Source organism: Epibacterium sp. Ofav1-8, assembly GCF_022348185.1.
Lineage (GTDB): Bacteria > Pseudomonadota > Alphaproteobacteria > Rhodobacterales > Rhodobacteraceae > Epibacterium.
The window spans coordinates 53,256-109,666 of record NZ_JAKRFD010000015.1 but is presented as its reverse complement, the minus strand read 5'-3'; the positions used below and the strand labels follow the sequence as shown (position 1 = coordinate 109,666).

Here is a 56,411-nt window from a genome sequence, read left to right as displayed (position 1 = left end):
CCTTGCTCCGCCCCGGGCAGGTCCGTACAAACGCCCGACGAGCGAATGAAATGACGAGGCCGCGCATGTCCGCACTCCTGCTGCCAGAGGAAATCGAAGCGCTTTTCACCCGCGAGGACGGCACCTATGCCTTTGCGCGCTGGGGGCGTCCGATCGCGCCCATCGTCTTTGGCGTGACGGACGAGACGCTTGTCACCGTGAAGGGTGCGGTCGAGGCCATGGCCACGCTGGCGGGGCATCAGATGGCGGAAACCGATCCGGAACTCGGTGCCAATCTCATGTTCTTTTTCTTCCGGGAGTGGGAAGAACTGCTGGAGGTCCCAGACCTTGATCGGATGATCCCCGGGCTGGCGCCACTGGTGAACCGCCTCGCGAAAGAGGATGCCAGCCAGTATCGTGCGTTTCGCTTTGACGATCAGGGTGCCATTCAGGCGGCCTTTGTCTTTCTGCGCATGAAAGGCGCGATGGCAGAGGTGCCGGCAGAAACACTCGCACTGACACAGGCGGTGCAGGTGATGCTCCTGTGGGGAGAGCAGGCCTTTGCGGAGGTGTCGCCGCTGGCGGTCTTGCCGGAAAATGGCAACACGATCCTGCGCCCCGAGATCGCGGGGGTGATTGCGGCCGCCTATGATCGGATGATGCCCGTGGCGGCGCAGGATGCGAGTCATGCGCTGCGACTCTATGCGCGGCTGCAAGCGCCGCCGTCGGATATCCGGGGCGATGAGGCATGACGCACCAGTTCCCGATCACGGTATATTACGAAGACACCGATATGGGCGGTGTGGTCTATCACGCCAATTTCCTGCGGTTCATCGAGCGCGCCCGCAGCGACTATGTCCGTCGGTTGGGTGTTGATCAAAACGCCATGCGCGACGCCGGCATCGTCTGGGTGGTGACGCGGATCGAGGCCGATTACCTGTCGCCTGCACGGTTCGAGGATGAACTCATCGTGGAAACCGCGCCCGAGAAACTGACCTCCGCCCGGCTGACCATGTCGCAGGTGGTCCGGCGCGACGGGCGCGAGTTGTTTCGTGCCCGGGTGACCGCCGTCTGCATGGATATGCGCAGCGGCAAACCGGTGCGGCTTCCGGCAGAAGTTCGCGCATCCCTGTAACAATCGGCGACAATGCCCCTGTTTGCTTGGCAATGTCGCTTGTTTTGCGCTAGCGTCCGCCCCAATTAGGCCGCGCAAGCACAACGACGTGGCAACTGGCTATAGAGCAGGCAGATGGAAGCAGAAACTCTGGCACTGGCGCAGGAGATTGATTTCTCCATGTGGGGGTTGTTCGCGCGCGCGACGCTGACCGTGAAATTCGTGATGATCATGCTGATCGTCGCCTCGATTTGGTCGTGGTCGATCATCATCCAAAAACTCATCACCTACAGGTCCGCCCGTCGCGAGGCGCAGGTGTTCGAACGCGCCTTCTGGTCCGGTAACCCGCTGGATGAGCTGTACGAGGACATCGGCCCAGACCCCTCTGGCCATTCCGAGCGTATCTTTGCCGCCGGCATGGCCGAGTGGCGCCGCAGTCACCGCACCGATGGGGCTCTGATCCCCGGCGCGCAGGCCCGCATCGACCGGTCGATGGATGTGGCGATCTCCAAGGAGAGCGAGGGATTGCAAAGCGGCTTGCAGATCCTGGCAACCGTGGGCTCCACAGCGCCCTTCATCGGTCTGTTCGGGACCGTGTGGGGCATCATGAATGCCTTTATCGAGATCGCGGAACAGCAAAACACCAACCTCGCCGTCGTGGCGCCGGGCATCGCCGAGGCGCTTCTGGCCACCGGGCTCGGCCTCTTGGCGGCAATTCCGGCAGTGATCTTCTATAACAAGCTCTCGGCGGATTCCGACCGGATCATCGGTGGGTATGAGGCCTTTGCCGATGAGTTCGCCACCATCTTCTCGCGCCAGTTGGACAGCTGAGCCATGGGTGCAGCCGTACAACAGAAGGACGCAGGCGGCGGGCGGCGACGTGGTCGGCGGCGGTCGCGGTCGCGGCCGATGGCGGAAATCAACGTGACGCCATTTGTCGACGTGATGCTGGTGCTGCTGATCATCTTCATGGTGGCAGCACCGCTGATGACGGTCGGCGTCCCGGTCGAATTGCCGAAAACCGCGGCCGGCGCCTTGCCCGGCGAGGACGAAGAACCCCTGACGGTGACCATGACCGCTGCGGGCGAGATCCAGATCCAGACCACGCCGGTCGCGCGTGATGATCTGGTCGCGCGCCTGCGTGCGATCGCGGCGGAACGCACCTCGGACCGGGTCTATCTGCGTGCGGATGGCGCCATTGCCTACAGCGATGTGATGCAGGTGATGGGGGCGCTCAATGCCGGGGGCTTTGCCAATGTGGGCCTGGTGACCGACACCGGCGGACCAGCACTCGACGGGCGGCCTGCCGCACCGGACGAGTGATACGGGTGATGATGTGCAGACCGGCACGAAGATCTCTGTAGCAGGCCATGGGATCCTGATCACATGGGCGCTTGTGGGCGGGTGGTTCCACTCCGACCCGCTGCCGTTCCAGAGTCAGGACGTCTCCATTATCTCCGCCGAGGAATTCGCGCGGCTGAGCGAACAGCAGGCCGCGCCGGAGGTGGCCGAGGACCCGGTTGCGCCGGTCACGCCCAGCGTGGCCGAGACCGCACCCGCGATCCCCGAGCGGCCGCAGCCCGAGCCGGAACCGCCCACCGCACAACCCGAGCCGATCGAGGCGCCCACAGTCGAAGCGGAGCCGGAACCGCCCGCGCCGGAGCCGACACCGGAGGTGCCGACAGTGGTGCCGGACGCGCCGGATGTGCCCGACATCGTGACCGATCTGCCGCAGACCGCAGAGCCGGAGACCGCCCAGCCGACGGATCGGGTCGCGCCGGAGCCGGTGCAACCACCGGAACCGGACACCCAGGTCGATGATGTGGCCCGGGAAGAGGTCGCACCCGATGCGGGTGCCGAGGTCAATCAGCCGGTGCAGGAGGCCACCGCCCCGGAGGCCGCCAGTGATCGCATCGTGACCGAGGCGGAGGCGGATGATGCCGAACCGACCGCGCCGCTGGCCAGTGTCCGACCGCGTCTGCGTCCCGAACGTCCGACCGCCGCACCGGAGCCGGAGCAGGTCGAGACTGCAACAGCGCCGGAAAATTCCGACCCGGTGGCGGAACCAAACCCCGAGGTCGAGAGTTCCGCCGTGGATGATGCGCTTGCGGAGGCGCTGGCCGGGACGGGCGAGGTCGAGGCGCCGGAACCCTCCGGCCCACCGATGACGCGGGGGGAAAAGGATGCACTGCGGGTTGCGGTATCGCGCTGCTGGAACGTCGGCTCGCTGTCCAGCGAGGCGCTGCGCACCACCGTTGTGGTCAGCGTGGAGCTGTCGCGCGACGGGGTGCCCGACATTGGGTCGATCCGAATGCGGTCCAGTTCCGGCGGCTCCGACAGTTCGGCCAGACAGGCCTATGAGGCCGCGCGCCGCGCAATCATCCGCTGTGGATCAAAAGGATTTGATCTCCCGGCTGACAAATACGCGCAGTGGCGTGATATTGAGATGACATTCAACCCCGAAGGAATGCGGATCAGATGAGAAACGCGATAGCGATACTACTCCTTGGCCTTGCGATGCTGCTGCCCGTGGGGGCGGCGCAGGCACAGGACGGGCCGCTCAGGATCGAGATTACCGACGGCGTGATCGAACCGCTGCCCTTTGCGGTGCCGGATTTCATCGCCGACACGCCTGCTGCCTCGCAGTATGCGGCGGATATCGCGCGGGTGATTGCCGCCGATCTGACCGGCTCCGGCCTGTTTCGCGAGATCCCCAAGGTCGCCTATATCTCGCCCTACAGCGATTTTGACGCGGCGGTGAACTTTACCGACTGGAAGGCAATCAATGCGCAGGCCTTGATCACCGGCGCGGTCAGCATCTCTGGTGATCGTGTGACCGTGCGCTTTCGCGCCTATGATGTGTTTGCGGGGCAGGAACTGGGGTCCGGTCTGCAACTCTCCGGTACCACCGACGGCTGGCGCCGCATCGCCCACAAGGTGGCGGATACGATCTATTCGCGCCTGACGGGCGAGGGGGGCTATTTCGACAGCCGCGTGGTGTTCGTCTCTGAAACCGGGCCGAAGAACGACCGCAAGAAACGGCTGGCGATCATGGATTACGACGGCGCCAACGTGCAGTATCTGACCAACTCCGAGTCGATCGTACTGGCGCCACGATTCTCGCCCACCGGGGACAGGGTGCTCTACACCAGCTACGAGAGCGGTTTCCCACAGATCCACGTGCTTGATGTGGGGCGGGTGCAGCGCCGGGTGCTGTCGGCAGGCAGCGGCACCATGAGCTTTGCACCTCGATTTGCGCCCAACGGTCAGACCGTTGTCTATTCGCAGTCCGAAGGCGGCAACACCGACCTCTATTCCATGGACATCAACTCCGGCCGCACCCAGCGCCTGACCAGTGCCCCATCGATCGAGACCGCGCCGTCGTTCTCGCCGGATGGCAGCCAGGTCGTGTTCGAAAGCGACCGGTCCGGGGCCTCGCAGCTCTATGTGATGCCGGCCAGCGGCGGTGAGGCGAAGCGGATCAGTTTCGGCCAGGGGCGCTACGGCACACCTGTCTGGTCGCCGCGGGGGGATTACATCGCCTTCACCAAACAGAACGCGGGGCGGTTTCACATTGGCGTGATGCGCACCGATGGCAGCGAGGAACGCCTGCTGACCGCGTCCTTCCTTGATGAGGGGCCGACCTGGTCGCCCAACGGGCGCGTGATCATGTTCACCCGCGAAACGCAGGGGGCAAGCGGGCAGGCGCGGCTCTATTCAGTGGATATTTCCGGGCGCAACCTGAAACCGGTCAAGACTCCGGATGGCGCCTCCGACCCGTCCTGGTCACCGTTGCAGGATTGATGAACCGTCTGGCCGCGCCGTGGTGCAAGCCCGTGGCGTGGCCAGACAGACTATGCTAACACTTCGACAAGAAATGTCCGATGACATGAGGCGATTTCAAATGAGCAGTATCAACAAAGCAATTCTTCTGGTGGCCGGTCTGGCCCTCGCAGCCTGTTCCGACGCACGTTGGGATGACACCACTGCCGGCGCAGGTGGCACGGGGCTGGGTGCGGATGGCAGCACCGCGGACCCCTCCAGCCCGGCCTACTTCCGCGAGGCGATCGGGGACCGTGTCCTGTTCGAGGTCGATCAGTCCAGCATCTCTGTTTCGGCGCGTTCGGTGCTGGACGGGCAGGCGCGTTGGCTCAATGCCAACCCGGACTACGTCGTGACCATCGAAGGCCATGCGGACGAGCAGGGCACCCGCGAGTACAACCTGGCGCTGGGCGCCCGTCGGGCCAATTCGGCGCGTGAATATCTGATCTCGCAAGGGGTCGCCTCCAGCCGTATTCAAACCGTGTCCTACGGCAAGGAACGTCCGATCGAGATCTGTTCTGCCGAGAGCTGCTATGCCCAGAACCGCCGCGCGGTGACCGTGCTGGCCGGCGGCGCGGTGAGCTGACCCGATGCGTGGTTTGCGACAGATCCTCCTTTCCACGGCACTGGTTGCGGCCAGCGCCATGCCCTCTTTCGCGCAGGACCGCGAGCAGACCCTTGCGGACATCCGTCAGGAGCTGACGGTCCTGCACGTGGAAGTGCAGCGCCTGAACCGGGAGCTGTCCACAACCGGTGCCCCGTCGGCCTCGCTGGCGGGCACTTCGGTGCTGGATCGGGTGACGGCGATCGAGGCAGAACTGCAACGGCTGACCGCGCAGACGGAGCAGCTGCAGTATCGCATTCAGCGTATCGTCGAGGATGGCACCAACCGGATCGGGGATCTGGAGTTCCGCCTCGTGGAGCTCGAGGGAGGGGACCTGTCGCAACTCGGTGAAACCACGACCCTGGGCGGCTCCGTCGAGGGCGAGGGCGCTCCCGGACTGGGCGAAACGGCGGTGATTGCACCGGGCACGGCCGAAACCGCCGAGCCGGGGACAGGTGAGCTCGCCGTGGGCGAGGAAGCGGATTATCAGGCCGCGATGACCGACCTCGAGGCAGAGAACTACCAGATGGCTGCCGACAAGCTGGCGACCTTCAAGGAGGCCTATCCGGGCAGCCCGTTGACGGCAAAGGTGGATTTCGGGCGCGGCAAGGCGCTTGACGGTCTGGGCGATACCCGCGAGGCGGCACGCGCCTATCTGGCGGCCTTCACCGGTGACACCTCGGGCGCCATCGCCCCCGAAGCCCTCTATGAGCTGGGCGCGGCCTTGGGCCGGCTCGGGCAGGTGGATCAGGCCTGCATCACCCTTGCGGAGGTATCTGTCCGCTTCCCCAACGATCCGGCTGTGACCGCGGCGGAAGAGGAACGATCCAAACTGGCGTGCTCTTGACGCCCACCGAAGACGCTCTGTTGGCCGAGGTGCGGGCCGGTTTGGGGCCGCTTCCCGGATCTCTGGGCGTGGCGGTGTCGGGCGGCAGCGATTCCCTTGCACTCCTCTACGTGTTGGCAATCATCGCTCGTGAGGAAGGGACCCACCTGCATGTGGTGACCGTGGATCACGGGCTACGCGCCGAATCACGGGCCGAGGCGGAGCTGGTGGCCTCCCATGCCAAGGCGCTGGGCCTCTCTCACGACATTCTCAGCTGGCAGCCTGATGATACGCGCCGCGGCAACCTGCAGGGTGAGGCTCGCGATGCGCGATACAGGTTGCTGACGGATTGGGCCCGATCCCGCGGCATCCCGGCGGTGGCGGTGGGGCATACAGCCGACGATCAGGCGGAAACCGTGTTGATGCGCCTGCGCCGCGCCTCCGGGGTGACGGGGCTCTCTGCGATGCCGCGACGACATTCCCGTGACGGGACCGCGATCCTGCGGCCCATGCTGGGGCTGCGTCGTGACGATCTGCGGGCCTACCTCAAGGCGCGGGGGCTGGACTGGATCGACGATCCCTCCAATCAGGACCTGCGATTCGAACGGGTGCGCGTGCGCGATGCGATGAAAGCGCTGGAGCCGCTCGGATTGACGGTGGAGGCGCTTGCCGCTGTGGCCGACAACATGCGCATGGCGGATGCGGCGCTGGATCATGAGGTGACAGAGGCGGCACAGGCGCTGGGGCAGGTCCGCTTGGGCGCGGCAGTGCTTGATCGGTCAGGGTTTAATGCCCTGGCGGAGGAGATCGCCCGCCGCCTGCTGGTGGGCGCGGTTTCTTATGTGACCGGGCAGGGCTACCCGCCGCGACGGGTGCCGCTGATGGACGCGCTGCGCGCGTTGGGCCGGGGCAGGGGGGCGACGTTGCAGGGCTGTCAGATCCTGGTGAAAACCGATCATATCTGGATCTGCCGCGAGTATCAGGCGGTCCGCGATCTGTGCCAGCCCTGGACCGGGACGGAGGACCCGGCAGAGGCGCCGGCTCTCTGTTGGGATGAGACCTGGCGCATTTCAGGACCAGCGCCTGAAACGGGGGCCGGTTTCGAGGTCCGCGCTCTGGGGGCGGACGGCTTGGCGCAGCTGGAGGATTGGCGCGGGCACGGGGCCCCGCGTGAGGTGCTGATGGCCTTGCCAGCGGTCTGGCGCGGCGATGTGCTGGTGGCCGTTCCGCCGCTCCAGTCGAGCGAAACCTGGTCAGCTGCGGCAATCCGACGACCCGAGACATGGGCGCAGCCTGCTTTATCGCATTGAACCTGACCAAATCATCCTTATTTTAGGTACAACTGATGGTCGTCGCGTGCTAGGGCCGTGGCGTCCTTGGAATTCTTGGGAGAGCCATTTTGGGCAACGCACGCAATATCGCCTTCTGGGTAGTTCTGTTCCTGCTCGTCGTGACCCTGTTCAACCTGTTCAGCGGATCCGGCAGCACACTTCAGAGCCGCGAGAAGACTTATTCGGAATTCGTGACCTCCGTTGAAGGCGGAAATGTCAGCACCGTGACGCTGGATGGCGAACAGGTGCGCTACACGACCTCCGACGGCCAGAGCTACACGACGATCAAGCCGGGAGACGCCGAAGTCACCCAGATGCTGATCGACAACAACATCCCCGTGCGCGCGGAAAAGCAGCAGCAGTCGACGTTCCAGTCCTTCCTGCTGACGCTTCTGCCGTTCCTGCTGCTGATCGGTGTCTGGATCTATTTCATGAACCGCATGCAGGGTGGCGGCAAAGGCGGTGCCATGGGCTTTGGCAAGTCCAAGGCCAAGATGCTGACCGAAAAACACGGTCGCGTCACCTTTGACGACGTCGCGGGCATCGACGAGGCCAAGGAAGAGCTGGAAGAGATCGTGGAATTCCTGCGCAATCCGCAGAAATTCTCTCGTCTCGGCGGCAAAATCCCCAAAGGCGCGCTGCTGGTGGGCCCTCCGGGGACGGGTAAGACGCTGCTGGCGCGCGCGATCGCGGGTGAGGCCGGTGTTCCGTTCTTCACCATCTCCGGGTCCGACTTTGTCGAAATGTTCGTGGGTGTTGGTGCAAGCCGCGTGCGCGACATGTTCGAGCAGGCCAAGAAGAACGCGCCTTGTATCGTCTTTATCGACGAGATCGACGCTGTGGGCCGCCATCGTGGTGCCGGCTATGGCGGCGGCAATGATGAGCGCGAACAGACCCTCAACCAGCTGCTGGTTGAAATGGACGGGTTTGAGGCCAACGAGGGCGTGATCATTCTGGCCGCGACCAACCGCAAGGACGTGCTCGATCCGGCCTTGCTGCGTCCTGGTCGTTTTGACCGCAACGTGACGGTTGGCAACCCCGACATCAAAGGCCGTGAGAAGATCCTCGGTGTGCACGCCCGCAAGACACCGCTGGGCGCTGACGTGGATCTGCGCATCATTGCCCGTGGTACCCCCGGCTTCTCCGGTGCGGATCTGGCGAACCTTGTGAACGAGGCCGCGCTGATGGCCGCGCGCGTCGGTCGCCGCTTCGTCACCATGGAAGACTTCGAGAACGCCAAGGACAAGGTGATGATGGGGGCGGAGCGCCGCTCGATGGTGCTCACGGCCGACCAGAAGGAAAAGACCGCCTATCACGAGGCGGGCCACGCCGTGGTCGGGCTGATGCTGCCCGAGTGCGATCCGGTCTATAAGGCGACCATCATTCCCCGTGGCGGTGCGCTTGGCATGGTGGTGAGCCTGCCGGAGATGGACCGTCTGAACTGGCACAAGGACGAGTGTGAGCAGAAGCTGGCGATGACCATGGCGGGCAAGGCTGCCGAGATCATCAAATACGGCGAAGGCCACGTCTCCAACGGCCCTGCGGGCGACATCCAGCAGGCCAGCCAGCTGGCCCGTGCGATGGTGCTGCGCTGGGGCATGTCCGACAAGGTCGGCAATATCGACTACGCCGAAGCGCATGAGGGCTACTCTGGCAACACTGCCGGGTTCTCCGTCTCTGCCAACACCAAGGAGCTGATCGAGGAAGAGGTGCGCCGCTTCATCGAGGAGGCCTATCAGCGCGCCTACAAGATCCTGGAAGAGCACAAGGAAGGGTGGGAGCGTCTGGCGCAGGGGCTTCTGGAATATGAAACCCTCACCGGTGAAGAGATCAAGCGCGTGATGAACGGTGAACCGCCGCAGGCGGATGATGACGCCGACGACGACGCGGATACCGGCGCCACCTCCGTGACCGCGATCCCGAAGGCAAAGCCCAAGAAATCCCCGCCGGAAGGCGATATGGAGCCGGAGCCTTCAACCTAGCGCAACGGCCCGCCGCCGGGCTGCGACCCGGAGGGTCTGGACATTTCTGAAAGAGCCGCGATCCTTCGCGGCTCTTTTTTGTTTTCCGGGACAGGGAGCCATCCGTAACGTAAATGGCGTCACAAAACCGTTACAAGGTGCTTGACCCCCGCGCTCCGCAACCAAATATCAGGGGTCCTTTGCAAGCGACCGGAGCTATTGTGCGCATTCCCTTTACAGATCATTCTGCCCGACCAGCGACGCAAGAGCGGTCCACATCAGATCCGTTTCTTCCTGCGCCGGTTGTATTTGCGGGGTTGGTGACTGTCTGTGCCTGCGTCGCCATCTGGGCGTCCGCAACCTTTTACAGCCCGTTCAGCGCTGGCCTGCACGAGGATGGTCCGGTCGAAAAGGTGTCCGCAGCCCTCTGGGGCTTGTGTGCCGTCATGGTGATCTATTTCTCGCGCTCGCGGGTCCTGGGACCCCAGTGGCAGCTCTGGGCGCTGTTTGTAGTGCTGTGCAGTCGGGAACTCGATTTTGACAAGCGGTTTCTGAGCGAGGGCATCCTGCAACTGCGGCTCTATTCCGGGGACGCTCCGATCTGGGAAAAAGCAGTGGGCCTGATGGTTGTGCTCCTGGTGCTGACGATACTGTTGCGATTGCTTCGACTGAATGCGCCCGGGTTCGTGTCAGGGCTGCGCCACTTCCGCCCCTGGGCCTGGTGCGGGGCCTGTGCTGTCGGATTTGTCATCGTCGCCAAGAGCATCGACGGGATCGGGCGCAAGCTTGGGGAATTTGGGCTGACCCTCGATCCGGCGGTCATCGAAACGGCAATGATCTACGAAGAATTGCTGGAGCTGCTCGCGGCTGCCCTGATCGCCTGGTCGATTTGTCTTCTGGAAACGCAACTGCGGCGGGCACGCGTGGGCTGACCCCCTTGTGGCGGCGCGGCGCGTGGCTAGACTTGCGCCAGATTTTCAGAGCAGAAAGACATCACCATGCCCGTTTTACGCGAAACCGAATTCAGCGCAGAGGTCACCTGGATGGGGATCGTCCCGGCCGATGGCGGCATTCAGGCCGATATGCGCGATGATCTGGAATTCGGATTTCACGGCCTGACCGGCGAACGGCACGCGGGCGCGCAGCGCCCGTCCTGCGTGCGGGTGAAAAATCTCTATGCACCGGGAACCGAGATCCGGAACACCCGCCAGGTGACCATTCTCTCGGAAGAAGAGCTGACGCAGATTGCCGATGACATGGGTCTTGGCCAGCTCGATCCGCGCTATCTCGGTGCGACATTGGTTGTCCGGGGCATTCCGGATTTCACCCATGTGCCCCCCAGCTCGCGTTTGCAGGGGCCGGATGGCGTCACCCTGACCACAGATATCGAGAACCGCCCCTGTGTGCTTCCCGGTCGCGAGATCGAAAAGGACCATGCCGGCTTTGGTCCCAAGTTCAAGGCGGCAGCCCAGGGCCGGCGGGGAATCACCGCGTGGGTGGAGCGTCCGGGGCGGCTGAAGCTGGGAGACACTCTGCGGCTGTTCGTGCCGGATCAACGCGCCTGGAACGCTGGTTCCTGATCCCACGGGGAAGAATATGTCCCACGGCCTCGGGTCCGGGGCGGTTCGAAACCGATCAAAGACGCTCTGAAGCGCAATTATGTCGGAAACCAATGGCGCGGTTTTTTTGTGAAGGGCTAAGCGTAGGGCAGTCGCCGGTCCCAGTGGCCGGCCCCTGCCAACTCGACACTTAGGAACCAGGCCATGAGCTACAAGAGTGACATTGAAATCGCCCGCGCGGCGAACAAGCTCCCGATCCAGGAGATCGGCGCCAAACTGGGCATGAAAAACGAAGACCTTCTGCCCTATGGCCACGACAAGGCCAAGGTGAGCCAGGAGTTCATCGACTCCGTGCAGGGCAAGGAAGACGGCAAGCTGGTCCTGGTGACCGCGATCAACCCGACTCCGGCGGGTGAAGGCAAGACCACCACCACCGTCGGCCTGGGTGACGGCCTGAACCGCATCGGCAAAAACGCGATGATCTGCATCCGCGAAGCGTCCCTCGGCCCGAACTTCGGCATGAAGGGCGGCGCAGCTGGTGGCGGCAACGCGCAGGTCGTTCCGATGGAGGAAATGAACCTCCACTTCACCGGCGACTTCCACGCGATCACCTCCGCTCACTCGCTGCTGTCGGCGATGATCGACAACCACATCTACTGGGGCAACGAGCAGGAAATCGACATCCGCCGCGTTGCATGGCGTCGTGTGGTCGACATGAACGACCGCGCGCTGCGCCAGATCACCGCCTCCCTCGGTGGCGTGTCCAACGGCTTCCCGCGTGAAACCGGCTTTGACATCACCGTGGCCTCCGAGGTCATGGCGATCCTTTGCCTCGCAAACGACCTGAAGGATCTGGAAAAGCGTCTCGGCGACATCATCGTCGCCTACTGCCGCGACAAGACCCCGGTCTATTGCCGCGACATCAAGGCCGAAGGCGCAATGACCGTTCTCCTGAAAGACGCGATGCAGCCGAACCTGGTGCAGACCCTGGAAAACAACCCGGCGTTTGTGCACGGCGGCCCGTTTGCCAACATCGCGCACGGCTGTAACTCCGTCATCGCCACCAAAACCGCACTGAAAGTGTCGGACTACGTGGTGACCGAAGCCGGTTTCGGCGCTGACCTCGGCGCAGAGAAGTTCATGAACATCAAGTGCCGCAAGGCCGGTATCGCCCCCTCCGCGGTGGTGATCGTGGCCACCGTGCGCGCGATGAAGATGAACGGCGGCGTTGCCAAGGCGGATCTCGGTGCCGAGAACGTCGAAGCGGTTCAGAACGGCTGCGCCAACCTCGGCCGCCACATCGAGAACGTGAAATCCTTCGGAGTTCCGGCGGTTGTCGCGATCAACCACTTCGTCACCGACACCGATGCGGAAATCGACGCGGTGAAGGAATATGTGGCCTCCCACGGTGTCGAGGCGGTTCTGTCCCGTCACTGGGAGCTGGGCTCCGAAGGCTCCGCGCCGCTGGCCGAAAAGGTCGTGGAACTGGTCGAAGGTGGCTCCGCCAACTTCGGTCCGCTCTATCCGGACGAAATGCCGCTCTTCGAGAAGATCGAAACCATCGCCAAGCGCATCTACCGCGCCGACGAGGTTCTGGCCGATGCGAAGATCCGCAACCAGCTGAAAGAGTGGGAAGACGCGGGCTATGGCCATCTGCCGGTCTGCATGGCGAAGACCCAGTATTCCTTCTCGACCGATCCGAACCTGCGCGGTGCACCTACCGGTCACTCGGTGCCGGTGCGTGAGGTCCGCCTCTCTGCGGGCGCTGGCTTCATCGTGGTTGTCTGCGGCGAGATCATGACCATGCCGGGTCTGCCGCGCACCCCGGCGGCGGAAAGCATCCGCCTGAACGAAGAAGGTCTGATCGAAGGCTTGTTCTAAGGCTCGAAATGGGCAATCTGCGGCCCGGGGCATATGCCTCGGGCCGTAGGAGTTTTGAAAGAGAGATGACCCACCGCAAACCGCCGCAAGACTGTGCCGACATGTCCGAACTGCGTCAGGCGATCGATGCCATCGACGTGGAACTGGTGAAGCTGCTTCGGGATCGTGCCGACTATATTGATCGCGCTGTGACACTGAAGCAGGCCAATGGATGGCCGGCACGCATCCAGTCCCGGGTGGAGGAGGTTGTCGCCAACGCGTGCCGGGTGGCCGAGGCCGAGGGTCTTGATCCGCGTCTGGTAGAGCGCATCTGGCGCGATATGGTGGATTGGTCGATTTCGCGCGAGGCGCGGGACATCCCGGAGACTTGAGCAGCGCCCGAACGAAGGGTCTGCACCGTGACAAGGAACAAAACGATGGCAGCAGAAATCATTGACGGTAAGGCCTTTGCGGCCAAGGTCCGCGGTCAGGTGGCAGAGCATGTCTCCCGCCTGAAGGAAGAGCACGACATCACCCCGGGGCTCGCCGTGGTGCTGGTGGGCGAAGATCCCGCGTCGCAGGTCTATGTGCGCTCCAAGGGCAAACAGACCGTCGAGGTCGGCATGAACTCTTTCGAGCACAAACTCGATGCGGAGACCTCCGAGGCGGATCTGCTGGCGCTGATCGACCAGCTCAACACCGATCCGGCGGTGCACGGCATTCTGGTTCAGCTGCCGCTGCCGAAACATCTGGACGAGGATCTGGTCATCAACTCCATCGCGCCGGAAAAGGATGTCGACGGGTTTCACATCTCCAACGTGGGTCTGCTGGGCACGGGACAGAAATCCATGGTGCCCTGCACCCCGCTTGGCTGTCTGATGATGCTGCGGGACCATCACGGATCTCTGTCCGGCCTGGATGCGGTTGTGGTCGGACGTTCCAACATCGTGGGCAAGCCGATGGCGCAGCTTTTGCTGGGCGACAGCTGCACCGTGACCATCGCCCATTCGCGCACCAAGGATCTGCCGGACGTGGTGCGCCGCGCCGATATCGTCGTGGCCGCCGTGGGCCGCCCCGAAATGGTGCCCGGGGACTGGATCAAGGAAGGCGCCACCGTCATCGACGTGGGTATCAACCGGATCGACGCACCGGAAAAGGGCGAGGGCAAGACCCGTCTGGTCGGGGATGTGCATTATGAGAGCGCAGCGGCACGCGCCGGTGCTATCACGCCGGTGCCCGGTGGCGTGGGGCCGATGACCATTGCCTGCCTGCTGGCAAACACCGTCACCGCCTGCTGCCGTGCCAATAACCTGGCCGAGCCCGAAGGGCTGACCGCCTGAAGCGACGCAAATGCCTCGCGGCCTCCGGCGGAGGTATTTGTAAAAAGATGAAGGAACGGCGTGCCCCATCAGGCGCGCCGTTTCTGCGTTATCGGGGCATCGGACAGGGCAGGGCGCGCGCGCCGGTCAGAATGGCCAGAGCCTGCTTCTCCATCAGCGCGGTGAGTGCCGGGTCGGTGCTGCGTAGCCCGCCAGTATAGGTGCCGAAGGCCGGCAGGATCAGCCGGTTGCGATCCATGAGGAAGGCCGGGCGTGATTGCCCGCGCAGGCTGGCCTTGGGGTGGTAGTGGCCACTGATTTCACCGACGCCCTGCGGGGTTGCGATATGTCGAAAGATCAATGACCCGAGGCTGAATTGCGCCACGGCCTCGCCACCCAGCGGCGGCGGGGTGGGGTCGTGGTTTCCCTCCACCCATATCCAGTGTCGCCCCTGCATCAGCGCCGACAGGCGGGCCTTGTCCTGGGGGCCAAGGCTGTTGGCCGCGCGATCATCGTCAAAGCTATCGCCGAGACAGATCACCCGTTTGGGTGACAGTTCCGCAATCAGCCCCTCCAGCCGGTCCAGCGTATCGCGTGTCTCATAGGGGGGCAGCGACACCCCCGTCCGGCGTGCGACCCGCTCGGATTTGCCAAGATGGAGGTCGGAGGCGATCAATGTCGTTTCTTGCGGCCACCAGAGCGCACGTGCACCCAGCGCACAAAGTGCGGCGCCATGAAACGAAAAGGCATAGCCGGCGGATGATGTCGTGTTCATGCGCGCAGGGAATGGCGTTATTGGGCCAGATCCGCAAGCCCGGACGCGCGCATCAGGGTTTCCGCCTCCTGAGCCATCAACCGTTCGACACCGGCGCCCTTGATCGGGATCTTTCCCACCTCCAGCAACAGCGGCGCTGCAAGAGGAGAGATCCGATGCAGGCGCAGCAGATCGATCCGGTCGCCCACGCGATCCATCATGTCCTCGATTCGTCCAAAATCCACCAGCCCGCGCAACGCCTCCTCGCGGGTGATGTCGAGCAGCAGATGGTCGGGATCGTATTTGCGCAGGGTGTCGTAGAGGATGTCGGAGGAAAACGTCGCCTGCCGGCCGGACTTGCGTTGTCCCGGCAGGTTGCGCTCGATCAGCCCGGCGATGGTGGCAGCGCCGCGAAAGGCGCGTTTCATGACGGCGTTCTCGGCCAACCAGCCCTCCAGTCCCTCGCGCAGGGCGGTGCGATCCAGAAGCGCGTCGGCATCCTGCACCGGTTCCAGCCCCCAGATCAGCGTGGCATAGTCAGAGGCGACAAAGCCAAGCGGATCAAGGCCAAGCTCTTCCATCCGCTTTGTCAGCAGCAGACCCAGAGTTTGCTGCGCATTGCGTCCTGCGAACCCGTAGGCACAGATATATTCGCGCCCGTCATGGGGGAAACTCTCCACCAGCAGGCGCCCTGCGCGCGGCATCTGCGAGACCTCGCGATGGAGCGTCAGCCATTCGGCGGTGTGGTCAGGGAGATCCGGCCAGTGATCTTGGTTCAGAATGCGCAGAATGCGCTCGGACAGCTGCGTGGAGGTTGCAAATTTGGTGCCGTTGAAGGTGGCGACCTTGGGTTTTCTGGCGGCATTGCGGGTGACCTCGACAGTCATGTCCCGCAGCCCCTCATAGCGCACGATCTGGCCGGCGATCAGGAAGGTATCGCCGGGGGTGAGGGTGGCGGCAAATCCCTCTTCGATTTCGCCGAGTGGTTTGCCGCCCCTGCTGCGGCGCAGGCGGACTTTCAGCGTGTCGGTGTCCTGAATGGTGCCGAGGTTCATCCGGATGCGCGCCGCCGCGCGCGGATCGCGCAACTGCCAGCGCCCGTCCGGGTGCTGCACCAGCCGCTGCCATTGGTCGTAGGCGCGAAGGGCATAGCCGCCGGTGGCGCAGAACTCGAGGCAGGCGTCGAATTCGGGACGGGTGAGCCCTGCATAGGCCCCGGCGCTGGTGATCTCGGCATACAGATCATCGGCGGCAAACGCTCCGGCGCAGGCGGCGATCAGGATGTGCTGGCACAGAACATCCCGCGGCCCGGGAGGCAGGGGATCACCATCGAGATCGCCCGCGAGGGCGGCTTCGAGAGCGGCGCGGCATTCGACCACCTCAAAGCGGTTCGCGGGCACCAACAGCGCCTTGGAGGGCGCGTTGTAGCGGTGGTTGGCGCGCCCGATCCGCTGCACCAGCCGCTTGACGTTCTTCGGGGCGCCAATCTGGATCACCAGGTCCACATCCCCCCAGTCGATCCCGAGATCGAGCGAGCCGGTACAGACCACCGCACGCAGTTCTCCGCGGACCATGGCGCCCTCGACCCGTTCGCGCTGCACCCGGTCGAGCGAACCGTGGTGAATGCCGATGGGCAGCCCCTCGTCGTTGGCAAGCCACAGGTTGTGAAAGAAGATTTCCGCCTGCGCACGGGTGTTGTGGAAGATCAGCGTCGTGCGGTGTGCGCGGATCTGTTCGAGCACGGCGGGAATGGAATAGGCCGCGCCACCGCCGGCCCAGGGTGGCGCCTCTGCCACGTCCAGCATGCGAATGTCCGGGGCTGGCCCCGGGTCCGCCATGTAGATCGGGCAGGGATCGGGATGGCGTGCCAACCGGTTTGCAATCGCGGCCGGGTCATCCACCGTCGCCGACAGCCCGACGCGGCGCAGATCGGGGCAGAGCGCCTGCAGGCGGCTCAGCGCCAGCATCAGCTGATCGCCGCGTTTGCTTTCGGCCAACGCATGTACCTCGTCCACGATCACCCTCTGCAGTCCTTTGAAGGTGCGCGCGGCATCCTCATATGACACCATCAGGGCAAGACTTTCCGGCGTGGTCAGCAGGATATGCGGTGGGTCGGCCCGCTGGCGGCGCTTGCGCGCGGAGGAGGTGTCGCCGGTGCGGTCCTCGATCCGGATAGGCAGGCCCATCTCGGCGACCGGGCCGGTGAGGTTGCGCTTGATGTCGGTGGCCAGCGCCTTCAGTGGCGAGACATAGAGCGTATGCAGGCCGTCATGCCTGCCATCGGCCAGTTCGCACAGGGTCGGCAGAAACCCGGCCATGGTCTTGCCGCCGCCGGTGGGAGCGATCAGCAGCGTCGCGGGATCATCCTTGCGGCGCAGCATATCCTGCTGATGCGGATGTACACTCCAGCCACGACTCGAAAACCAGGACATAATCTGGGGGGGTAGCGTTTCCATGTTCCCCATTTAGTCCGGATCGGTGCCGCGACCAAAGGTTATTTGGACCATGAGAATATGCTGCGCCAGCGAATGTCCGGGCAGGAACCTGACAGGGGGTAAATGCCGCTAGCGTCGTCTCCCATGCAGTCTGCCCTAGGGGCAGACTGCGGCACCGTGCCGTGGCACGGTGCCGGGCCCAACGGGAGCGGATCAGCACTGATCCGGCGACGGGCGGGAGGCCCCCCTCCACGGCGTCGGTGCAGCTGGTCGGGGGGGTTATTTGACGATCGCCTCGTCCTTGACGAACATATTGGCCCAGGCACGATCAATCAGCTCTGGCGACATCTGGTAGGGGATGCCCTCAAACTCGCAGATCGAGATCATCTGGTCGATCAGGAACACCGGCTGATAGTTGGCATAGACATTGTTGATTGTGGGGTATTTGTTCTTCAGCAGATGGACCAGCGCCGCTTCGTCGAGGGGAACACCCTTCTTGCGGGCCACCAGGGCAAAGATCTTGAGGAAGTTCTCCTGATCCGGCCCGTCGATCTTGATCTTGAAGAAGATCCGCCTCAAGGCCGCCTGGTCGAAGATCTCGTTGGGGTGAAAGTTGGTGGAGAAAATCACCAGCGTGTCAAAGGGGACCTCGAATTTCTCACCGGATTGCAGGGCGAGGATATCCTTGCTCTCTTCCAGTGGCACGATCCAGCGGTTGACCAGCGCCTGGGGACTTTCGGCCTGGCGCCCGAGGTCGTCGACGATAAATATGCCGCCGGTGGATTTCAGCTGCAGCGGCGCCTGGTAGGTGCGCGCGGTCGGATTGTAGACGAGGTCCAGCATCGACAGGGACAGTTCACCACCGGTGACGACGGTCGGGCGTTCGCAGCAGACATAACGCTCGTCGAACCGCCGCCGCTTGCGCAGCGCATTGGGATCGTCTTCTTCCGGTGCAACGGCGTTATGGACGATCGGGTCGTAGACGGTGATGACCTGACCGGCATATTCGATCGCGCGAGGTACAAACACACGATCCCCAAGCGCGTCGCGAATCCCGTTCGAGATCGACGATTTGCCGTTCCCCGGCGGGCCATACATCAGGATCGAGCGCCCGGCACTGACAGCAGGACCAAGGTGATCCAGCAGCGTGTCCGGCAGGATCAGGTGCCCCATGGCTGCGGTGAGTTGCTGCCGTGTCACCATGATATTGCGGATCGACTGGCGCTTGACCTGTTCGCGGTAGGTCTCCAGCGGTACCGGCATCGCGCCGAAATATTCCGACTGCGCCAGCGCATCCAGCGCCCGGGACTTGCCCGCGTCGGTCAGCTGATAGCCCATTTCGTTGCCGGAGTTCGCATTGAGCGTCCCGGTGGCCTCCAGCAACTTCTGTTCGCGGGCGATGTCGATCAGCTCCTGCGTCACCGATGTGGGCAGGCAGATCGCCTCCGACAGTTCGGTGACCGTATCGAGGGTCTTGCGGAACATGGTCTTCAGCAGGATGTCCCGCATCATCACCAGCGGCAGCCGCATTTCGGCCAGGCCCTTGGGGGCGGGGGGCGCCATGACGGTCAGGTTCTGCATGTTCATTTTGCGGCGGTTCCTCTGTGGCAATGACGGTCCCATCCTGGCCCGTGGGGCATGCGTTCCCCGGGCCGCGGCGATTGCAAAAGAGAATATTCAACACTGTGGCAAGACCACGGCATCGCTGCATCATTTCCACGAAGAGCGAGGCCGATTGTGCGCAAGATCCGGCGTGTTTGGGAGCTCCGCGGGTGTCGCACTGTCAGCCGGTGTAAAAGGCCGCCAGGCAAAGATAGATCGCAAGCGTCGCGCCCAGGCACAGGCCCATGGGAAACTTGCTGCCCGCATCCCAGCTCTTCCAGCCCGGTGCAAAGCGGCGCAGGGGGGTATGGCGGGCAATCCGATGGGCGAGAAAACCGCTCAGGAGGGTGAAGGCAAAGATCACCGCAACATCGGAGAGATCTGCCAGCGCGACATAGGGTGCCGCCGCGCCGGCGAACTTTGCGTCACCAGCCCCCACCAGACCCGCAGCATAGATCAGGAACCCGATGGCCAGCCCGACCGGCAGATGCAGCAACTGCCAGCCGTATTCTGTCCAGCTTGGCATCACCAGCATGCCCAACAGGACATAGAGGGCGGCCAGAGAGTCCACCGTCCAGTTGGGAATGCGCATTTCTCGCAGGTCGGTCAGCGCCACGATAAAGCACAGCGGCGCGACAAAAGGCAGAAACCACAGGGCAGCCTGGGCCGGGAATTGCATTGGGGTGCTCCGATCAGCCGTTTTCCAGCGCTTCGAGCGCGCGTGAGGCGGCTTCGAAATGCTGCGGGTGGGTTTCGATCGCTTCGCGCAGCAAACCTTCGCCGGTATTCACGTCGCCCTGTTTCACGGCCGACAGGGCCATAGTGTGCAACAGTTGCGCCCGCTCGACCTGGGTCATCGAGATCACCGGCAGGCTGTAGTTGCGCTGGGCGCCGCGGGCCAGAACCAGATTGTTCTTGGCAGTGAACAGGTTGGGATCCTGACGCAGGGCCTCGCCAAACAGGCGCTCGGCGCCGGTGAAATCACCGCGCGTGAGTTTCGAATAACCCCAGTTGTTGAACACGCCGGCAGGGGTCGTGGTCAGCCCGATCGCGGTTTCATAGAAACTGTCTGCGGCTTTCCAGTTCTCTTCGCTGTCGGCAATCATCGCTTCCAGCCGGTAGCGCTTGTAGGTCTCATGCGTCGGCGGCACGGTATCGAGGGTCTTGCGGGCCTGATCCCATTCGTTGGTGCGGATCAGCGCATCGGCCAGGTTCACGCGATCCTCATCGGTGGCGTCGGGCAGCCCTGCCACGCGTTGCCAGGCGGCGGCGGCTTCGGTGTAGCGTTTGGCACGGATCAGCGACGTGGCAAGACCGCGGTGCATGTCGATACGATCCGGGTTTTCGGCGACGCCGCGCTGGAAATAGGACACCGCTTCATTCGGATCGGAGCTGTTCAGGATGACGCTGTTGAGGTTGCTTTCATCGATGACATTGACGTCCTGAAGCGCGCGCTCCACGGCTTCCTTGTCGATTTCCTTGCTACAGGCGGACAGGAACAGTGCCCCGACCAGCCCTGCGGACAATAGACCCATATGGCGCATTTTGCTGCGTCCTTTTCTGCTCTGCCTCTGGCGATGTCACGGTGTCGTCTGGATGCGGTAGACGCCGCCCCCCCTGCGCACCAGTTTAAACTCCTCGCCGGTGGCGGCAGTATGCCCGGGGTTGTCAAGATTTTCGAGGGCCAGCCGCAAATTATCGCGGATTGCGTCACTTTCGCCATTGTCCAGCGCATAGGCGCGCCGCAGGATCTGTTCGGCCTCGGCATGTTTGCCCTGTTCCATCAGGACCACGCCAAGGTTGTTCAGCGCCTCGGGCCATTCCGGCGCGTCCCGGACCGCGCGGCGCAGCAGGTCTTCGGCCTGGCCCAGACGGCCGAGCCCGAGGTTCGCCGTGCCAAGGCTGGACAGCACTTCGGGGGTCAGCCCCTCGTTCAGCGCCGCTCGGTTGAAGGCGTCGATGGCCAGTTCGTATTGCCCGGCGGCCATCAGGCGGTGGCCCACATCCAGCCCGTTCACGGCGTCTTTTGTCGGGTTTACGCCCGGGGCCCAAACGCCTTGATCGTCCGTCAGGGACAGGCTGTTGCGCGCAGGCGCTGATACGCAAGCCGCCACCAGCGCAAGAGCGCAGGTGACGGTCGCAGGTGGGATCAGACGAAATAGGCGGGTGCGTCTGGTCCGGGTGGTCATGGTGTTCTTGTCACGGCAAGGTGCCTTGTTTCCCCAGGTTCGAGATACCCTCGACGGAGGGTCCAACCAGGATGATCAGCAGCGGTGGTACGGTCAGGCCCATTGTGGCAAGGGTCATTTTTGTTGGCAACTTGTTTGCGGCCTCTTCGGCACGCATCACGCGTTTGTCGCGCATTTCCGCCGCATAGACCCGAAGCGCATCGGCGATCGATGTGCCGAAGGTTGCGGACTGGATCATCACCGTCACAAAGGATGACACGTCCTGCACGCCGCAACGGGTGGCCATGTCACGCAGCACCTTGTCCTTTTCCTTGCCGGCCTTCATTTCATAAGCGACGATTTCAAATTCTTCCGCCAATTCGGGGTAGGAGGCGCGCAGCTCATTGCCGACGCGGACGATCGCCTGATCCAGGGACTGGCCGGCCTCCACACAGACCAGCATCATATCGAGCGCATCGGGAAAGGCGCGGGTGATGGCCTGCTTGCGCTGGTCGATCCGGCGGTTCACCCAATAGCGCGGCAGGAAATAGCTGGCCCCGGCGGGGCCGGCGATCCGCAGGATCATATCCTGCGAGCTATACTCCATATCGGCGTTCAGCCCGTAGACATAGAACAGGCCAAGCCCAAGCCCGATCAGGCCCAGGGCAAATTGCGCAAAGTGAAACAGCCGCACCGCGTCCTTGGACTGATAGCCCGCCTGGCGCAGCTTGAGTTCCATCGCGGAGAGCTCTTCCTCGTTCTGCGGTTCGAGGAAATTGGCAAACTTCTGCAATTGCTCGTTGCGGTTGGCCTGGCGCAGGCGGTCCTTTTGCGGCGCTGAGGATTGCGTTTCGGACAGGCTGCGCTGAAGTTTCTTCAGCGGGTCTTCCGGCTGATTGAGGATCAGCCCCACCGCCACCGCAACCAGCAGAATGCCGAGGCATCCCAGCGCCAGCAAGGGCCCGAGTTCTCCGAACTGGTTGATCAGCATATCCTGCACGGCGGTCAGCGGGTTCATGGTCGATCCTCAGACTTTGATGTTGGTGAGCATGCGCATCACAAAGATATTGGCGGTCAGCATCACCCCGACCACGAAACAGGCGGGAATGAACCAGGGATGGTCCAGCACGTTGTCGTAGTAGTGGGGATCGTTGAACAGGGTGAACACGAGGCAGAACAGCGGAAAGCCCGAGAGGAACTTGCCGGACCACTGCGCCTCGGCGGTGATCGCCTTCACCCGGCGAAACAGCCGGAAGCGCGCCCGGATCACCTTGGCCAAGCCGGCCAGAACCTCGGCCAGGTTGCCGCCGGACTGCTGCTGGATGGTGACGGCGACGGACAAGAACCGCAAATCCTGCATGTCGAGGCGTTCGGCCATCTCTTTCAGCGCCTCGCCGACGTCGCGCCCATAGGCGCATTCATCGGCGATGATGCCAAATTCGGTCGCCAGCGGGTCCTCGACCTCCTTGGCGACCATCTGAATCGCAGAGGAGAACGGATGCCCCACGCGCAGGCTGCGCACCATCAGTTCAACACCGTCGGGGAGCTGTTCTTCCAGCACGGCCATGCGTTTCTTGGCCTTGGAGTTCACCCAGACGAAAACCGCGCCGACGCCGATCACGACAGAGGCGAGGGCACGCACGGAGGTATCCGCCTGCGTGCCGATGCTGAGGCCGACAAAGGCAATCCCGCCCAATGCGACCATGATGAGGATCAGCTGCTGCGGCGTGAAGGCAATGGCGGCTTTCTGGGCGCGTTCGGCCAGCAGGGAATAGAGCGGGATCGACTGCGATTTCAGATGCTGTCGCATCTCCTTGCGGAGCTGTTCCAGTACCTGCTCGCGGTTGGCGCCCTTTTCCAGCATTTCCAGCCGTCGGTTGACGCGGCTGTTCAGGCTGATCGATTTACCGAAGGTGACAAGATAGAGCCCTTCGACCAGGACCAGAACCCCGACAAAGATCAGCCCGTAGATAAGTGGTTCAATCCCGATCTGCATCAGCGGGTCTCCATCACGGTTGGTTCATAGATCGAGGGCGGCAGGTCATATCCCCAGAGACGGAAGCGTTCGGAGAAGTGGCTGCGTACACCGGTTGCGGTGAAATGGCCGATGATCTTGTTGTCGGGCGTCAGGCCCACGCGCTGGAAGCGAAAGATCTCCTGCATGGAGATCACATCGCCCTCCATTCCGGTCACCTCGGTGATCGAGGTCATCCGGCGGGACCCGTCCTGCAGGCGCGAGGCCTGTACGATCAGATTGACAGCGGAGGCGATCTGGCTGCGCACCGCCTTGATCGGCATTTCGATACCGGCCATGGCGATCATGTTCTCAAGACGCGAAATCCCGTCGCGGGCGGAGTTGGCGTGGATCGTGGTCATCGACCCATCGTGGCCGGTGTTCATCGCTTGCAGCATGTCGATCACCTCGGCGCCGCGGGTCTCGCCGACGATGATGCGGTCGGGACGCATCCGCAGGGCGTTCTTGAGACAGTCGCGCGGCGACACCTCGCCCTTGCCCTCGACGTTGGGCGGGCGGCTTTCCATCCGGCCCACATGGGTCTGCTGCAACTGCAATTCCGCCGTATCCTCGATGGTGAGGATGCGTTCGGAATTGTCGATGAAGCTCGACAGCGCATTCAGGGTTGTCGTCTTGCCCGAACCTGTGCCGCCCGAGACGATCACGTTCAGTCTGGTGGAAACCGCCGCTTGCAGATATGCAGCCATTTCCTCTGTGAAGGCGCCGAAATTCACCAGATCGTCGATGCCCAGCTTGTCTTTTTTGAACTTCCGGATCGAAACCAGCGATCCGTCGACGGCGATCGGCGGCACCATGGCGTTAAAGCGGGAACCGTCGGCAAGACGGGCGTCCACATAGGGGTTTGATTCATCCACGCGCCGCCCCACAGCAGAGACGATCTTGTCGATGATCCGCATCAGGTGACGCTCGTCCTTGAAGGTGACGTCGGAGAGTTCCAGCTTGCCGCCACGCTCGATAAAGATCTGCTGCGGTCCGTTGACCAGGATATCCGACACGCTGTCATCCTTCAGCAGCGTTTCCAGCGGCCCGAGGCCGGTGACCTCGTCATACAGCTCCTTGTTGAGTTGCTGCCGGTCCTCGCGGTTGAGGACGATGTTCTTGTCCTGAAGCACTTCGCTTGAAATCGAGGCGATCTCGTTGCGCAGGTCCGCCTCGGAGGCCTTCTCCAGCGCGGCAAGGTTCAGGTTTTCGAGCAATTCACGATGCAGCTCGATCTTGATCTCGCCCAGGCGTTCCTTGCGCTTGCGCTCGCGATCCTGGGGGGCCGCCTCGGCCGTCTTGCGCTGGGCGGGGCGTCGCAGCATGGTCTTTACGCCTTCGACCGGCGCCTCAACGGGGGCCGCTGCGGGCTTTGGCGCTGCGGCGACGGGTGCTGCGGCCGGTTTCTTGTACTTGGAAAACATCTTGTTACCCCCAGGTGTTCACGTGCCCTTTCAGGCCGCTTCCGCGTCCGACCGCCCCAACTCATGCAGACTCTTTGCCAGTTTGGCGATTTCCTTGCGCAGAGGGTTCTTTGGTGCGGAGATCGCCAGCGGCTGGCCGTGATCGCAGCTATGAAGAATGGTTTTCCCGCCGTCCGGCAGCTGGACGTCAATGGAAATACCCAGGCTTTCTGCCAGTCGTTTGACCCGGCTTTTGCCATTCAGGTCGGTGAATTTCGGGCCCCGGTTCAGCAGGAAGCGCAGCTTTTCAAAGGGCAGGTCCTCCGATTGCAACGCCCGCTTGACCCGCAGGGCGTTCTGGGCGGACCGCATGTCCAGCTCTATCATCGCAAAATAGACATGCGAGAGGGTGAGCACGGTTTCGGTCCATTGCACCAGCGTGTGGGGCATGTCGATGACGACAAAGTCAAAATGGCTGCGCGCCATTTCCACCACGCGCAGAATGTCCTCAGGCGTGATGAATTCCAGCGGCACCATGTCCGCAGGCGCGGTCAGCACCTGAAGTTTGTCCTGAAACGACACCAGCGACTGGCCAAAGATGTCCTCGTCCATGGCTTCGGTTTCGCTCAGCATCTCCATCACCGCCTCGCGGCGCGGCAGGTCGAGATAGGTCGAGACCGAGCCGGTTTGTAGATCAAGATCCAGCAGGCAGACGCTGGGGCGTTCCGATGGTGTCAGTTCCGCCAGCTCCCAGGCGAGGTTGACGGCAAATGTCGACGCGCCAGAGCCGCCGGCCAGACCATGACACACGATGACGGCGCCTTCGCGCTGGCTGTCGGCATGCAGCTTGTGCGCGCGGGCCGGTGCCGCTGGCGTTTGTGCTACAGGCTGTTCCGGCACACGCAGGCGTTCAACCGCCGCCGCCAGCTCCTGTTCAGGGAGCGGGTAGGGGATGAACTCGTCCGCGCCTTGGCGCAGCAGCTTGTGCAATGCGGCCGGGGTCACATCCTCGGCGACCAAGATGACCTTGATGCCGCGCGACTTGGCCTGGGTGATGATTTCTCCCATCAGCGGCAGGTTGCCCTCGTCCTCGGCATCCATGGCGAGGGCCACGAACTCCACGGCTTCTGCTTCGGGCTGGTAGAAGAAGGCAAGCGCTTCGGTAAAGCCAAGGTCCCCCCAGGCTTCGCCCATGACGGTTTCCATGTCCTCGATCAGCAGATCGAAGTTCTGGACGTCACGGCTGATTGTACAGGCTGCGATCGGCGCAGCCTCGCTTTGCGAATTCTCACTCGTCATCGCCAGTATCCCCACATTGTTCGGTCCCGGCTCAATGCCGATGGTGGACCGACGCCGCCCCCACCACAAGGTACACGGCGCCTATGGGATCACTGTCGTTCTCAATCTGGGCGATATTGGGGCCAAAAAACTCCGATTGTAGGGAATGTTAATCATGCCTAACAAAGAGTTTACCGCGACGGGGCTTTGCCTGTGATGTGCCCGCCCGGGTCATGACAGGTCGGGATCAGGCCGCCTGAACGGTCTTACTCGTCCAGTCGCGAGTCGGCCCTCAGCGTGGTTTCGGAGACGCCGCTTGCCACATAATCGCGATAGACGATTTGCGCATATTTGCCATCCAGCTGATTGACGCGGGCCGCGACAAAGCCGCTGACTTCGGTCACGGTCCGGCGATTTCGGCGCTCGCGCTGGTCGGTCAGCACCAGGGGTTGGGTTTCCCCGTAGGAGACCACGGCCTCCAGACGTTTGCGGCTGATCCCGCGGGCCACCAGATAGTTCACCGCGGCGCGCGCGCGGCGCAAGCCCAGCGATTTGTTGTAGCCTTGGCTGCCAACCGCATCGGTGTGGCCATAGACCCGGAACCGGACTTCGGGGAACTGGCGAATCCAGTCCGCCTGACGGTCCAGAACCTGACGCGCAGCCCCATCGAGGCGGGCGCTGTCGAAATCGAAGTTGATCGTGCTTGGCACTTCCGACGCAAAGCGCTTGGCCAGTTGCACGCGGTAGCTGCGATCGCCGGACTGGACGGCGGTATTGTTGACGTTGGCCGAGCCGAAATAGGTTTGGTCCAGCGGGGCGCCGGCTTCCTTGTAGGCGCAGGCGCTCGTTGCCAGAGCCAGTCCAATCATTGCCGCGTGTTTCAACATCTGCGCCACCGTTCCTATGCGTTAGTCGAGGAGATAGCCGTAAGAGCCATCAAAGTCCTGGTTTGCCACTTCGCCGGCTGCGCCCGACTGCGTGCGTTCCGTGCGACCAAGCAGGAACAGGTTGCGCTCGCTTGGTGGCTTGATGCGATCCGTGGGCAGCGAGAAGGCCTCGCCACGGGTCGGGGTGACCAGATGGGCCGAGACGATGATGACCAATTCGCTCTGGTTGCGGGTGTAGTCGGCACTGCGGAACAGCGTGCCGAGAATGGGCACGTCACCGAGCCACGGAACCTGCGCGGCGTTGTCGAGGAACTCGTCTTCGATCAGGCCGGCAATCGCAAAGCTCTCGCCATCGCGCATTTCCACGGTCGTGGAGGTTTCGCGGCGGGTGAAGGCGTTGATAACCAGCCCCTCCAGAGTGATCGAATTGGTCGGGTCGATCGCCGAAACCGCGGCCTTGAGTTCCAGATTGATGAGATCGCCATCCACCACGCGGGGAATGAAATTCAGTTCGATCCCGAAGGGTTTGAACTCGATGGTCACGACACCTTCGCGTTGGGACACCGGCACAGGGTATTCGCCACCGGCGAGAAAGCTGGCCTCCTGCCCGGACAGCGCGGAGAGGTTGGGTTCTGCCAGGGTGCGAACCAGGCCTTTTTCTTCCAGCGCTTCCAGCAGGACACCAAACTCCACCGATCCGATGTCAAAACCGATGAAGGTTGCCCCGGCGATACCGTCCCGCGTGGCGATTTCCGGGTTGGCCAGGCCGTTTTCGCCCTGAAGCCAGGTGCCGGTTTCGCCAAGCACATCGGTTGCACCAAATGCCACGGAAGAGCCCAGTGATTTGGACACCGAGCGCTCCATCTCGGCAAAGCGCACCTTCAGCATCACCTGCTGGACACCGCCGACGGTCATCAGGTTGCTGACCCGGTCCGGCGCATAACGCTCCGCCAGGTCCAGGGCGCGCTGCAGGCGCTGAGAACTGGAAACGTTGCCCGACAGCACAATGCCGTCATTGGCGGTGCGCACCTCGATTTTTTCGTTCGGAAGGATCTGTTTCAGGCGTTGTTTGAATTCGCTCACATCGGCCGCAACCCGCACGTCCACATTGGTAATCAGACGGCCAGAGCCGTCCAGAAGCGTCAATGTGGTCAGGCCGGGCGATTTTCCCAGCACATAGATCGTGCGATCCGAAAGCGAAGAAATATCGGCGATCCCCGGATTGGCGATGCTCAGCTCCGCAAAGGGGACATCCGCCTCGACCACGACAGCCCGGTTCATCGGCACATCAAGCGTGGCGTTGGTGCCCTTCTTAACGACTTTTACTCCCTGCGCCATGCTGGCGTCGGGGAGGGATGCACAGAAAAGGGTCAGCCCGGTCAGGGCCGCCGCAAAAAATCGTCCAATTGACATGTGACCTGCCTTTCCGATCACGCCTCAGAATGCGGGGTCTTGTCGCCCCGATTTTGCACCCAATCTGCGCCAAGTCGCCTTTCATTGCAAGAATCAATGACTTCGCAGTGGTTTTTAACCGAGGGTCGTTGTTGGATCGTGGTCACAACGGCAAACCTCCGCGCCCCGGACAACGGGGGGCGGAGGCTGGTAACCATCTGAAATGAAACGCAGGCTTTTAGTTGCTGCAGGGGATCGGGATTTCCACAACCTCGGCACCACGGCGGGTTCGGATGGTGCAGACTTTCTCTTCTTCGGCCTGCTGCGGGGCTTCCAGTTCCCCCAATCCCAATAGGGCGCGCTGGTCGACTTCGACGAGGGAGGCGATGGTGTCATCCTCCGCGCCAACCAGGGCGAGCGACAAGCGGCCGGTGGATTGCGCCTGTGCCAGGGTTGCAACCTGTTCGGGGCGCGCGGTCACCGTTACGGTTCTGGCGATCACCGCGCCATTGACCTCGCCGCCGGCGGACTGGTCCACTGCGATCAGCTCGATATTTGTCTGGATCAGGCGGGTGACCTCTCCGCGGCGGTCCTCGCCACGGCGGCGAGGTGGTTCCCCGCTCCAGTAAACGTCCACACGGTCGCCCGGTCGCAAGAACCCGGACACACCGCTGGCGACATCCACACGGATGGCAAAGGCACGCATGCCACGCTCCAGGCGCGATGTGATACCGGCATCCTCGCCCGGGTCGGTGACCTTGACCGACAACAGCGGTTCATTCTTTTCCATCGTCCGCAATACGTAGCGTGCATCCTTCAAGGCGTCGGAGGGAAACAGATCCGTCTCTTCAGAGAATACGCCCTCGGGCAGGGCGTTTTCCGGCCAATTGATCTGGCGCACGTTCTCCTTGGTCAGCTTTTGACCATAGGTAAGTTTCTCATTTGCCACATAGACCGGAACGGTCGGTACTGACTGCTCTCCCTTGGCGCGCTCGCGAGCCAGGGCGATCTGGTGGGCTTCGATATAGTTTTTGGCCATCATGACGGCGCCGCCGGCGAGGGCGACACCCACGATAAGAACAAGTCCGAAAACCGCTCGCATGGTAGTCCCTTTCTGTCGCGCAACCACGACTGTGCCGTTTCAGCCGGAACCTAGGTGCCGTGGGCCGAAGAGGTTGGTATGCTTGGGGCCGTGCAGGAAGACGGCAATGGTGCGTGTTGGGCGATCAGGCGGGCATTCGTGTCAGAATGTCCAGTTGGTCAGATAGGTCGCGATGTGCCCTGCGAAAATCTCGCTTGCATCCATGATGTTTGTGAAGGTGACAATCACAAACCCCACGACAAGTGCGACCAGTACGACCCAATCAACGGTAACCGCACCGTCTTCAAGGACCAGAAAGTTCTTCAACTGCTTCATCACAAGCCTCACAATCCGGTGCCCCCTATGTCATTCGGGCCGGCGCGGCGACTGTCGCGCGGCCCGAACCAATGTCTATCCTCTGGAGTTCAGAGGCGCCGAGTGGCTTAGTCAGCGGCCTCTTCGCCGACGGTGATGTCGGACAGATAGGTCGCGGTGTTCTCCGCCAGCGCGTCGGTGCCGGTTTTCAGGTTGGTGATGACAACGCCGGCCAGCAGCACAACGGCGGCACAGAGCACAACCCAGTCCACGGTCACGGCGCCGGATTCGTCTTTGCGGAAGTTTTTGAAGAATTTGATCATGGTTCGTCCCTCCTGAGGATCGATAGAATGTTGGCATCCTGTGGGGCGCTTCATGTCATCTGCTCTCTCACCTTCAGATGACGTCCCGCTTTGGATGTGATTGTTATCTCCAGTCAGCGTGGCAGGAATTGGGCCGAATTCCGGAAACAAGCCCCTTAGGTTAAAAAAATCTTAGCGAATTGGGTAAGTGTTTAATTCGATGGTGTATTTGCCCTGCTTTCCCGGGGGGGGGGCTGTCTGCGCCCGGTGAATAAGGAGCAAATGTGGCAAAACCGTCCCAATCCCTGCTGTGGGGCTGGATTTCTGCCGGGCTTTGGCACAGGATTCTCTCTGGCAAGAGGTGGAAAGCGAGCGGAAATCGAATGAAGCGGGTGCTGGCAGCATGCTGTGGCCTTGTGGTCGCAAGCACGATCTGGGCGCAGGAGCAGGGCGCTCCGGAGCCATTTGCAGATTTCCAGGCCAAGCGCGTCCGGCCGCCGTCACCGGGGACAGAGAAACGGATAACGGTGCAGATCGATCCCACGGCGGCTGCGGCCGTGTCGGATGAAGCGCCAGTGGCAGAGCCCGATGGATCCATTGCGCCAAACGCTCAAACGCCAAGGTTTGCATGGTTCTGGGATGAGGTCGGCTCGGATCTTGAGCATGCTTCGCCCGGACGGCTGGAGGACGGGCTGCTGGCACTGGAAGGGCGCGTCGAGGTGCCGGCGCCGCGATTGCAGGATTTGCAGGATCTGATCGCGGAGTACGGCGTGCCCTTGCTGACAGCGACAATCGGGACGGACGTATCGCCGGCTTTGGCCCTGGCGGTTCTTGTGGTGGAATCCGGAGGAGAGCCGGAGGCGGTGAGCACGGTGGGCGCCCAGGGGTTGATGCAGTTGATGCCGGAAACCGCTGCACAGTTCGGTGTGGCTGATGCCTTTGACGCTCAGGACAACATCCGGGGCGGAGTCGCATTTCTGGATCAGCTGATGGATGAGTTTTCAGGGGACCCGGTTCTGGTGTTGGCGGGGTATAATGCCGGGGCCGGGGCCGTTCGGGCCCATTCTGGTGTCCCGCCGTTTGCGGAAACCCGCGATTATGTGCCCAAGGTTCTTGCGGCCTATCAATTGGCGCGAAACCTGTGCGCGACCCCTCCAATCCTGATTTCGGACGGCTGTGTCTTTGAGAGCATGAACTAGAGGCAGGTTCCGCGGCAGCGCTCTTACACGGCCTGAGCATGCAACCGGCAGGTCGCGTGATCCTCGGTCACTGAGGTGACCGGATCGGATCGCAGAGCGATCCGACCGGGGCGGGGCATGCTTAGTTGACGAGTGTTGCCTCGGTCGCGGCACGCAGCTCGTCCTCAGTGACGCCCTCTGCGACCTCGACGATCTTCAGCCCGCCTTCGACGACATCCAGAACGCCGAGGTTGGTGATGATGCGGTCCACCACGCCCTTGCCCGTCAGGGGCAGGGTGCATTCCTTCAGCAATTTGGAGTCGCCATGCTTGTTGGTGTGATCCATGACCACCACCACGCGGCCGACACCGGCCACCAGATCCATCGCGCCGCCCATGCCTTTGATCAGTTTGCCGGGGATCATCCAGTTGGCAAGATCGCCGTTTTCGGCCACTTCCATCGCGCCCAGGATCGCGGCGGCGATCTTGCCACCGCGGATCATGCCAAAGGAGGTTGCACTGTCGAAATACGCCGTACGGCGCAGCTCGGTGATGGTCTGCTTGCCGGCGTTGATCAGGTCCGGGTCTTCTTCGCCCTCAAAGGGGAAGGGGCCCATGCCCAGCATGCCGTTCTCCGACTGGAGCGTGATGTCCTTATCGCCCACGTAATTGGCCACCAGCGTCGGGATACCGATGCCGAGGTTCACATACATGCCGTCTTCGAGTTCCTGTGCCGCCCGTGCGGCCATCTGGTTGCGGTCCCAAGCCATGGATCAAGCCTCCTCACGCGGGCGGGTGGTCACTTTTTCGATGCGTTTTTCATGTTCGCCTTGAATCAGGCGGTGCACGTAAACGCCGGGCAGGTGGATGTGATCGGGGTCCAGGCTGCCAGTGGGCACGATCTCTTCTACCTCGACCACGCATACCTTGCCGCACATGGCGGCAGGCGGGTTGAAGTTGCGGGCAGTCTTGCGGAACACGAGGTTGCCGGTCTCATCGGCTTTCCAGGCCTTCACAATCGACAGATCCGCAAAGATACCACGCTCAAGAATGTATTCCTCGCCGTCGAAGACCTTTACCTCTTTGCCTTCGGCAATCTGGGTGCCAACGCCGGTCTTTGTATAAAAACCGGGGATACCGCAGCCGCCAGCGCGCATGCGCTCCGCGAGGGTGCCTTGCGGATTGAACTCCAGTTCCAACTCGCCAGACAGATACTGACGCATGAACTCCGCGTTCTCGCCCACATAGGACGACATCATCTTCTTGACCTGTTTGGTCTGGAGCAGGATACCAATGCCAAAGTCATCGACGCCCGCATTGTTGGACGCAAAGGTCAGATCCTTGGTGCCCGCCTGTTTGATCGCCTCAAGCAGCAGTTCGGGAATGCCGCAGAGGCCAAAGCCGCCGGCCGCGATGGTCATGCCGTCGAACAGCACCCCGTCCAGGGCCTCGGCGGCAGAGCCGTATACCTTTTTCATGGAACTCTCCCTTCCATTTCCTCTGGGTCAAGCTAATCGCCCCAGTCGCGCTGTCGAGTCAACGAATACGGAAGGTTCTGCGTATTTCTACCGATGGTGAAACGGGGCCGGGCGGCCCCGTGCCTCCGGCGGAGGTATTTGGCAAAAAGGCGAATGGATCAGCCGGGGAGGGCTTCGGCACTGTATTGTGCGGCGAACGCGGGGCTGGGGGCGATGGGCGTTATGACATCGATCAGAACGCCATTGGGATCTTTGACGATGAAATGACGCTGGCCAAAGTCCTCGTCGCAGAGCGGTTTCACCACCTCCAGGCCGCAGCCCGTCAGGCGGGTGTACTCCGCGTGCGCATCCTCGACCTCGAAATTCAGCAACATATGGCTGGTCAGGCCCCGCCCGGTTTCGGGGATTGTCTCATGCCCGCCGTCGAGAATGGCGAGGTTCACGCTCGGATCGGCATCGCATTGCAGGTGGACATACCAGTCCGACGTAAAGGCGGGCGAGAAGCCAAAGTGCTGTTGGTAGAATTGCGCCGTGGCCGCGACGTTCCGCGTCTGGATGACCGGGTAGAATTGAGTGGGTTTCATCTGTCTCTCTCCGTGAGTAACATACAGGCAGTATGTTTTTGATAAACAAACAGGCTGCATGTATGCAAGAAGAAAGTAAATCCACCCCGAATGCGGAACGCCGCGCGCAAATGCGGGCGCGATTGATGGCGGCGGCGCGCGCGCTTTTTGTGGAAAAAGGCTATGCCGAGGCCAGCACACCAGAAATCGTGCGCGCGGCCGGGGCAACGCGCGGTGCGCTCTACCACCACTTTGAAGACAAGCAGGCCCTGTTCCGGGCGGTGGTGGAAGCCGAGGCAGAGGCCGTCAGCACCGCCATAGACAGCGCTGGGAAACTGGCGGATGAAGAACAGGCATTGGCTGCGGGGAGCCGCGCGTTCTTTGCCGCGATGCAAAGCGAGGGGCGCGCTCAGCTTTTGCTGATCGATGGTCCGGCGGTGCTGGGGGCGAGGGAAATGGACAGGATTGATGCCGGCGGTGGCAGGGCGGCCTTGCGGGCGGGGCTTGCCGCGGCACAGCCCTCACTGTCGGAGCCGGAGTTGGAGGCCCGCGCGCTGGTTCTGTCTGCAGCATTTGACCGCGCCGCTCTTGCGATCGCACAGGGGCAGGGGCGCGCGGATATATTTGAGGACGCGATGTCTGCGCTCTTGCGCACTGCACTGATGTAGAACGGAAAACGCCGCGCGTCAGCGCGGCGCTCGGCCCAACGGGAGGGCCTGCATACCCATGCAGGTGCGACGGGCGGGAGCGTCCCCGCCTCGCTGTTACTCGCCGGAGGCCTTGGCCGCTTTCTTTTTCGCGGGCGCTTTCTTCTTCGCAGCGGTTGTCTTGGTCGCCGCTTTTTTCGCCGGGGCTTTCTTCTTGCCGGATTTGGAAGCCTTCTCGTTCAAAAGCTCGACCGCCATGTCCATGGTCACATCCTTGGCCTCGGTGTCCTTGGGCAATGTGGCGTTCACCTTGCCCCATTTGACATAGGGCCCGTAGCGCCCATCCATGATGTTCACCGGCGCCTTGTCGTCGGGATGCTCTCCCAGCTCGCGCAGCGGTTTGGCCGCGGCAGATCGGCCCCGGCCCGGATTGGCGCGTTTTTCCGCCAGCATTTCCACCGCGCGGTTCATGCCGATTTCAAAGACGTCGAGCGTTTCCTTGAGGTTCACATAGACGGGTTTTTCCTCGTCCGGGCGCTGATGCATGATGTAGGGGCCAAAACGACCGAGGTTCGAGGACACGACTCCCCCGTCCGGATGTGCGCCGATTTCACGCGGCAGTGTCAGCAGGGTCACCGCCTGCTCCAGCGTGATATCGTTGGGCCCCCAGCCCGGCAGGTAGTCCTTGCCCTGTTTCGGCAGCGAAGAGCGTGGCGGTTTCTTGTTTTCAGGCGTCGCCTCGCCGCGCTGCACATAGGGGCCGAAGCGACCGGATTTCAGGTGGATCTCATCACCGTCGTCCTCGCCCAGAACGCGCTCGTAACCTTCGGCGCCTTCACCAGAGATCGGGCGGGTGTAGTTGCACTCGGGGTAATTGCCACAGCCGACAAAGCCGCCGGTGCGCGAGGTTTTCAGGTGCAGCTGCCCGGCGCCACATTTCGGGCAGAGGCGCGGGTCGCCGCCATCTTCGCGCGGCGGATAAAGCTGTGGCGCAAGTGCTTCGTCCAGCACATCGAGCACCTCGGAAATCCGCAGATCCGAGGTCTCGGAAATCGCCGCCGAGAAGTCGCGCCAGAAGCTGTCCAGAAGTTCCTTGTAGTCCTTGCCGCCCGCACTCACGTCATCAAGCTGGTTTTCCAGTGCCGCGGTGAAGTCATACTCCACGTAGCGCTTAAAGAAGTTCAGCAAAAAGATGGTCACGATCCGCCCCTTGTCCTCGGGGAACAGGCGGTTCTTGTCCTTGCGGACATATTCGCGGTCCTGGATCGTGGTGATGACGCTGGCATAGGTCGAGGGGCGGCCAATGCCCAATTCTTCCATACGTTTGACCAGCGTGGCCTCGGTGTAGCGCGGCGGGGGCTGGGTGTGGTGCTGCAGCGCCAGCGTTGCGCCATCCTGCGACAGCACAGAGCCGTCCTTGCCTGCTTTTTCAGCCTGCGCTGCAAGAGAGCCTGCAAATTTCAGGGCCTCGCCCTGCATGATCTGGGGCAGGCGCTTGTCGTCCTCGTCCACCACATCGTCGCGGCCTTCTTCATAGACGCGCATGAAGCCATCAAACATGACGACCTGACCGGTGGCGCGCAGCACCACCTGCTTGTCGTCAGAGCCGATGTCCACTGTGGTGCGCTCCAACCGGGCACCGGCCATCTGGCAGGCCAGCGTGCGCTTCCAGATCAGATCATAAAGCTTGCGCTGATCGTCCTCGGTCACCTTGAGGCTTGCCGCGTCGCGGCTCATGTCGGTCGGGCGAATACATTCGTGCGCCTCTTGAGCGTTCTTGGCCTTGTTCTTGTAGATGCGCGGCTCGCCCGGCACGTATTCGGCGCCATAGCGTTTGGCGATCTCGTCACGCGCTGCAGAGACGGCCTCGGGGGCCATGTCGATCCCATCGGTCCGCATATAGGTGATCAGCCCGGCCTCATAGAGACGCTGCGCTGCATTCATGCATTGCTTTGCGCCCATGCCGAATTTACGGCTCGCTTCCTGTTGCAGGGTCGAGGTCATGAACGGCGCAGAGGGGTTGCGCGCCGCCGGTTTGGCCTCGACCGACAGCACCGACATCTTGCGGCTGGAGACGGCCTGCACCGCAAGATCGGCTGCGGTGGAATTGGCGAGGCTGAATTTGTCGAGCTTTTCGCCGCCGAGCACCGTCAGGCGCGCCTCGAACGATTGGCCGCGCGGGGTGGCCAGATTTGCACGCACCGACCAGTATTCCTGCGGGTTGAACGCCTCGATCTCCATCTCACGTTCGACGATCAGGCGGAGACAAACCGATTGCACGCGCCCGGCCGAGCGCGCGCCGGGCAGTTTGCGCCACAGTACGGGCGACAGGTTGAAACCCACCAGATAGTCCAGCGCCCGGCGGGCAAGGTAGGCCTCCACCAGCGGCATATCGACATCGCGCGGATTTTTCATCGCTTCAGCGACCGCATCCTTGGTGATCGCGTTGAAGGTCACGCGTTTGACATCGGTGTCTTTCTTGATCGACCGGCGCTTGGTCAGCGCTTCTTGCAGGTGCCAGCTGATTGCTTCGCCTTCGCGATCGGGGTCAGTCGCGAGGATCAGTGCGTTGTCATTTTTGAGGGCCTCGGCAATGGCGCGCACATGTTTCTTGGAGTCGTTGCCGACCTCCCAGGTCATGGCAAAATCATCATCCGGTTCGACCGATCCATTCTTGGCGGGCAGGTCGCGCACATGGCCGTAGGATGCCAGAACGGTGTAGTCGGAGCCCAGATATTTATTGATCGTTTTGGCTTTGGCCGGGGATTCGACGACGACGACTGGCATAAAATTGGGCACCTTTCCATACGGGTTCAATCGCGCTCTATGGCGGGGCAAAATGTGTCGCGCAAGGGGAGAATGTCAATCCACACGAAGAAAACAGCCCGCAAAACACTGGTCGGCGCGGGTGTTTCGAGGACAGGGATTCAGCGTTTTTTGATGATCACCCCACCCGGTCCGCGACCGATTTCGCCAGAGAGTTCAAGGTCGGTCAGAACAGTGCGCACCTTGCGTGCCGGGCTGTCGAGATCGTCGATCAGCTGGCCCTCGGGGGTGGGCGCGGCAGCAAGCCGGTCGAGGATCTGCTGGTGGAGTGCAGCGGTTTGCCGCAGGGTCCGCTTTTCGGGGGGCGGTGGCGGCAGGTCCCGCGCCGCGACGCGGGGGCGGGGGCGCTCCACCTGCAACGGGGGCAGCGCATCGATCACGTCGCGGGCGTCGCGGACCAGCGTTGCGCCATCCCGGATCAACAGGTTGCCGCCGCTTGCGCGGCCATCGCAGGGGTGGCCGGGCACTGCCATCACGTCACGTCCCAGATCCAGCGCATCCCGCGCCGTGATCAGGCTGCCGGATTTCACGGCGGCCTCGACCACAACCGTGGCAAGGCCGAGGCCTGCGATGATGCGGTTGCGAGGCGGAAAGTGGCGGGCCTGTGGTTGCAATCCCATCGGCTGCTCAGACAGACGCAGGCCGTTTTCTGCAATTGCCGCTGCGAGACGCGCATTTTCTGCCGGGTATATAATGTCCACGCCGCCGCCCTGAACAGCGATGGTCCCGGCGCTGAGCGCGCCCTCATGGGCGCTGGCGTCGATCCCGCGGGCAAGGCCGGAGATCACCACATATCCCGCATCCCCCAGGTCCCGCGCCAGGCCGTAGGCCATGCGCCGCCCCAGGGAGGAGGCGTTGCGCGCCGCCACGATGGATATGGCCGGTCGCGCCAGCAGGTCCGGATTGCCGATCATCCAGAGGGCCGGCGGCGGATGGGGGATATTGGCCAGAACGGCGGGGTAATTCGCATCACCAAAGCACAAAAGCCGCGCATTGGCGGCTTTTGCTGAGGTGAACTCGGCGTCCAGTGCATCTTTTGAGTATGTTTTATACCCTTTGACGCCTGTGGTCGCTGCCACTTCAGGCAGCATTTCAAGCACGTTCTGTGCTGAACCATACTCGGCCAGAAGCCGGTAGAAGGTCACTGTCCCGATTCCACGGGAGCGCAACAGACGAAGCCAGGAATACCTTTGATCTTCCGTGGTGGGTGGGAGTGGGGGGTGAGTGGAAGAATTTGCTTCTCCGGTCATGCCCTCGCCTCGCCTTGTTGCAAGACTAGGTTTACGGCTGCGGAGGTTAACAGGTGGTGAACATCGAGACAGTTTATCGAGATTTTTCGGTACTTTTCGCTATGTCCTTGAAAACAAAAGGGTGTGAATCCACCGTGAGCATAGCGCCCCTGCTTCGGCTCTGACGATTGGGCAAGATTTGTGGTAAACGCGGGTCGATATTGCGGCTGTTTGGCGCGCAAAAAGCCAGGACTGTTAAACAAAGATGAGGGCTGAGGGTTCCCTTGCGTCACCTCGACGGCTGAGAGGGGGCGGCTGAGAGGGCAGGCGACTCGCGCATCTGGCGCGAGCCACCTTTTGCAGGAGGGGCCCGCGATCAGGTTGCCGAACCACCGACGGTCAATCCGCCCATCAAGACGCTGGGCTGGCCAACGCCCACCGGCACCCATTGGCCCTGCTTGCCACAATTGCCCATGCCCGGATCCAGCGCCATGTCGTTGCCGAGGCCGCGGATCTTCTGCAGGGCGGTGGCACCATCGCCGATCAGGGTCGCGCCCTTCACCGGCGCGCCGATCTTGCCATTCTTCACCCGATAGGCCTCGGTGCAGGAGAAGACGAACTTGCCGTTGGTGATGTCCACCTGACCGCCGCCAAAGCCCACCGCCCAGATGCCGTCCTTCATGTCCTTGACCAGATCCTCGGGCGCGGCGTTGCCGCCCAGCATATAGGTGTTGGTCATGCGCGGCATCGGCGCATGGGCGTAGCTCTGCCGCCGCCCGTTGCCGGTGGGCTCCACACCCATCAGGCGCGCATTCTGGCGGTCCTGCATGTAGCCCACGAGGATACCATCCTCGATCAGCGTCGTCTTCTGGCTGGGTGTGCCCTCGTCATCCACACTGATGGAGCCGCGCCGGTCGGGAAGTGTGCCGTCATCGAGCACGGTCACACCCGGGGCGGCGATGCGCTGGCCCATCAGCCCGGCAAAGGCCGAGGAGCCCTTGCGGTTGAAATCGCCTTCCAGCCCGTGGCCGATCGCCTCATGCAGCAGGATGCCCGGCCAGCCGGGGCCGAGCACCACGTCCATTTCACCTGCGGGGGCGGGTTCGGCCTCCAGGTTGACCAATGCAATACGCAGCGCCTCGCGCGCTTTGGCCTGCCAGTCCTGCGGTGCGATCAGCCCATCGAGGCCGACGCGCCCGCCACCACCGGCGGTGCCGCTTTCGCGCCGGCCGCCATCCTCGACGATGATCGAGACATTCACCCGTGTCATCGGACGCACGTCCCGCACCCGGGCGCCATCGGCCCGCAGAATCTCGATTTCCTGCAAGGAGGCAGCCAGCGTCGCCGACACCTGTACCACGCGCGGGTCCAACTCGCGGGCAAAACTGTCGATCTCGCGCAGCGTCTCCACCTTGACCGGAAAGGCCTGCGCCGCGATCGGGTCGAGATCGTGATAGAGCTTCTGATTGGTGGCTTGCGGGGCAGGGGCCATCGTCCCGCCGCCGTCGCCGACCGCCAGCCGTGCAGTTTCTGCCGCCCGTTTCAGGGCCGAGACCGACATGGTGGTGGAATGGGCGTATCCGGCAACCTCTCCGCGCACCGCGCGCAGGCCAAATCCCTCTGCGGCATCATAGCTGGCGGTCCGCAGTCGGCCGTCATCAAACACCAAAGCTTCGGATTTGGTGCGCTCTGCAAAGATCTCGCCATCGTCGGCACCGTCAAGCGCCGCGCGCAGAACCGGCAGGGCCTCATCCTCGGGAAGGGTGGTCTCAAAGGGGCGAAACGCTGTTGTATCCATCAAATGGGCCTCGATTTTTTTGATCTAAGTCAAGAAAGCGACGCTATGACGCGAGCAACCCTCTTTATAACCTCTCAAGAATATGATTTTTAACGGCACCAAAGACAACGGGCGCAGTACGATTTTCCAATCGATTCCGCGAACCCGCCCCATGCAACGATCAAGCGATCAGGAAACGACATGAAGAATGCTTTGACGCTTTCGGGCTTTATCGCCGCTCTCTCGAGCCTTCCAGCAATGGCGCAAGAAGGTCTGGAAACCATTGGTAAGCCGACAGACGGCAACCTTGGCTTCCAGCCGGCGGCCTCCGAACTGGCGGAAGGCATTCACCAGTTGGACCACATGATTCTCATCATCATCACCGCGATCTGCGTGTTCGTGGGCGGTCTGCTGCTCTATGCAATCCTGCGGTTCAACCGTCGCTCCAACCCCGAAGCGGCAAGTTTTACCCACAACACCCCGGTCGAGATCGCGTGGACGGTGATTCCGATCGTGATCCTGATCGTCATCGGTTCCTTCTCCCTGCCGGAGCTGCTGCGTCAGCAGGAAATCCCAGAGGGCGACGTGACCATCAAGGTGACCGGCTATCAGTGGTACTGGGGCTATGAGTATGTGGACCATGAGTTTGCATTCGACAGCTACCTGATCGGCCACCCGGCCACCCTGGACGAAAGCGCGCGTCCCGCCGATGCGGATGTGACCCCCTTCGTCTATGACGAGGCGATGAAGCTGAAGCTCGAAGATGCAGGCTATGCAGGTGATGAATTCCTGCTGGCCACCAATACTGCCGTGGTTGTTCCCGTGAACAAGACCATCGTGATGCAGGTGACCGCGGCTGACGTGATCCACTCCTGGGCGCTGCCGGCCTTTGGCGTGAAGCAGGATGGCGTCCCGGGGCGTCTGGCAGAACTGTGGTTCAAGCCCACCCAGGAAGGCATCTACTTCGGTCAGTGCTCCGAACTCTGCGGCAAGGACCACGCCTATATGCCGATCACCGTCAAAGTGGTCAGCGAGGAAGCCTATGAGGAATGGCTGCAAGGCGCGATCGACGAATACGCCGATGCCGGCACGCCGCGCGCCTATCAGGTCGCATCGAACTAAGACCGCCTGACACCTGCCCCCTCGCACGAGAAACAGGGGGGCAGGCCGTCGACTTCGTCACAAATTGGCTGGCCACGCCCCGGGCGTGACCGCCGTGTCCAAAGAAGAGCCCGAGCATGAGCGACGCCAGCATTAACGCAAGCATGACCCGCGAAGATGACGCCTCCTTTGGCGACTACTTTGCGCTGCTGAAGCCGCGCGTGATGTCGTTGGTGGTGTTTACCGCCTTTGTGGGTCTGATTGCCGCGCCCATCGGCGTGCACCCGGTTGTCGGCTTCTGTGCCATCCTGTTCATCGCCATCGGCGGTGGCGCCTCCGGTGCGCTCAACATGTGGTGGGACGCCGACATCGACCAGGTGATGAAACGCACCAAGTCGCGCCCCATTCCCGCGGGCAAGGTCGACAAGGGCGAGGCCCTCAGCCTCGGTCTTGGATTGTCAGGCCTTTCGGTCATCATGCTGGCACTGGCCACCAATGTGTTTGCGGGTGCGTTCCTGGCCTTCACCATCTTTTTCTACGTGGTGATCTACACCATGTGGCTGAAACGGGCGACGCCGCAGAACATCGTCATCGGTGGTGCGGCCGGGGCCTTTCCGCCGGTGATCGGCTGGATTGCCGCGACCGGCTCCATGGCGATCGAGCCATGGCTGATGTTCGCGCTGACCTTCCTGTGGACGCCGCCGCATTTCTGGGCGCTGGCGCTGTTCATGCGCAATGACTACGACATGGCGGATGTGCCGATGCTGACCGTGACCCACGGGCGCCGGTCCACCCGCAACCATATCCTCGTCTACACGGTGATTCTGGCGCTCTTTGCGCTGGCCACCGCCTTTACCGGCGTGGGCGGGCCGATCTATCTGGCGGTTGCACTGGTGCTGAACCTGCTGTTCCTCAAGGGCGCGGTCCGGATCTGGCGCCGCGACGAAGAGTCCTGCGAAGCGGACAACTTCCAGGTCGAACGCTCTTTCTTCAAGCTGTCGCTGCTCTATCTGTTCCTGCACTTCGGCGCGATCCTGATGGAGGCGCTCTTGAAACCCTACGGACTGGGAGGCTGGTAATATGAGCCTGCGCAAGGAACACGAACTCCACAATCGCCGCAAGGGGCGCAACCTTGGTGTTGGCCTGCTCCTGGCCGGTTTTGTCGTGCTGGTGCTGGCGCTGACCATGGTCAAGGTGACCTCGGCGGGTTTCACTTTCCCGGAAATCGACACCGGAGCGCAGAACTGATGGCAATGAGCGGACCGCAGAAAACGGTGATCCAGCTGGTTGGCGTGGTTGTCGTCATGGGCGGCCTCGCTTGGGCGTCGGTGCCGTTCTACGACTGGTTCTGCCGGGTGACCGGCTTTGGCGGCGTGACCCAGGTGGCGGACGCCGGATCCGACAAGGTGCTGGAAGACACCATCAAGGTGCGCTTTGACGCCTCCAAAGACCGCGGCATGCCGTGGGAGTTCAGGCCCGTCGAGCGCATCATGGAGCTGAAGATCGGCGAGACCGGTCTTGCCTTCTACGAGGCCTACAACCCGACAGACCGTCCGGTCGCGGGGCAGGCCTCCTACAATGTTGCGCCTTATTCGGCGGGCTACTACTTTGAAAAAATTCAGTGTTTCTGCTTTAACGAGCAGGTGCTGCAACCAGGGGAGCGGGTGATGATGCCCGTGACCTTCTTCGTGGACCCCGAGATCGTCGAGGACCCGGAGGCAAAATATGTGCATACGATCACCTTGTCGTATACATTTCACGAGATCGATCTGCCCGAGGGCTATGCCGCCCTCGACACCGGAGGTACATCCGGGGCAGAGACGGAACTGAACTAAGGCCGCTTTGGTGAGGGACACTTAAATGGCGCATGCAAAAAATCACGACTTCCACATCCTGCCGCCGTCGATCTGGCCGCTGCTGAGCTCTGTGGGCGCGTTCATCATGCTCTTCGGGGCGGTTTTGTGGATGAAAGACATCACGGCCTGGCTGTTCTGGGCCGGACTTGTCGCGGTCTGCTACTCCGCATTCTGCTGGTGGGGGGAAACCATCGCCGAAAACAAGGCAGGCGATCACACCCCGGTGGTTCTGATCGGCCTGCGCTACGGCTTCATCCTGTTTGTGATGTCCGAAGTGATGTTCTTCTTCGCCTGGTTCTGGTCGTTCTTCAAACACGCCATGTACCCGATGGAACAGTATGTCGGCACCGAGTACGTCGCGCCGGACATCTACCCCGTCGACGCGTTCCACCTGCCGCTCATCAACACGCTGGTGCTGCTGCTGTCCGGTTGTGCCGTCACATGGGCGCACCACGCGCTGGTGCATGAGAATGACCGCAAGGGCCTGGTGAACGGTCTCGCCATCGGTATTGCGCTTGGCGTGTTCTTCACCTTCCTGCAGGGCTACGAGTATGCGCATCTGCTGCACGAGGGCTGGGAGTTCGGCGGTGACGAGTTCTATTCGAACTTCTTCATGGCGACCGGCTTCCACGGCTTCCACGTTATTTTGGGTACCATCTTCCTCACCGTCTGCCTGATCCGTGCGATGAAGGGTGATTTTACCCCGAAGCAACACGCGGGTTTCGAGATGGCAGCCTGGTACTGGCACTTTGTTGACGTTGTCTGGCTGTTCCTCTTCGTGGCCGTCTACATCTGGGGCACCGCCGGTCTGGCGCACTGATCACAATGTAGCGGGTACATGATTGCGGTTTTCCTTTCGGCAATCAGCACGTATCTAACGGGGCGCGCGGGGATCACCTCGCGCGCCTCTTGCATATCTCAGGGGCGATGATGGCAATCGGGTCAGGAGGGGTCGTTTGATGCGGCGCGTGATCTTTCTCGCAGTGGTCGGGGGCTTGGGCCTCGTGGCGCTCCTGTCGCTGGGCATCTGGCAGATGCAGCGGCTGACGTGGAAAGAAAACATCCTCTCCACCATCGAGACGCGCATTGCCGCCGAACCGGTGCCCTTGCCGGACGCCCCCACGATCGAGGCGGACCGGTATCGCGCCGTGAAGATCTCAGGTGAGATCGAGCCCGAAGAACTGCATGTCTTCTGGGTCACCGAAGCGCAGGGGGCGGGCTACCGCGTGATTTCGCCCTTCGTGACCGACACCGGACGCCGTATCCTTGTGGATCGCGGCTACATCCGGGCCAGCGACAAGGATGGCGCGCGCCCCACTGGGACCGCGACCCTCACTGGGAACCTGCTCTGGCCGGATGAGGGCGACTGGACCACCCCGCCGCCGGAAGAGGACACCAATATTCTCTATGCCCGCGACATCGCGTATATGTCCGACCGCCTGAACACCGAACCGCTGTTGGTCGTGGTGCGTGCGGGGGCCGAAAACCCCACGCCGCTGCCGGTCTCCACCGAAGGCATCCCGAACAACCACCTGCAATATGTCATCACGTGGTTCTCGCTCGCCCTGATCTGGGCGGCCATGACCGCCGCCTTTCTCTTGCGTACGCGCGCCAAAACCTGACAGGAACTGACGCCATGAAATATATCTCCACTCGCGGCCAAGCGCCTGAACTCACCTTCGAAGAAGCGATGCTGACGGGGCTCGCCCGCGACGGCGGACTTTATGTCCCGGCGGAGATCCCGACGCTCTCGGCTGAGGAGATCGCGGGTTTTGCGGGGCTTCCTTATGAGGAAGTCGCCTATCGCGTGATGTGGCCCTATGTGTCCGGCTCTTTCACCGAAGACGAGTTCAAGGGCATCATCGCCCGCGCCTATGCAGGGTTTGAGCATGCCGCCCGCGCGCCGCTGAAACAGATGACCCCGAACCATTTCCTGCTGGAGCTGTTCCACGGCCCGACGCTGGCGTTCAAGGATTTCGCCATGCAGCTCATTGGTCAGCTGTTTCAGGTCGCGCTCAAACGCCGGGGCGACAGCGTGACCATCGTCGGCGCGACCTCTGGCGATACGGGGTCGGCGGCGATCGAGGCCTTTCGGGGTCTGGATGCGGTCAACGTCTTTATCATGTACCCGCATGGCCGGGTGTCGGAAGTGCAGCGCCGCCAGATGACCACGCCGGATGACGCCAACGTCCACGCGCTCGCCGTGGATGGCGATTTCGACGATTGTCAGGCTGCGGTCAAAGACATGTTCAACGATTTCGATTTCCGCGATTCGGTGCATCTGGCGGGGGTGAACTCGATCAACTTTGCCCGGGTGCTGGCGCAGGTGGTCTACTACTTCACCGCCGCTGTGGCGCTTGGTGCGCCGCATCGCAAGGTGTCCTTCACCGTGCCCACCGGCAACTTCGGTGACATTTTTGCAGGCTTCATTGCGCGCCAGATGGGCCTGCCGATCGAACAGCTCGTGGTGGCCACCAATCAGAACGACATCCTGCATCGCTGCCTCTCTGGTGAGGGGTATTTCAAAGGCGAAACCATCCCGTCGATTTCACCTTCGATGGATATTCAGGTGTCTTCGAACTTTGAGCGCGCCTTGTTTTATGCCTACGATCAGGACGGTGCGGCCGTAGCGCAGCTGATGGACGAGCTGAAAACCGGCGGTGGCTTCAACGTGAGCCAGGGCGCAATGCAGGCGCTGAGCGAGATCTATACCTCCGGCCGCGCCTCGGAGGAGGAGACCTCCGCGACCATCAAATCGGAACTGGCCGCGTCGGGCGAGCTGTTGTGCCCCCATGGCGCGGTGGGGGTGAAGGTCGCCAATGAGCACCTTCAGGACGGTGTGCCTATGGTTACGCTCGCCACGGCGCATCCGGCGAAATTCCCGGCAGCGGTCGAAGATGCCTCTGGCGTGCATCCGCCTCTTCCCCCCCGCATGGCAGATCTGTATGAAAGGTCGGAACGGGTGACCCGGATCGCCAATGATCTTGGCACCATCGAAGATCACATCAGAAAGCACATCGCCAATTGACCGTTAAACAAGACACCCTGCCAAACGGGTTTCGTATCGTCACTGAGTATATGCCGGGGCTGCAATCCGCAGCCCTCGGTATCTGGGTTTCGGCAGGGGGCCGCCACGAGCGGCTCGAACAGAATGGGGTGGCCCATTTCCTTGAACATATGGCGTTCAAGGGCACGAAGCGGCGCACCGCACTGCAGATTGCCGAGGCCATCGAGGACGTGGGCGGCTATATCAACGCCTATACCAGTCGCGAGGTCACGGCCTATTACGCGCGCGTGCTGAAGGACGATGTGGACCTCGCGCTCGACGTGATTGGGGACATCGTTCTGAACTCGGTTTTCGACGAGCGCGAGATCGAGGTCGAGCGCGGCGTAATCCTGCAAGAGATCGGTCAGGCGCTGGACACGCCGGACGACATCATCTTCGACTGGCTACAGGAAGAAAGCTACCGGGATCAGGCTATTGGCCGCTCGATCCTCGGCCCCGCCGAACGGGTGCGCAGCTTTACCAAGGAAGACCTGCGCCGTTTTGTGGCCGAACACTACGGCCCCGGCCAGATGATCCTGTCGGCAGCCGGTGCGGTTGACCACGACCGGCTGGTCAAGGCCGCGACAGAGATGTTTGGCGATCTGGAGCCCAAACAGCAGGACGTTGTGGAGACCGCCAGCTTTGTCGGCGGCGAGGCCCGGCGCGACAAGGCGCTGGAGCAAGCCCATGTGGCGCTGGCCTTTGAAAGCCCCAGCTACCGCGCCGATGACATCTACACCGTGCAGATCTACGCCGCGGCCCTTGGTGGCGGCATGTCCTCGCGGCTGTTTCAGGAAGTGCGCGAAAAGCGGGGCCTGTGCTACACGATCTTCTCTCAGGCGGGCGCCTATGAGGACACGGGCATGATGACCATCTATGCCGGCACGGCGGGCGAACAGGTCGCCGATCTGGTGGGCATCACCGTGGACGAGCTGAAACGCGCCGCCGACGATATGTCCGATGCCGAGGTTGAGCGCGCACGCGCGCAAATGAAGGCGGGCATGCTGATGGGGCTGGAGAGCCCTTCGAACCGCGCCGAACGTCTGGCCCGCCTTGTGCAGATCTGGGACCGCGTGCCCAGCCTTGAGGCCACGGTCGAGAAGATCGACGCGGTGACCACCACGGACGTGCGCGCCATGGCGGCGCGGATCTCCCGTGATGCCCCTGCGGCCCTTGCTCTTTATGGTCCGGTCGCAGATGCGCCGAGCCTTGAGGAGATCGCCCGGAGGCGCGCTGCCTGATGCTTCTGGCCCGCCGGACGGTGAAACTGGAGACGGAGCGTCTGACGCTCCGCCCGCCGGTGCACGCGGATTTCCGGTACTGGGCCTTTCTGCGTCAGCAGAGCAAAGATCACCTGGTTCCGTGGGAACCAGCCTGGTCGCCCGATCACCTCAGCCGCAAGTCCTTTACCAACCGGGTCTACTGGGCCAAGCGGTCCATTGCACAGGGGTCGGCCCTGCCGCTGTTCCTGATCCGGCGCGAGGATGACCATCTGGTCGGGGCCATCACGCTGGATAATATCCGGCGCGGTCCGGCCATGGCAGGCACCATCGGCTATTGGACCGGCACGCAGTTTTCCCGTCGGGGCTACATGCGCGAGGCCATCGGTGCGGTGGTCCACCATGCCTTTACCCGCCTGGACCTGAGCCGGATCGAGGCCGCCTGCCTGCCGGAGAACGCCGCCTCTCGCGGGCTCCTGGAACGTTCCGGTTTCAAATACGAAGGCGTGGCGCAGTCCTATCTCCAGATCAACGGGCGCTGGCGCACCCATGTGCTCTATGCCGCGCTGCGCAATGATCGCCGGGGCAAGACCATGGTGGGGCAGGCCTGAGGTCTTTTAGACCCGTACAGCACGTTTTTTGCGTGACCCGGAGCGCAATCGACCTAAACCAGAAGAATGCGAGTGATGTTTTGGTGTGTGCTCACGGCTGGCCTGGCCGTCTTGGCTGGTGCGGTCTCCGCTCAGGAGCGTCGTGCCAGCCATTGTATTGCGCTGGCGGAAGCCGCGCCCGGGATAGACTATCTGCATCAGGCCAGTTGGCAGGATCCGTTGCCCGATAGCGCCTCCGTGCGGATCCATTATATCGACCATGCGTCCTTTCTGATCCAGACCGCCGGTGGGCTGAATGTCGTCACGGATTTCACGGGCTTTATCGGGACCGCGCCGCTGATCCCCGATGTGGTCACCATGAACCATGCCCATGGCACCCATTGGACCGAATTTCCGGACCCTGCGATCCCGCATGTGCTGAGGGGCTGGGGCGCCTTTGGCGAGGGCATCGACCACCATCTGGACCTGGACGAGATGCTGATCCGCAATGTCTCTACCGACATCCGGTCCGGCAGCGGGGTGGAGCCCAATGGCAATTCCATCTTTGTGTTCGAGGTTGCGGGCCTGTGCATCGGCCATCTTGGACATCTGCATCACGTGCCCACGCCGGCGCAGTTTGCGGCCCTCGGCCGGCTTGATGTGGTGATGGCGGCGGTTGATGGCGGCACCACGCTGCCATTGCCGGAGATGCTCGAAGTGCTGGGGCGGCTGCGGTCCTCGGTGGTGATCCCGATGCATTGGTTTGGCGAGGTCACGCTGGAACGCTTCCTCAGCCGCATCGGAGAAAGCTATGTGATCGAACGCGTTAAGGGCCCGGAGCTTGTGGTCTCCCTGCGCAGCCTGCCGGACCGGCCCACGGTCTATGTTCTGCGGCCCGCGTTTCTGGCCGCCGCGCCGTGATCCGTCCAAGGGACTTGCCTTTGCTGTGCGGATTTCGGATGCAGTGGCTATGACATTGAACCCTGCCGATCCCGACTTTCTTGATGCCCTGTCTGCCCGTCTGCCCGCCGATACGCTCCGCCGACCGGAGGCGCGCTACCTTGAGGAACCGCGTGGCCGCTACACGGGGCAAGCGACGGCGGTGGCCTTGCCACGCACCACGCAGGAGGTGGCAGAGATCATCCGCGCCGCGCATGACGCGCACGTGGGGGTGGTGCCCTATGGCGGCGGCACCGGATTGGTTGGCGGGCAGGTGATGCCCGAGGGGCCCGCGCCGCTGCTGTTGTCGCTTGAACGGATGCGGAGCATTCGCGCGGTCTATCCGGAGGAAAACGTGCTCATCGCCGAGGCAGGCGCGGTGCTGGCGGAGGTGCAGGCGGCGGCCTCCGACGCGGGGCGTCTGTTCCCTCTGTCGCTTGCGGCCGAAGGCACGGCCCAGATCGGTGGCAACCTTGCGACCAATGCGGGCGGCGTCAACGTGTTGCGCTACGGCAATGCGCGCGATCTTTGCCTGGGGCTGGAGGCGGTCCTGCCCACGGGCGAGATCTGGCATGGCCTGTCGCGGCTGAGGAAAGACAACACCGGCTATGATCTGCGCAATCTGCTGATCGGAGCGGAGGGCACGCTGGGTGTCATTACCGCTGCGGCGCTGAAGCTCTCGCCCATTCCCGCCAATGCCGGCACGGCGATTTTCACCGTGCCCGACTCCTCTGCGGCGGTGGCGCTGCTGGCGCTGGCGCGGGATGCCGTGGGCGAGGCGGTCAGCGCCTTTGAGCTGATCCATCGTCAGGGGCTGGATTTTCTGGCCGAGAAACTGCCGGATCTGCGCCAGCCGTTCGATCCCCGCCCGGACTGGTGCGTGCTGATCGAGCTTGGCCTCGGCAAGGGGCAGAACGCCGAGGACGCGCTGGCCGATCTCTTTGGTCTCGCGATGGACGCGGGCCTTGCCACCGATGGCGTCATCGCGCAGTCAGAAGCGCAGCGTCAGGCGCTCTGGGCCCTGCGTGAGCATATCCCCGAGGCCAACCGGCTGATCGGTTCGGTGTCGAGCCATGACATCTCCGTGCCGATATCGCGTATCCCGGATTTCATCCCCGCCGGCTGGACGGCCATTGCAGAGCTGGATGCCTCGCTCCGGATCAACTGTTTTGGTCATCTGGGGGATGGCAACCTGCATTACAACGTCTTTCCGGGGGCAGGGCGGTCGCGTGCGGAATACGAGCCCCTGCGTGCAGAGGTCAAACGCATCATCCATGATCTTGTCCATGACTATGGCGGCTCCATGAGCGCGGAACACGGGATCGGGCGCCTCAAGGTCGCGGATCTGGAACGGTATGGCGACCCGGTAAAGCTGGCCGCCATGCGCGGCATCAAAACGGCGCTGGACCCGCATGGGATCATGAATCCCGGCGCGGTGGTCGCCTAGCGCAACACGGCGGTGCGGCGGTGCCCCGCCTGCGGGCCGGGCACCTGCGGTAAAATCCCTTGCTCGGTGCAACAGCCGCTTGCCAAACCGCGCCCCGCTCGGCCATAGGTCGAGAAACACCGGCAGGAGAGATCCAAATGACAGAGACCATGATCGCCGTGATCGGCGGCTCCGGCATCTATGATATCGACGGGCTGGAGGGGGCCGAATGGCGTCGCGTCGACAGCCCCTGGGGCACCGCTTCGGATGACATCCTGACCGGACGCTTCGACGGCGTGAAAATGGCCTTTTTGCCGCGACACGGGCGCGGGCATGTGCATGCGCCGACCGATGTGCCCTACCGCGCCAATATCGACGCGCTCAAGCGGATCGGTGCGACCGACGTGATTTCGGTCTCCGCCTGCGGGTCCTTCCGCGAGACGATGGCGCCGGGGGATTTTGTGATCGTGGACCAGTTCATCGACCGGACGTTTGCGCGCGACAAAAGCTTCTTCTCCTCCGGCTGTGTTGCCCATGTTTCGGTGGCGCATCCAACCTGCCCCCGGTTGGGGGATGCCTGCGAGGACGCGGCCCGCGCCGCCGGAATCACCGTGCATCGGGGCGGCACCTATCTGGCGATGGAGGGGCCGCAGTTCTCCTCGATGGCGGAATCGAAGATGTACCGCGATGTCTGGGGCGCCGATGTGATCGGCATGACCAATATGCCCGAGGCCAAGCTCGCCCGTGAGGCGGAGCTTTGCTATGCCTCGATCGCCATGGTCACCGACTATGACAGCTGGCACCCGGATCATGGCGCCGTGGACATCACCGAGATCATCGCCACCTTGCAAGGCAACTCCGACAAGGGCCGGGCGCTGGTCAAGGGGCTGCCCGCACGCCTTGGGGCCGACCGCGCCCCCTGTCCGCACGGCTGTGACCGGGCGCTGGAGCATGCCATCATGACGGCACCGGACAAGCGCGACCCGGCGCTGCTGGCCAAGCTCGACGCGGTCGCCGGACGCGTGCTGGGCTGACGCCAACGGGCAACAGTATCGCTCAAGATCCCGGGTGGGCAGGAAAAATTTCCGTGCCCATCTTTCATTCCACGCCCCTCGTTCCTTTGTTAAGGACAGGTTGAACTGTTTCCAAACGCAGGGAGGGCGTCGGAATGACCCGCACAGGTGCGCGATTGACCGGGATCGATATGGCACGGTTCCTGGCCTATTGCGGCATGGTGCTGGTGAATTTCCGACTGGCGGCCGAAGTTCAGCCCGCCGCGGACCTGCCCTCGCTGATCACCAACGCGCTGGAAGGGCGCGCGGCGGCCCTGTTTGTGGTGCTGGCGGGCGTGGGATTGGCGCTTGGGCGTCCGGATGCGGTCACCATGGTGAAACGGGCGGCCTTCCTGATGGGGGCGGGCCTGTTGAACCTGTTGATCTTCGAGGCCGACATCCTGCATTTCTACGCGCTCTATTTCCTCTGTGCGCTGCCCTTCCTGCGCGCGTCCGGGCCGGTGATCTGGGGCGTGATCGTTGCCCTGCTGATCGCAAGCGTGGCCATCCACGCCGGGCTTGACTACGACCAGAACTGGGATTGGGACAGTCTGGAGTACACCGGGTTCTGGACCTTCCCCGGATTCCTGATGCATTCCTTCTTCAACGGTTGGCATCCGGTACTCCCCTGGTTGGCGTTCCTTCTCTTTGGTCTCTGGCTTGGGCGTCTGGATCTGGCCGACCGGCGGGTGCAGTTGCGCATGCTGGGTCTTGGCCTTTTGGCAGCCGGCCTGGGCGCGATCCCGGGGCAACTGGTCTCCGATCCGGAGCTGCTGCCGCTGTTCGACACCGCGATGATCCCGCCGGGCCCGACCTATCTTGTCGCGGCCAGCGGCAGCGCGGCAGCCGCGCTTGGGGCGGTGCTTCTATGTGCCCCCGTGCTAGAGCGCGCCGGGTTGGGCGCATGGCTCACGGCACCGGGGCGGCAGGCACTCAGCCTCTATATCTTTCACATCCTGTTCGGGATGGGACTACTGGAGGCGCTGGGCCTCTTGGGGGGCAGCCTGACGACGACAGAGATCCTGATCTACAGCCTCGGGTTCTGCGTCTTATCGGCGATCTATGCGCGGGTCTGGGCGCTGGCCTTTCGCCATGGTCCGCTGGAGGCGTTGATGCGGTGGAGCACGGATCGCCGGCGTCCCGCCTGACCACTGGCGCGGGGCCTGACGCTCCGCTAGCCCTTTTTGTTTTTCTTCACGAAGTCCCGCATGAAATGACGGATCTCGCGCGCGGCCGAGGTATCCAGCGCTTTGCACAGTTCCACAAACGCGTCGCGCTCGGCCTTGTCCAGCCGCAGAACCAGCTGGCTGTCCTTCTTCGACGGCTTCTCTTTTGACTTCTTGTTCACGGTCGTCCTGGGGCTTGTCCTTGAAAGATGGCAAGGATTTGTATATACATTGCATATGCAGTTTTGCGCTGCATATCCGAGCATGAGTATTTGTAAACGATAAGGAGAGTTCAACAATGAACCTGCATGTCGCCCGAAATTTGCTGACCACCCGTCGCCACGACTGGCTGCGCCGTCACCTGTCATGGCTGCCCGAAGGCCTGTACCGGACCTACCTGACCAAGCGGAAATAGGCAGCTGTGCCACAAACGCGGACACGCACGGGCCCTTGAGGGGCGTTGACGCTTGCACGGCGGGCGTGCTTCGGTCACACCGCACAGGTCCGGCGGTTTGAGGCGCAGTCCCAGGTCGGATGTGAACCGATCCAGGAAGCCAAGTCAGGGACCACCGCCCCATGAGCACGTCGAAAACCGTCAAGGACTACATCCGCACCATCGTCGATTTCCCGCACGAAGGGATCATGTTTCGCGATGTGACCACCCTGTTTGCCGACCCGCGCGGGTTCCGCATGGCGGTGGACCAGATGCTGCACCCCTATGCCGGTCAGCGCATCGACAAGGTGGTGGGGCTCGAGGCCCGCGGTTTTATCCTCGGCGGGGCCATCGCGCATCAGTTGGGCACTGGTTTTGTGCCCGTGCGCAAGAAGGGCAAACTGCCCGGCGCGACCATCTCGCAGGAATACAAGCTGGAGTATGGCGAAGCGGTGGTGGAGCTGCATAAGGACGCCATTCAGCCCGGCGAGAAAATCCTCGTGGTGGATGACCTGCTGGCCACCGGCGGCACGGCCGGTGCAGGGATCAAGCTGATCGAAAAGCTCGGCGGCGAGATCATCTCCTGTTCCTTTATCATCGATCTGCCGGAACTTGGCGGGCGCACGCATCTCGAAAACCTCGGGATGGACGTGCATGTGCTCTGCGAGTTCGAAGGGCTCTGACGCCCGCAACGCCCCCGGATCACTCACAGGCGATCACAGTCACACACGCAGGTGTGACTGGATTTCTGAACAGCCCCCGGCTTAGGGGGCTTTTCCCTTGTGTCAAACAGGCGGTGGCAAAGATCCGCCAGATCCAGATCGGAGCTTGTTTCGTTGTGCTCTACAGATGTCGCGGTCGCGACGTCCATTGTGACAGAGACAAGAGGAGTTCCACCATGTTCCGCAAGTTTGCACTCGGTACCGTTGCCAGCTTTGCCGTCGCCACTGCCGCCTTTGCGGGCGGTCAGTCCAAGGACATCGTCGATATCGCGTCGGGCAACGACAACTTCGACACTCTCGTCGCGGCCGTGACCGCCGCTGATCTGGTCGATACGCTCAAGGGCGACGGCCCGTTCACCGTCTTTGCGCCGACAGATGCTGCCTTTGAAGCCCTGCCGGAGGGCACCGTCGAAGAACTGCTGAAGCCCGAAAACAAGGAGCAGCTGATCTCCGTGCTGACCTATCACGTGGTGCCGGGCAAGGTGATGTCGTCCGACCTGAGCGACGGCATGAAGGCCGCCACGGTGCAAGGCGCTGAGATCACCGTCGACATCGACGGCGGCGCGATGGTGGATGAGGCCAAGGTCATCCAGGCCGACATCGAGGCCGAGAACGGCATCATCCACGTGATCGACAAGGTCATCATGCCGGGCAGCTAACAGCGCGCCCACCGTTTTCCTATCATGCCACTCACTCACGGCATCGGGGAGCCTTCGGGCTCCCCGAATTTTTTGCGGCGGAGCGGGCATGTGATCCGGGTGTGGGAGAGGCAGTTCGGCTCGGACGCAGCGCTGGCGGTTTGACCGACGGATTCGCGCCTTGGTGCCACTGAACTGCGCAGGTCACGCGGTTTCAGGGGGTGATTTCTGGCCATCTCTTGTGTCGCAGGGGCATTGGCGCTAACAGGCGCACAAATCTTCCTTCCCGAATTTACAGGTATTGGTGGCATGACACGCGGCATACTGGGCCTATTGGCCAAGAATATCTCTCCTCCCAATCTTTCCATCATGCAGGACGAGGGCTTTACCGTGGCTCGCGTGCGCACCGAGCTTCTGTCGGGGCTGACCGTGGCGCTGGCGCTGGTGCCGGAAGCGGTCGCCTTTGCCTTTGTTGCCGATGTGCACCCGTTGGTGGGGCTTTATGCGGCGTTCCTGGTGGGGCTGATTACGGCGCTGATCGGGGGGCGGCCGGGCATGATCTCTGGTGCGACCGGCGCGCTTGCGGTGGTGATGGTGGCGCTGGTGGCCGATCACGGCGTCGAATACCTGTTTGCCGCGGTAGTGCTGATGGGCATCTTCCAGGTGATTGCCGGTGTGATGCATTGGGGCAAGTTCATCCGCCTGGTGCCGCATCCGGTGATGCTGGGCTTTGTGAACGGTCTGGCGATCGTGATCTTCCTGGCGCAGCTCAATCAGTTCAAGGTGCCCGGGAGCGTGGAAAACACCGGCCATGGCGCCGGTGGCGGCGCGTGGCTGGCCGGTCCGCAACTGGCGACCATGCTGGCGTTGGTGGCGCTGACCATGGCGATCATCTGGGTAATGCCGCGACTGACCAAGATCATTCCGGCACCGCTGGCTGGCATCGGCATCACCGCGGTGATCGTGATCGCCTTTGGCCTTGATGTGCCGCGGGTCGGCGATCTGGCCTCGATCGAGGGTGGGCTGCCGATGTTCCACATCCCGATGGTGCCGTTGACCTGGGAAACCTTGCAGATCATCCTGCCCTACGCGGTGATCCTGGCGGCGATCGGTCTGATCGAGAGCCTCCTGACCCTGAACCTGGTGGGTGAAATCACCGGCAAGCGGGGCGGCGCAAGCCAGGAGTGCATTGCACAAGGGACCTCCAACATCGTGACCGGCTTCTTTGGTGGCATGGGCGGCTGTGCGATGATCGGCCAGTCGATGATCAATGTGAACTCTGGCGGGCGCACCCGGATCGCGGCGATCGCGGCGGCCTTGTTCCTGCTGGCGTTCATCGTTGTCGCCTCGCCCCTGATCGAGCAGATCCCGCTGGCCGCCCTGGTCGGGGTGATGTTCATGGTGGTGATCGGGACCTTTGCCTGGAACAGCTTCAAGATCATGACCAAGGTGCCGCTGATGGACGCTTTTGTGATCGTGCTGGTGACGGTGGTGACCGTCATGACCGACCTGGCGATCGCGGTTGTGGTCGGGGTCATCGTGTCTGCGCTGGCCTATGCCTGGAACAACGCCCGCCGCATTCACGCCATCACCCGCGACAGTGTCAGCGAGGCGGGGGCCAAGGTCTATGAAATCCAGGGGCCGCTGTTTTTCGGGTCAACGGACGGGTTCATCGAGTTGTTCGATGTGCAAGGCGACCCGGATGTGGTGATCGTGGACTTTGCCGCCTCGCGTGTTGTCGACCAGTCCGCGCTCCAGGCCATCGAGGCGGTGGCCGGGCGCTATGCCGCGGCTGGCAAGACCTTGCAGCTGCGTCATCTGAGCCGGGATTGCCACGAATTGCTGTCCAAGGCCGGCCATCTGATGATCGACAGTGACGATGACCCGGAATACGGTCTGGCGGTCGATTACTCTGTGAAGACAGGTATCCTCGGCGGCCACTGAGCGTGGAACGTCAGGTCAGTTAAGCGGTCGCGGTCCCATGCGGGACCGCGGCTTTTTTGTGTTTGGGATGCGGCTCGGGTTCACCAAAGCAGCAGTCTGCGCAGCCATCCTCGCCTGACTCCGGCCTGACGGACCGTGCCCCGTCGCGACAAGGAAAATGGCCGTATCCCCGCCCATGCGGGCGCGGAGCCTCGGCAATTTGCCTTGCACGCCGGGCCCCGCCCCATCCGTTCGGGATCAGGCGAGGGTGGCTCCGAAGCAGCAGCTTTCAATCGGGGGCGAGCGCCTCTAGCATGTCGAGGTCGCCGGAGGTGATGGCCGGTTCTGCGCGCAGGATCAGCTCGGCCGGCCAGTCCCACCATTTCAGCGCCAGGAGCCGTGCAATCTGGGGCTTGGGGAACCGATGGCGGGCAATGCTGGCCGGATTGCCTGTCATGATCGCGTAGGGGGGAACCGTGCCACGCACCACGGCACCCGCGCCGATGATGGCCCCGTCGCCGATGCGCGCGCCGGGCAGGATCAACGCGCTGTAGCCGATCCAGACATCATTGCCGATCACCGTGTCGCGGGTGTCC

Annotated in this window: 56 protein-coding genes (1 of these 56 only partly in view); 33 read left to right on the top strand and 23 right to left on the bottom strand. The window is 62.6% G+C overall.

The genetic code is table 11. From position 1 onward, the window contains the following. Positions 1-65: 65 nt before the first annotated feature. From MHM97_RS20065 to folD, 15 genes are all read left to right on the top strand, one after another. Complete coding sequence (locus MHM97_RS20065; RefSeq protein ID WP_239324877.1) at positions 66-731, top strand: hypothetical protein; 666 nt, start codon at positions 66-68, stop codon at positions 729-731. Continuing rightward, entirely contained in the window at positions 728-1,114 is a 387-nt protein-coding gene (gene ybgC / locus MHM97_RS20060) for a tol-pal system-associated acyl-CoA thioesterase (RefSeq protein ID WP_239324875.1), read from the top strand. Before MHM97_RS20065 ends, ybgC begins: the two co-directional genes overlap by 4 nt. A 114-nt stretch (positions 1,115-1,228) precedes the next feature. Continuing rightward, complete coding sequence (tolQ, locus tag MHM97_RS20055) at positions 1,229-1,924, top strand: protein TolQ (RefSeq protein WP_239324873.1); 696 nt, start codon at positions 1,229-1,231, stop codon at positions 1,922-1,924. Between the two features lie 3 nt (positions 1,925-1,927). Further along, positions 1,928-2,416, top strand: coding sequence for a protein TolR (tolR, locus tag MHM97_RS20050; protein ID WP_239324871.1), 489 nt, complete (start codon positions 1,928-1,930; stop codon positions 2,414-2,416). Between the two features lie 13 nt (positions 2,417-2,429). Next, entirely contained in the window at positions 2,430-3,575 is a 1,146-nt protein-coding gene (locus MHM97_RS20045) for an energy transducer TonB (protein ID WP_239324869.1), read from the top strand. Then, positions 3,572-4,897: a Tol-Pal system beta propeller repeat protein TolB gene (gene tolB / locus MHM97_RS20040; protein ID WP_239324867.1), complete on the top strand. Its 1,326-nt coding sequence runs from the start codon at positions 3,572-3,574 to the stop codon at positions 4,895-4,897. The genes MHM97_RS20045 and tolB overlap by 4 nt, the downstream gene beginning before the upstream one ends. 100 nt (positions 4,898-4,997) lie before the next feature. Further along, positions 4,998-5,501 (top strand): peptidoglycan-associated lipoprotein Pal, encoded by a 504-nt coding sequence (gene pal, locus MHM97_RS20035; RefSeq protein WP_239324864.1) that lies wholly within the window; start codon positions 4,998-5,000, stop codon positions 5,499-5,501. A gap of 4 nt (positions 5,502-5,505) precedes the next feature. After that, positions 5,506-6,366, top strand: a complete 861-nt coding sequence (locus MHM97_RS20030) for a tetratricopeptide repeat protein (protein ID WP_239324861.1) — start codon at positions 5,506-5,508, stop codon at positions 6,364-6,366. Then, positions 6,357-7,655, top strand: coding sequence for a tRNA lysidine(34) synthetase TilS (gene tilS, locus MHM97_RS20025; RefSeq protein ID WP_239324858.1), 1,299 nt, complete (start codon positions 6,357-6,359; stop codon positions 7,653-7,655). Before MHM97_RS20030 ends, tilS begins: the two co-directional genes overlap by 10 nt. Before the next feature lie 89 nt (positions 7,656-7,744). Further along, on the top strand, positions 7,745-9,658 hold the full coding sequence (ftsH, locus tag MHM97_RS20020) for an ATP-dependent zinc metalloprotease FtsH (protein ID WP_239324855.1): 1,914 nt from the start codon (positions 7,745-7,747) through the stop codon (positions 9,656-9,658). Positions 9,659-9,957: 299 nt separating this feature from the next. Continuing rightward, the gene (locus MHM97_RS20015; protein WP_239324850.1) at positions 9,958-10,569 is read left to right on the top strand and encodes a hypothetical protein; all 612 of its coding nucleotides are present in this window, start codon (positions 9,958-9,960) and stop codon (positions 10,567-10,569) included. Between the two features lie 66 nt (positions 10,570-10,635). Continuing rightward, positions 10,636-11,217: an MOSC domain-containing protein gene (locus MHM97_RS20010; RefSeq protein ID WP_239324846.1), complete on the top strand. Its 582-nt coding sequence runs from the start codon at positions 10,636-10,638 to the stop codon at positions 11,215-11,217. A gap of 183 nt (positions 11,218-11,400) precedes the next feature. Further along, a complete protein-coding gene (locus tag MHM97_RS20005; RefSeq protein WP_239324844.1) occupies positions 11,401-13,077 on the top strand; it encodes a formate--tetrahydrofolate ligase in 1,677 nt (558 codons plus the stop codon). A gap of 65 nt (positions 13,078-13,142) precedes the next feature. Next, on the top strand, positions 13,143-13,448 hold the full coding sequence (locus MHM97_RS20000) for a chorismate mutase (protein ID WP_239324842.1): 306 nt from the start codon (positions 13,143-13,145) through the stop codon (positions 13,446-13,448). Between the two features lie 45 nt (positions 13,449-13,493). After that, on the top strand, positions 13,494-14,396 hold the full coding sequence (gene folD / locus MHM97_RS19995; protein WP_239324840.1) for a bifunctional methylenetetrahydrofolate dehydrogenase/methenyltetrahydrofolate cyclohydrolase FolD: 903 nt from the start codon (positions 13,494-13,496) through the stop codon (positions 14,394-14,396). A gap of 88 nt (positions 14,397-14,484) precedes the next feature. Here folD and pdeM read toward each other — a convergent pair whose 3' ends face one another. From pdeM to MHM97_RS19920, 15 genes are all read right to left on the bottom strand, one after another. Beyond that, positions 14,485-15,150 (bottom strand): ligase-associated DNA damage response endonuclease PdeM, encoded by a 666-nt coding sequence (pdeM, locus tag MHM97_RS19990; RefSeq protein ID WP_239324838.1) that lies wholly within the window; start codon positions 15,148-15,150, stop codon positions 14,485-14,487. A 17-nt stretch (positions 15,151-15,167) separates the two neighbouring features. Then, a complete protein-coding gene (locus MHM97_RS19985) occupies positions 15,168-17,585 on the bottom strand; it encodes a ligase-associated DNA damage response DEXH box helicase (RefSeq protein WP_239324836.1) in 2,418 nt (805 codons plus the stop codon). A gap of 258 nt (positions 17,586-17,843) precedes the next feature. Beyond that, positions 17,844-19,151: an ATPase gene (locus MHM97_RS19980; protein WP_239324834.1), complete on the bottom strand. Its 1,308-nt coding sequence runs from the start codon at positions 19,149-19,151 to the stop codon at positions 17,844-17,846. Between the two features lie 196 nt (positions 19,152-19,347). Next, positions 19,348-19,845 (bottom strand): prepilin peptidase, encoded by a 498-nt coding sequence (locus MHM97_RS19975; protein ID WP_239324832.1) that lies wholly within the window; start codon positions 19,843-19,845, stop codon positions 19,348-19,350. Between the two features lie 13 nt (positions 19,846-19,858). Next, entirely contained in the window at positions 19,859-20,710 is an 852-nt protein-coding gene (locus MHM97_RS19970; protein ID WP_239324830.1) for a tetratricopeptide repeat protein, read from the bottom strand. Positions 20,711-20,746: 36 nt separating this feature from the next. Further along, a complete protein-coding gene (locus MHM97_RS19965; RefSeq protein WP_239324828.1) occupies positions 20,747-21,355 on the bottom strand; it encodes a tetratricopeptide repeat protein in 609 nt (202 codons plus the stop codon). 10 nt (positions 21,356-21,365) lie between these two features. Continuing rightward, positions 21,366-22,352, bottom strand: coding sequence for a type II secretion system F family protein (locus MHM97_RS19960; RefSeq protein ID WP_239324817.1), 987 nt, complete (start codon positions 22,350-22,352; stop codon positions 21,366-21,368). 9 nt (positions 22,353-22,361) lie between these two features. After that, entirely contained in the window at positions 22,362-23,330 is a 969-nt protein-coding gene (locus tag MHM97_RS19955) for a type II secretion system F family protein (RefSeq protein ID WP_239324815.1), read from the bottom strand. Further along, positions 23,330-24,772: a CpaF family protein gene (locus tag MHM97_RS19950; protein WP_239324813.1), complete on the bottom strand. Its 1,443-nt coding sequence runs from the start codon at positions 24,770-24,772 to the stop codon at positions 23,330-23,332. The genes MHM97_RS19955 and MHM97_RS19950 overlap by 1 nt, the downstream gene beginning before the upstream one ends. Positions 24,773-24,802: 30 nt before the next feature. Next, entirely contained in the window at positions 24,803-26,050 is a 1,248-nt protein-coding gene (locus tag MHM97_RS19945) for an AAA family ATPase (protein ID WP_239324811.1), read from the bottom strand. Positions 26,051-26,295: 245 nt separating this feature from the next. Next, positions 26,296-26,916: an OmpA family protein gene (locus MHM97_RS19940; RefSeq protein ID WP_239324809.1), complete on the bottom strand. Its 621-nt coding sequence runs from the start codon at positions 26,914-26,916 to the stop codon at positions 26,296-26,298. A gap of 21 nt (positions 26,917-26,937) precedes the next feature. Then, positions 26,938-28,329 (bottom strand): type II and III secretion system protein family protein, encoded by a 1,392-nt coding sequence (locus MHM97_RS19935; protein WP_239324807.1) that lies wholly within the window; start codon positions 28,327-28,329, stop codon positions 26,938-26,940. Positions 28,330-28,546: 217 nt separating this feature from the next. Then, positions 28,547-29,410 (bottom strand): Flp pilus assembly protein CpaB, encoded by an 864-nt coding sequence (cpaB, locus tag MHM97_RS19930; RefSeq protein ID WP_239324805.1) that lies wholly within the window; start codon positions 29,408-29,410, stop codon positions 28,547-28,549. Between the two features lie 141 nt (positions 29,411-29,551). After that, positions 29,552-29,725: a hypothetical protein gene (locus tag MHM97_RS19925; RefSeq protein ID WP_239324803.1), complete on the bottom strand. Its 174-nt coding sequence runs from the start codon at positions 29,723-29,725 to the stop codon at positions 29,552-29,554. Between the two features lie 107 nt (positions 29,726-29,832). Further along, complete coding sequence (locus MHM97_RS19920; protein ID WP_239324801.1) at positions 29,833-30,027, bottom strand: Flp family type IVb pilin; 195 nt, start codon at positions 30,025-30,027, stop codon at positions 29,833-29,835. 362 nt (positions 30,028-30,389) lie between these two features. Here MHM97_RS19920 and MHM97_RS19915 point away from each other — a divergent pair, with 362 nt between their 5' ends. Then, positions 30,390-31,205, top strand: a complete 816-nt coding sequence (locus MHM97_RS19915) for a lytic transglycosylase domain-containing protein (protein WP_239324924.1) — start codon at positions 30,390-30,392, stop codon at positions 31,203-31,205. A 121-nt stretch (positions 31,206-31,326) separates the two neighbouring features. Here MHM97_RS19915 and MHM97_RS19910 read toward each other — a convergent pair whose 3' ends face one another. From MHM97_RS19910 to MHM97_RS19900, 3 genes are all read right to left on the bottom strand, one after another. Beyond that, positions 31,327-31,953 (bottom strand): 3-oxoacid CoA-transferase subunit B, encoded by a 627-nt coding sequence (locus tag MHM97_RS19910; protein ID WP_239324799.1) that lies wholly within the window; start codon positions 31,951-31,953, stop codon positions 31,327-31,329. 3 nt (positions 31,954-31,956) lie between these two features. Then, entirely contained in the window at positions 31,957-32,661 is a 705-nt protein-coding gene (locus MHM97_RS19905) for a CoA transferase subunit A (protein ID WP_005639212.1), read from the bottom strand. Between the two features lie 158 nt (positions 32,662-32,819). Next, entirely contained in the window at positions 32,820-33,245 is a 426-nt protein-coding gene (locus tag MHM97_RS19900; protein ID WP_239324797.1) for a VOC family protein, read from the bottom strand. A gap of 62 nt (positions 33,246-33,307) precedes the next feature. Here MHM97_RS19900 and MHM97_RS19895 point away from each other — a divergent pair, with 62 nt between their 5' ends. After that, positions 33,308-33,892 (top strand): TetR/AcrR family transcriptional regulator, encoded by a 585-nt coding sequence (locus MHM97_RS19895; RefSeq protein ID WP_239324795.1) that lies wholly within the window; start codon positions 33,308-33,310, stop codon positions 33,890-33,892. Between the two features lie 96 nt (positions 33,893-33,988). Here MHM97_RS19895 and topA read toward each other — a convergent pair whose 3' ends face one another. The 3 genes from topA to tldD all read right to left on the bottom strand — a co-directional run bounded on the left by topA (position 33,989) and on the right by tldD (position 39,724). After that, positions 33,989-36,658 (bottom strand): type I DNA topoisomerase, encoded by a 2,670-nt coding sequence (topA, locus tag MHM97_RS19890; protein ID WP_239324793.1) that lies wholly within the window; start codon positions 36,656-36,658, stop codon positions 33,989-33,991. Positions 36,659-36,798: 140 nt separating this feature from the next. Further along, positions 36,799-37,947 (bottom strand): DNA-processing protein DprA, encoded by a 1,149-nt coding sequence (dprA, locus tag MHM97_RS19885; protein ID WP_239324792.1) that lies wholly within the window; start codon positions 37,945-37,947, stop codon positions 36,799-36,801. 355 nt (positions 37,948-38,302) lie between these two features. Further along, positions 38,303-39,724 carry a metalloprotease TldD gene (tldD, locus tag MHM97_RS19880; protein ID WP_239324791.1) on the bottom strand — a complete coding sequence of 474 codons (1,422 nt, stop codon included), beginning with the start codon at positions 39,722-39,724 and terminating at the stop codon, positions 38,303-38,305. Positions 39,725-39,904: 180 nt separating this feature from the next. Between tldD and coxB the strand changes: the two genes are divergently transcribed. From coxB to MHM97_RS19815, 13 genes are all read left to right on the top strand, one after another. Next, positions 39,905-40,825, top strand: coding sequence for a cytochrome c oxidase subunit II (gene coxB, locus MHM97_RS19875; protein ID WP_239324790.1), 921 nt, complete (start codon positions 39,905-39,907; stop codon positions 40,823-40,825). 116 nt (positions 40,826-40,941) lie between these two features. Beyond that, the gene (cyoE, locus tag MHM97_RS19870) at positions 40,942-41,883 is read left to right on the top strand and encodes a heme o synthase (protein WP_239324789.1); all 942 of its coding nucleotides are present in this window, start codon (positions 40,942-40,944) and stop codon (positions 41,881-41,883) included. Between the two features lies 1 nt (position 41,884). After that, positions 41,885-42,052: a cytochrome C oxidase assembly protein gene (locus MHM97_RS19865; protein ID WP_239324788.1), complete on the top strand. Its 168-nt coding sequence runs from the start codon at positions 41,885-41,887 to the stop codon at positions 42,050-42,052. Continuing rightward, positions 42,052-42,639: a cytochrome c oxidase assembly protein gene (locus MHM97_RS19860; RefSeq protein WP_239324787.1), complete on the top strand. Its 588-nt coding sequence runs from the start codon at positions 42,052-42,054 to the stop codon at positions 42,637-42,639. Before MHM97_RS19865 ends, MHM97_RS19860 begins: the two co-directional genes overlap by 1 nt. A gap of 25 nt (positions 42,640-42,664) precedes the next feature. Next, a complete protein-coding gene (locus MHM97_RS19855) occupies positions 42,665-43,480 on the top strand; it encodes a cytochrome c oxidase subunit 3 (RefSeq protein WP_239324786.1) in 816 nt (271 codons plus the stop codon). Between the two features lie 139 nt (positions 43,481-43,619). Continuing rightward, positions 43,620-44,282: an SURF1 family protein gene (locus tag MHM97_RS19850; protein WP_239324784.1), complete on the top strand. Its 663-nt coding sequence runs from the start codon at positions 43,620-43,622 to the stop codon at positions 44,280-44,282. A 14-nt stretch (positions 44,283-44,296) separates the two neighbouring features. Beyond that, positions 44,297-45,688 carry a threonine synthase gene (thrC, locus tag MHM97_RS19845; protein ID WP_239324782.1) on the top strand — a complete coding sequence of 464 codons (1,392 nt, stop codon included), beginning with the start codon at positions 44,297-44,299 and terminating at the stop codon, positions 45,686-45,688. Then, the gene (locus MHM97_RS19840; protein ID WP_239324780.1) at positions 45,685-46,947 is read left to right on the top strand and encodes a M16 family metallopeptidase; all 1,263 of its coding nucleotides are present in this window, start codon (positions 45,685-45,687) and stop codon (positions 46,945-46,947) included. The genes thrC and MHM97_RS19840 overlap by 4 nt, the downstream gene beginning before the upstream one ends. Further along, positions 46,947-47,537, top strand: a complete 591-nt coding sequence (locus MHM97_RS19835) for a GNAT family N-acetyltransferase (protein WP_239324778.1) — start codon at positions 46,947-46,949, stop codon at positions 47,535-47,537. The genes MHM97_RS19840 and MHM97_RS19835 overlap by 1 nt, the downstream gene beginning before the upstream one ends. Before the next feature lie 75 nt (positions 47,538-47,612). Then, complete coding sequence (locus MHM97_RS19830) at positions 47,613-48,437, top strand: MBL fold metallo-hydrolase (protein ID WP_239324922.1); 825 nt, start codon at positions 47,613-47,615, stop codon at positions 48,435-48,437. A gap of 49 nt (positions 48,438-48,486) precedes the next feature. Further along, positions 48,487-49,902, top strand: coding sequence for an FAD-binding oxidoreductase (locus MHM97_RS19825; RefSeq protein WP_239324776.1), 1,416 nt, complete (start codon positions 48,487-48,489; stop codon positions 49,900-49,902). Between the two features lie 137 nt (positions 49,903-50,039). Next, positions 50,040-50,915 carry an S-methyl-5'-thioadenosine phosphorylase gene (locus tag MHM97_RS19820; RefSeq protein WP_239324774.1) on the top strand — a complete coding sequence of 292 codons (876 nt, stop codon included), beginning with the start codon at positions 50,040-50,042 and terminating at the stop codon, positions 50,913-50,915. A 134-nt stretch (positions 50,916-51,049) separates the two neighbouring features. Beyond that, entirely contained in the window at positions 51,050-52,081 is a 1,032-nt protein-coding gene (locus MHM97_RS19815; RefSeq protein WP_239324772.1) for a DUF418 domain-containing protein, read from the top strand. Positions 52,082-52,107: 26 nt separating this feature from the next. Here MHM97_RS19815 and MHM97_RS19810 read toward each other — a convergent pair whose 3' ends face one another. Further along, positions 52,108-52,281, bottom strand: coding sequence for a hypothetical protein (locus MHM97_RS19810; protein ID WP_239324770.1), 174 nt, complete (start codon positions 52,279-52,281; stop codon positions 52,108-52,110). 394 nt (positions 52,282-52,675) lie between these two features. On the opposite strand from MHM97_RS19810, the gene MHM97_RS19805 reads away from it, so the two are divergent. From MHM97_RS19805 to MHM97_RS19795, 3 genes are all read left to right on the top strand, one after another. Further along, positions 52,676-53,215: an adenine phosphoribosyltransferase gene (locus MHM97_RS19805; RefSeq protein WP_239324769.1), complete on the top strand. Its 540-nt coding sequence runs from the start codon at positions 52,676-52,678 to the stop codon at positions 53,213-53,215. Between the two features lie 215 nt (positions 53,216-53,430). Next, on the top strand, positions 53,431-53,913 hold the full coding sequence (locus MHM97_RS19800; protein ID WP_239324768.1) for a fasciclin domain-containing protein: 483 nt from the start codon (positions 53,431-53,433) through the stop codon (positions 53,911-53,913). Between the two features lie 288 nt (positions 53,914-54,201). Continuing rightward, positions 54,202-55,836 (top strand): SulP family inorganic anion transporter, encoded by a 1,635-nt coding sequence (locus tag MHM97_RS19795; protein WP_239324767.1) that lies wholly within the window; start codon positions 54,202-54,204, stop codon positions 55,834-55,836. Positions 55,837-56,104: 268 nt separating this feature from the next. On the opposite strand, the gene MHM97_RS19790 is transcribed toward MHM97_RS19795, so the two are convergent. Next, positions 56,105-56,411, bottom strand: the end of a protein-coding gene (locus MHM97_RS19790) for a CatB-related O-acetyltransferase (protein ID WP_239324766.1). The gene runs 335 nt beyond the window's last position; 307 of the gene's 642 nt are visible here — the last part of the coding sequence; the start codon falls outside the window, past its right edge — the gene reads right to left on this strand; it ends in the stop codon at positions 56,105-56,107.

Excerpts from the sequence above, each read along its gene's own strand:
- MHM97_RS20065 (WP_239324877.1), top strand. The coding sequence starts at position 66 with ATGTCCGCACTCCTGCTGCCAGAGGAAATCGAAGCGCTTTTCACCCGC.
- ybgC (WP_239324875.1), top strand. The coding sequence starts at position 728 with ATGACGCACCAGTTCCCGATCACGGTATATTACGAAGACACCGATATG.
- tolQ (WP_239324873.1), top strand. The coding sequence starts at position 1,229 with ATGGAAGCAGAAACTCTGGCACTGGCGCAGGAGATTGATTTCTCCATG.
- tolR (WP_239324871.1), top strand. The coding sequence starts at position 1,928 with ATGGGTGCAGCCGTACAACAGAAGGACGCAGGCGGCGGGCGGCGACGT.
- tolB (WP_239324867.1), top strand. The coding sequence starts at position 3,572 with ATGAGAAACGCGATAGCGATACTACTCCTTGGCCTTGCGATGCTGCTG.
- pal (WP_239324864.1), top strand. The coding sequence starts at position 4,998 with ATGAGCAGTATCAACAAAGCAATTCTTCTGGTGGCCGGTCTGGCCCTC.
- MHM97_RS20030 (WP_239324861.1), top strand. The coding sequence starts at position 5,506 with ATGCGTGGTTTGCGACAGATCCTCCTTTCCACGGCACTGGTTGCGGCC.
- MHM97_RS20010 (WP_239324846.1), top strand. The coding sequence starts at position 10,636 with ATGCCCGTTTTACGCGAAACCGAATTCAGCGCAGAGGTCACCTGGATG.
- MHM97_RS20005 (WP_239324844.1), top strand. The coding sequence starts at position 11,401 with ATGAGCTACAAGAGTGACATTGAAATCGCCCGCGCGGCGAACAAGCTC.
- MHM97_RS20000 (WP_239324842.1), top strand. The coding sequence starts at position 13,143 with ATGACCCACCGCAAACCGCCGCAAGACTGTGCCGACATGTCCGAACTG.
- folD (WP_239324840.1), top strand. The coding sequence starts at position 13,494 with ATGGCAGCAGAAATCATTGACGGTAAGGCCTTTGCGGCCAAGGTCCGC.
- pdeM (WP_239324838.1), bottom strand. The coding sequence starts at position 15,150 with ATGAACACGACATCATCCGCCGGCTATGCCTTTTCGTTTCATGGCGCC.
- MHM97_RS19985 (WP_239324836.1), bottom strand. The coding sequence starts at position 17,585 with ATGGAAACGCTACCCCCCCAGATTATGTCCTGGTTTTCGAGTCGTGGC.
- MHM97_RS19980 (WP_239324834.1), bottom strand. The coding sequence starts at position 19,151 with ATGAACATGCAGAACCTGACCGTCATGGCGCCCCCCGCCCCCAAGGGC.
- MHM97_RS19975 (WP_239324832.1), bottom strand. The coding sequence starts at position 19,845 with ATGCAATTCCCGGCCCAGGCTGCCCTGTGGTTTCTGCCTTTTGTCGCG.
- MHM97_RS19970 (WP_239324830.1), bottom strand. The coding sequence starts at position 20,710 with ATGCGCCATATGGGTCTATTGTCCGCAGGGCTGGTCGGGGCACTGTTC.
- MHM97_RS19965 (WP_239324828.1), bottom strand. The coding sequence starts at position 21,355 with ATGACCACCCGGACCAGACGCACCCGCCTATTTCGTCTGATCCCACCT.
- MHM97_RS19960 (WP_239324817.1), bottom strand. The coding sequence starts at position 22,352 with ATGAACCCGCTGACCGCCGTGCAGGATATGCTGATCAACCAGTTCGGA.
- MHM97_RS19955 (WP_239324815.1), bottom strand. The coding sequence starts at position 23,330 with ATGCAGATCGGGATTGAACCACTTATCTACGGGCTGATCTTTGTCGGG.
- MHM97_RS19950 (WP_239324813.1), bottom strand. The coding sequence starts at position 24,772 with ATGTTTTCCAAGTACAAGAAACCGGCCGCAGCACCCGTCGCCGCAGCG.
- MHM97_RS19945 (WP_239324811.1), bottom strand. The coding sequence starts at position 26,050 with ATGACGAGTGAGAATTCGCAAAGCGAGGCTGCGCCGATCGCAGCCTGT.
- MHM97_RS19940 (WP_239324809.1), bottom strand. The coding sequence starts at position 26,916 with ATGTTGAAACACGCGGCAATGATTGGACTGGCTCTGGCAACGAGCGCC.
- MHM97_RS19935 (WP_239324807.1), bottom strand. The coding sequence starts at position 28,329 with ATGTCAATTGGACGATTTTTTGCGGCGGCCCTGACCGGGCTGACCCTT.
- cpaB (WP_239324805.1), bottom strand. The coding sequence starts at position 29,410 with ATGCGAGCGGTTTTCGGACTTGTTCTTATCGTGGGTGTCGCCCTCGCC.
- MHM97_RS19925 (WP_239324803.1), bottom strand. The coding sequence starts at position 29,725 with ATGAAGCAGTTGAAGAACTTTCTGGTCCTTGAAGACGGTGCGGTTACC.
- MHM97_RS19920 (WP_239324801.1), bottom strand. The coding sequence starts at position 30,027 with ATGATCAAATTCTTCAAAAACTTCCGCAAAGACGAATCCGGCGCCGTG.
- MHM97_RS19915 (WP_239324924.1), top strand. The coding sequence starts at position 30,390 with ATGAAGCGGGTGCTGGCAGCATGCTGTGGCCTTGTGGTCGCAAGCACG.
- MHM97_RS19910 (WP_239324799.1), bottom strand. The coding sequence starts at position 31,953 with ATGGCTTGGGACCGCAACCAGATGGCCGCACGGGCGGCACAGGAACTC.
- MHM97_RS19905 (WP_005639212.1), bottom strand. The coding sequence starts at position 32,661 with ATGAAAAAGGTATACGGCTCTGCCGCCGAGGCCCTGGACGGGGTGCTG.
- MHM97_RS19900 (WP_239324797.1), bottom strand. The coding sequence starts at position 33,245 with ATGAAACCCACTCAATTCTACCCGGTCATCCAGACGCGGAACGTCGCG.
- MHM97_RS19895 (WP_239324795.1), top strand. The coding sequence starts at position 33,308 with ATGCAAGAAGAAAGTAAATCCACCCCGAATGCGGAACGCCGCGCGCAA.
- topA (WP_239324793.1), bottom strand. The coding sequence starts at position 36,658 with ATGCCAGTCGTCGTCGTCGAATCCCCGGCCAAAGCCAAAACGATCAAT.
- dprA (WP_239324792.1), bottom strand. The coding sequence starts at position 37,947 with ATGACCGGAGAAGCAAATTCTTCCACTCACCCCCCACTCCCACCCACC.
- tldD (WP_239324791.1), bottom strand. The coding sequence starts at position 39,724 with ATGGATACAACAGCGTTTCGCCCCTTTGAGACCACCCTTCCCGAGGAT.
- coxB (WP_239324790.1), top strand. The coding sequence starts at position 39,905 with ATGAAGAATGCTTTGACGCTTTCGGGCTTTATCGCCGCTCTCTCGAGC.
- cyoE (WP_239324789.1), top strand. The coding sequence starts at position 40,942 with ATGAGCGACGCCAGCATTAACGCAAGCATGACCCGCGAAGATGACGCC.
- MHM97_RS19865 (WP_239324788.1), top strand. The coding sequence starts at position 41,885 with ATGAGCCTGCGCAAGGAACACGAACTCCACAATCGCCGCAAGGGGCGC.
- MHM97_RS19860 (WP_239324787.1), top strand. The coding sequence starts at position 42,052 with ATGGCAATGAGCGGACCGCAGAAAACGGTGATCCAGCTGGTTGGCGTG.
- MHM97_RS19855 (WP_239324786.1), top strand. The coding sequence starts at position 42,665 with ATGGCGCATGCAAAAAATCACGACTTCCACATCCTGCCGCCGTCGATC.
- MHM97_RS19850 (WP_239324784.1), top strand. The coding sequence starts at position 43,620 with ATGCGGCGCGTGATCTTTCTCGCAGTGGTCGGGGGCTTGGGCCTCGTG.
- thrC (WP_239324782.1), top strand. The coding sequence starts at position 44,297 with ATGAAATATATCTCCACTCGCGGCCAAGCGCCTGAACTCACCTTCGAA.
- MHM97_RS19835 (WP_239324778.1), top strand. The coding sequence starts at position 46,947 with ATGCTTCTGGCCCGCCGGACGGTGAAACTGGAGACGGAGCGTCTGACG.
- MHM97_RS19830 (WP_239324922.1), top strand. The coding sequence starts at position 47,613 with ATGTTTTGGTGTGTGCTCACGGCTGGCCTGGCCGTCTTGGCTGGTGCG.
- MHM97_RS19825 (WP_239324776.1), top strand. The coding sequence starts at position 48,487 with ATGACATTGAACCCTGCCGATCCCGACTTTCTTGATGCCCTGTCTGCC.
- MHM97_RS19820 (WP_239324774.1), top strand. The coding sequence starts at position 50,040 with ATGACAGAGACCATGATCGCCGTGATCGGCGGCTCCGGCATCTATGAT.
- MHM97_RS19815 (WP_239324772.1), top strand. The coding sequence starts at position 51,050 with ATGACCCGCACAGGTGCGCGATTGACCGGGATCGATATGGCACGGTTC.
- MHM97_RS19805 (WP_239324769.1), top strand. The coding sequence starts at position 52,676 with ATGAGCACGTCGAAAACCGTCAAGGACTACATCCGCACCATCGTCGAT.
- MHM97_RS19800 (WP_239324768.1), top strand. The coding sequence starts at position 53,431 with ATGTTCCGCAAGTTTGCACTCGGTACCGTTGCCAGCTTTGCCGTCGCC.
- MHM97_RS19795 (WP_239324767.1), top strand. The coding sequence starts at position 54,202 with ATGACACGCGGCATACTGGGCCTATTGGCCAAGAATATCTCTCCTCCC.